Genomic DNA, 57671 nt, shown 5'->3' on the forward strand with positions numbered 1-57671 from the left:
AGAGCCGGTGGCCCTCCTCGTCGGTCATCACGATCTCGTGCGTCGCGAGTGTGCGCCCGAGGTGGACCGCCGTGCAGGTGCCCCTGACCAGTCCGCGCACTGCAGGGCGGTGGTGCGTCGCGTTCAGGTCGACGCCGACCGCATGCCGTCCGGGCCCGGCGTGGAGCGACGCCGCGAACGAGCCGAGGGTCTCGGCGAGGACCGCGTGGGCGCCCCCGTGCAGGATGCCGGCGACCTGGGTGTTGCCCGCCACGGGCATCGTGGCGACCGCGCGCTCAGCCGTGAGCTCCTCGAACACGATGCCCAGCTTGACCACGAGCGCACCGACGCCGCGGTCTGCCAGCCAGGGCCTGAGGTGCTCGGGGACGCCGGCGGCTTCGAGCTCGGCGGCGAGCGCCGCCGAGCGGTCCCGGTCGCCGGCCTCTGCGGGGGCGTCGACGGCGGGCGAGGGCGCAGCGGCGCGGCTGAAATTGTCGTGCATGGCCACTAGGCTGGCACCCGTGACTGAAACCAGCAAAACCCTCCCCGCGCGCGTCCCCACCAGCACTGCAGGGGGGCCCGGCGCCGGGCGGCCGAGGCTGCTGGTCCTCGACGGGCACTCGATGGCGTTCCGCGCATTCTTCGCATTGCCGGCCGAGAGCTTCGTCAACGCCGAAGGTCAGCACACCAACGCGATCCACGGCTTCACGTCCATGCTCATCAACCTCGTGCGGGACCAGGAGCCCACCCACGTCGCGGTAGCCTTCGATGTCAGCGACGAGACCACCCACCGCCGGACCGAGTACAGCGAGTACAAGGCTGGCCGCAACGCGACGCCCGCCGAGTTCTCCGGCCAGATCGACTACATCAAGAAGGTCATGGCGGCCCTCGGCATCCGCACCCTCGAGCTCCCGGGCCACGAGGCGGACGACATCCTCGCAACCCTTGCCGCCCAGGGCGCGGCCGCGGGCTTCGAGGTCCTCCTGGTCTCGGGGGACCGGGACACGTTCCAGCTCGTCAACGACCACGTCTCCGTCCTCTACCCGCGCAAGGGCGTGAGCGACATCCCCCGGATGGACGCCGCCGCCATCGAGGAGAAGTACTTCGTCCCGCCCGCGCGGTACCCGGACCTGGCGGCGCTCGTGGGCGAGTCCGCCGACAACCTCCCGGGCGTCCCCGGCGTGGGGCCGAAGACCGCGGCGAAGTGGATCACCCAGTACGACGGGATCGAGGGTGTCCTCGAGCACGCGGGGGAGATCAAGGGCAAGGCGGGAGAGTCCCTGCGGGCCAACCTCGAGTCCGTGGAGCGCAACCGCAGGCTCAACCGCCTCCTGACGGACCTCGAGCTGCCGCTGACGCTGGACGACCTCGCCGACCCCCGCCCCGAGCGCGCCGCGGTCGAGGCACTGTTCGACGAACTGGAGTTCAAGGCGCTGCGCACGCGCGTCTACGACGTCTTCGGCACCGAGGGACCCGAGGCGGGGGAGGACGAGTTCCACGTCCCGCCCCACACCGTTCCCGCGGACGACGACGCCCTCGCCGCCTCGCTCGCGGCACTCGCCGAAGGCGCGGCGGCAGCGGGCGGGAAGCCCGTCGCTGTCGCCGTGCGCACGGACGGCGGCAGCCCCCGCCCGGCCGCCGAGTCCGTCGCGCTCGCAACCAAGGAGGCCGCCGTCGTCGTGCCCCTCGACGGGGCGCTCCCTGCCCCGCTCGCCGCGTGGCTGGCCGACCCGGCGGTGCCCAAGGCGATGGCCGAGTACAAGGAAGGCACCAAGGCCCTGAGGGCGCTCGGCGCGGAGGTGGAAGGGGTCGTCGACGATGTCTCGATCTCCGGCTACCTCGCGGAGCCGGACCGCCGCTCGTACGCCCTGCCCGACCTCGCCCAGCACCACCTCGGGATCGAGCTCGCCGCCGGCGCGCCGACCGCGGGGCAGCTCGCGCTCGACCTCGCCGGAGACGAGGCCGCGGCGGCAGCGATGGCGCGGCAGGCCGCCGTCGTGCGCGCCCTCCATGACGAGCTCGCGCCGCAGCTCACGGAGCTGGGCGCGGCCGCCCTGCTGCAGGACATGGAGCTTCCGCTCTCCCGGGTCCTGCTCGACATGGAGTGGGCCGGCATCACGGTCGACGTGCCCCAGATCGACGCGCTCATGGACGAGCTCGGCGCCACGAGCGAGGCCGCCGCCGAGGCGGCGTACGCAGCGATCGGGCACAAGGTCAACCTCGGGTCCCCCAAGCAGCTCCAGGCTGTCCTCTTCGAGGAGCTCGAGCTGCCCAAGACGAAGAAGATCAAGACCGGGTACACGACCGACGCGGCCTCCCTCAAGGAGCTGCTGGACAAGACCGGGCACCCGTTCCTCGCCTCGCTCATGGCGCACCGGGAGTCGAGCAAGCTCCGCCAGATGGTCGAGACCCTCAAGAAGGCCGTCACGAAGGACGGGCGGATCCACACCACGTACGCCCAGACCATCGCGGCCACGGGACGCCTGTCCTCGAACAACCCCAACCTGCAGAACATCCCGATCCGGAGCGAGGAGGGCCGCCGCGTCCGTGACGTGTTCGTCGCCGGCGAGGGCTACGAGTCGCTGCTGTCGGCGGACTACTCCCAGATCGAGATGCGCATCATGGCCCACCTCTCGGGGGACGAGGGGCTCATCGAGGCCTACCGCTCGGGCGAGGACCTGCACCGCTTCGTCGGCTCGCGGATCTTCCACGTGGCACCGGCGGACGTCACGAGCGAGATGCGCTCCAAGGTCAAGGCCATGTCCTACGGCCTGGCCTACGGGCTCTCGTCGTTCGGCCTCTCCAAGCAGCTCGAGATCTCGGTCGACGAGGCGCGCACGCTCATGAAGGACTACTTCGACCGCTTCGGCGCCGTGCGGGACTACCTGCGCGGCGTCGTCGAGCAGGCCCGCCAGGACGGCTTCACGCAGACGATCTTCGGCCGCCGCCGGTACCTGCCGGACCTCACGAGCCCCAACCGGGTGCACCGCGAGCTCGCCGAGCGGATCGCGCTCAACTCGCCCATCCAGGGCTCGGCGGCGGACATCATCAAGCGGGCCATGATCGGGGTGGAGGGCCAGCTGAAGGCGCGCGGCCTCGGGTCGCGGCTGCTGCTGCAGATCCACGACGAGCTCGTGGTCGAGGTCGCCCCGGGCGAGGAGGCCGCGGTGCGGGAGGTCGTCGAGCACGAGATGGGCTCGGCGGCGGACCTGAGCGTCCCGCTCGACGTGCAGATCGGCGTGGGGCGGACGTGGAACGAGGCCGGGCATTGACCGAGGTCCCTCCGTCGGTCGGCGGCCCGGAGGCGGGCCGCTACGAGATCCGCCGCTTCCGGGCAGCCGACTCCGCCAATCGAGAGTTCCCCGCGACCGCGGAATGGATCCGGGCCGTGAACTACGGGTTCTACAAGAAGGCCCTCGCCGACGCGCACGTGGCCAAGACGGCCGCCGCGTACCGCGTCGACGACCGCGAGCTCACGGCGGTGTACGAGACGGGGCCCGCCCCTGCGGGGGCCCTTTCCCCCGACGGGCCGATCGCGACCTTCGCCTCGATGCGCAAGACCCTCAACGCCGGCTACGGCCGGCTCGTGCCCGCGCACCTCGTGACCGCTGTCACGGTGCGCACCGACCACCGGCGCCGGGGACTCCTGCGCCGGCTCATGGGGGAGGACCTCGCCCGCGCGAAGGCGGACGGCGTCCCTGTGGCCGCCCTCACTGCCTCCGAGGCCTCGATCTACCGCCGCTTCGGCTACGGCGTCGCGACCCACGAGCGGCGCGTCACCGTGTCCACCGGGCCCCGCTTCCGCCTCGCCGTCCGGCCCCGCGGACGCGTGATGGCCGCCGAGCCGGGAGCGATGCTCGAGCTCGCGCCGACGATCTTCGCCGCTGCCCACCGTACGGTCCCCGGCTCTGTGGACCGCCAGGAGCAGTACGCGCTGCACGCCGCCGGCCAGTGGGAGCGCTCGACCGGCGGCGAGGATCCCGGCCTGCGCGTCGCCGTCCACCTCGCCGAGGACGGCACCCTGGACGGCTACGCCGCCTACAGGTTCCGTGGGTGGTCCCACGAGCCGCCCACCATGGAGCTGCTGGACCTCGTCTCGGCCACACCGGACGCGTACCTGGGCCTGTGGGACTACCTCGGATCGCTCGACCTCATCGACCGAGTGATCTGGGACGAGGCGCCCGCCGACGACCCCCTCGTCTGGGCGCTCGAGGACTCCCGCGTGGTGCGGGCCGAGACGGCGCGCGACATGCTCTGGCTGCGGATCCTCGACGTCCGGGCTGCGCTCGAGGCGCGCCGCTACGCACACGACGGCGACCTCATCCTCCGCGTCGACGACGCCCTGGGCCTCGCCGCCGGCCGCTACCGGCTCGCGGTCGTGGACGGGGCGGCGACAGTCGAGGCCCTCGGAGCGCCGGACGGCGAGGCCCAGGTGTTGCTCGACATCGCGGACCTCTCGTCGGTCTACGTGGGCGGGGTGAGCCCCGTGTCCCTCCTCCAGGCCGGCAGGATCCGCACGGGCGAGTCCTCGCCCGAGGCCGCGCTCGTGCTGGCGCAGATGCTCGCTGTCGAGCGGCCTGCGCACTGCCTGACGCACTTCTGAACCGCTTTGACCCACCTTGGGCGCGGCGACTAGACTGGACGGGCGCGTAGTACGCGCGTGCGTTCTGCCTGCTGGCCGGTCCGGCTGGCGTGCGGGACGCAGCACCACACTAAGACTTCAGCCAGTCTCCGCAACGCGGCCGGCAGCCGGGACGCGGGTCTGACTGACCGACCAACTATCCACATCGGAGCCCCTACTACATGACCATCACCTCCACCTCGACGTCCACCACGCCGCAGGTCGCCATCAACGACATCGGCACCACTGAGGACTTCCTCGCCGCTGTCGACGCCACCATCAAGTACTTCAACGACGGCGACCTCGTGGAAGGAACCGTCGTCAAGGTTGACCGCGACGAGGTCCTGCTCGACATCGGGTACAAGACCGAGGGCGTCATCCCCTCTCGCGAGCTTTCCATCAAGCACGACGTGGACCCGGGCGAGGTTGTCGCCGTCGGTGACCAGGTCGAGGCGCTCGTCCTCACCAAGGAGGACAAGGAAGGCCGCCTGATCCTCTCCAAGAAGCGCGCGCAGTACGAGCGCGCCTGGGGTGACATCGAGAAGATCAAGGAGGAGGACGGCGTCGTCACCGGCACCGTCATCGAGGTGGTCAAGGGTGGCCTCATCCTCGACATCGGCCTCCGTGGCTTCCTCCCGGCCTCGCTCGTCGAGATGCGCCGTGTCCGCGATCTCGCGCCGTACATCGGCCAGAAGATCGAGGCGAAGATCATCGAGCTCGACAAGAACCGCAACAACGTGGTCCTGTCCCGCCGCGCCTGGCTCGAGCAGACCCAGTCCGAGGTCCGCTCCTCCTTCCTCAACAAGCTCGAGAAGGGCCAGGTCCGTCCCGGCGTCGTCTCCTCGATCGTCAACTTCGGTGCGTTCGTGGACCTCGGCGGCGTCGACGGCCTCGTGCACGTCTCGGAGCTGTCCTGGAAGCACATCGACCACCCGTCCGAGGTCGTCGAGGTCGGCCAGGAGGTCACGGTCGAGGTCCTCGAGGTCGATCTCGACCGCGAGCGCGTCTCCCTCTCGCTCAAGGCGACGCAGGAGGACCCGTGGCAGACCTTCGCCCGCACGCACGCGCTGGGCCAGGTCGTCCCCGGCAAGGTCACCAAGCTCGTGCCGTTCGGTGCGTTCGTGCGCGTCGAAGACGGCATCGAGGGCCTCGTGCACATCTCGGAGCTGGCGGTCCGCCACGTGGACCTCGCCGAGCAGGTCGTCTCCGTGGGCGACGAGCTCTTCGTCAAGGTCATCGACATCGACCTTGAGCGTCGCCGCATCTCCCTGTCGCTCAAGCAGGCCAACGAGGGCGTGGACCCGGACTCGACCGAGTTCGACCCGGCGCTCTACGGCATGGCCGCCGAGTACGACGAGGAGGGCAACTACAAGTACCCGGAGGGCTTCGACCCGGAGTCCAACGAGTGGCTCGAGGGCTACGAGACGCAGCGCGCCGCGTGGGAGCAGCAGTACGCCGACGCCCAGACCCGCTGGGAGGCGCACAAGAAGCAGGTCTCGCAGCACCTCGCCGACGACGCCGCCGCGGCGTCCGGCCACGAGTCGATGTCCACCAGCTACTCCTCCGAGGCCGCGTCGACCTCCGAGAGCAGCTCCTCCGGCACGCTCGCGTCCGACGAGGCTCTCGCCGCCCTGCGCGAGAAGCTCACCGGCAACTGAGCTGTAGCCGGCTGACGGTTCGACCGTCTGCATGAAGGGGCGGGTCCTGCGCGAGCAGGGCCCGCCCCTTTCGCGTCGGCACCCTTTCGTGTCCGCGCCCGCTCGCGTCGGCGCGCGTCGCACACAGGGGCCGTTCGACCCTCGCCGGTTCAAGTGCTGCAGACCTACTGTTGCGGCAGGAAGGCCGACAGGCGGGAAGGCCCACAGGCGGGAAGGCCGACAGGCAGGAAGGCCCACAGACGGGAAGGCACAGCAATGACGGCAGTGGTGGTCTACGAGTCGCAGTACGGCAATACCCAGCGCGTCGCCGAGGCGATCGCTCGGGGGCTGGGTGGCGGCGCCCGCGCGGTCCATGCCTCGGCGTTCTCGCCCGCAACGCTCGAGCCGGGGGCGCTGCTCGTGGTCGGGAGTCCCATCGTCGGCTGGAAGCCGCTGGAGGGACTGGGCGCCTGGCTCGACGCGCTCGGGCCCGGCTCCCTCGACGGCGTGCGCACCGCCGCGTTCGACACCCGCGTCAAGCTGTTCATCCACGGTGACGCCGCCAAGAAGATCGAGCACGCGCTCGAGGCAGCCGGCGGCCAGCGTGCCGCCGATCCCACCTGGTACTACGTCAAGGGCACCGAGGGGCCGCTGCTCGACGGGGAGCTCGAGAAGGCGGAGGCCTGGGGCCGACAGCTCGCGGGCTAGGGGACGTCGACCCAGGAAGTCCCGAGCGCGTCGGCTCGGGCGGATCCCGCCGAGAGGCTCGCCAGCCGCCCTTCAAGGGCCGCGGCCTCCGCATCGGAGTCCTCCACGGCGATCCGCAGGGTGACGGAGCGCGCGCCGTAGTCGGCGCCGAGGACCACGACGCCGGCCGAGCGGAGGTCATTCTCGAGGCGCGGTGCGACGGCGTGCTCCGTGGCCACGCCGAGGATGCGCAGCCGCTGGCGCCTGACGAGCCGGGCGGTGTCGAGTGCGGAGGACACCGACTCCGAATACGCCCTGACCAGCCCGCCGGCACCGAGCAGGACACCGCCGAAGTACCTCACGACCACGGCCACGACGTCGCTGAGGTCCGCCGCGCCGTCGTGCGTTTCCCTCTTCAGGAGGGCCTCGAGCATGGGGATGCCCGCGGTGCCGGCAGGCTCGCCGTCGTCGCTGCTGCGCTGGGTGGTGCGGTCGGGTCCGAGGACGAAGGCGCTGCAGTGGTGGCGCGCGTCGTGGAACTCGCGCCGCAGCCCGGCCACGAGGTCGCGCGCGTCCCCTTCCGTCTCGACGCGTCGCAGGACCGTGATGAAGCGGGACCGCTTGACCTCGAGCTCGTGTCGGTGCTCGCCGTCGACCGTCGTGTAGCGCGCAGCATGGCTCGGTGTCTCGGTCACCGCACAAGTCTAGGCGGCGGCTCGTCCGCGCTAGGCTGGGGCCGTGCTGAGGGTTGGACTGACAGGCGGAATCGCTTCGGGGAAGTCGGAGGTCGCGCGCAGGCTCGCCGAGCGGGGCGCGGTCCTCGTGGACGCGGACGTGCTCGCGCGCGAGGCCGTCGAGCCCGGTTCGGAGGGGCTCGCCGAGGTCGTCGCGGCGTTCGGGCCGGGGATCGTGGCCGACGACGGCGGGCTGGACCGGGCGGCGCTGGGCGCCATCGTCTTCGCGGACCCCGCGCGGCGCGAGGTGCTCAACGCGATCGTCCACCCACGCGTGCGGGCGCGTGCGGCCGAGATCGTCGAGCGGGCGGGCAGCCAGGACCCGCGCGCCGTCGTCGTCCAGGACATCCCGCTGCTCGTGGAGACAGGGCAGGCCGGGAATTTCGACCTCGTGGTGGTCGTCGACGCGCCCGACGACGTCCGGGTGGGCCGGCTCGCGGCCAGGAACGGCATGCCCGAGGCCGAGGCGCGCGCCCGCATGGCAGCCCAGGCGACGCGCGAGGAACGCCTCGCGGCAGCCGACCACGTCCTGGAGAACACGGGCACCGTGGAGGAGCTGCGGGGCGCGGTGGACCGGCTGTGGGACGGCGTCCTCGTCCCGGCGGCCGCCCGGTCCGCGCAGGCCGGGTCCTCCGCTTAGCCTGCAGCGAATGCGGACATGCCCTGTCCGCTGCCCGGCGTAGATTTGACGCATGAGCCTTGCCCAGGAGATCAACCGCGTCGTCGCGCCGTTCGAGGTGGTCAGCGAGTACAAGCCGGCGGGCGACCAGCCGACCGCCATCGCAGAGATCGCCGAGCGCATCCAGAACGGCGAGAAGGACGTCGTCCTCCTCGGAGCCACCGGAACCGGCAAGAGCGCCACGACCGCGTGGGTCATCGAGAAGCTCCAGCGTCCCACGCTCGTCATGGTGCAGAACAAGACGCTGGCCGCGCAGCTCGCGAACGAGTTCCGCGAGCTCCTGCCGAACAACGCGGTCGAGTACTTCGTCTCGTACTACGACTACTACCAGCCGGAAGCCTACGTCCCCCAGACGGACACCTTCATCGAGAAGGACTCCTCGATCAATGAGGAGGTCGAACGGCTGCGGCACTCGGCCACGAACTCCCTCCTCACCCGCCGCGACGTCGTCGTGGTCGCGACCGTCTCGTGCATCTACGGCCTCGGCACGCCGGAGGAGTACGTCGCGGGCATGGTCACGCTGCGACGCGGCATGGAGATGGACCGCGATGCGCTCCTGCGCCAGTTCGTCGCCATGCAGTACGTCCGCAACGACGTCGACTTCCACCGCGGGACCTTCCGCGTGCGCGGCGACACTGTCGAGATCATCCCGATGTACGAGGAGCAGGCGCTCCGCATCGAGTTCTTCGGCGACGAGATCGAGTCCATCCACACGCTCCACCCCCTCACGGGCGAGGTCATCCGGGAGGAGACGGAGATGTACGTCTTTCCCGCCTCGCACTATGTGGCCGGCCCAGAGCGCATGGCCAAGGCGATCAAGGGCATCGAGGACGAGCTCGCCGAGCGCCTGCAGGCCCTCGAGTCGCAGAACAAGCTCGTCGAGGCCCAGCGGCTGCGGATGCGCACCACCTACGACCTCGAGATGATGCAGCAGATGGGGTTCTGCAACGGGATCGAGAACTACTCGCGGCACATCGACGGCCGCGGCCCCGGGACTGCACCCCACTGCCTCCTGGACTACTTCCCGGACGACTTCCTCCTCGTCATCGACGAGTCGCACGTCACGGTCCCGCAGATCGGCTCGATGTACGAGGGCGACATGTCGCGCAAGCGCACGCTCGTCGAGCACGGATTCCGGCTCCCCTCGGCCATGGACAACCGGCCGCTGAAGTGGGACGAGTTCCTCGAGCGGATCGGCCAGACCATCTACCTGTCCGCGACGCCCGGCAAGTACGAGCTCGGCAAGGCCGACGGCTTCGTGCAGCAGATCATCCGCCCCACGGGCCTCGTGGACCCCGAGGTGATCGTGAAGCCCACCAAGGGCCAGATCGACGATCTCCTCGGCGAGATCCGCGACAGGGTCGAACGGGACGAGCGGGTCCTCGTCACCACCCTCACCAAGCGCATGGCCGAGGACCTCACCGAATACCTCCTCGGCCACGGCGTCAAGGTCCAGTACCTCCACTCGGACGTGGACACGCTCCGCCGCGTCGAGCTCCTGCGCGAGCTGCGCCTCGGGGTCTTCGACGTCCTGGTGGGCATCAACCTCCTGCGCGAGGGGCTCGACCTGCCCGAGGTGTCCCTCGTGAGCATCCTCGACGCCGACAAGGAGGGCTTCCTGCGGTCCTCGACGTCGCTGATCCAGACCATCGGCCGCGCCGCCCGCAACGTCTCGGGCCAGGTGCACATGTACGCGGACAAGATCACGGACTCGATGGCGCAGGCGATCGACGAGACGAACCGCCGCCGTGCGATCCAGATGGCGTTCAACGAGGAGCGGGGGATCGACCCGCAGCCCCTGCGCAAGCGCATCGCGGACATCACGGACCAGCTCGCCCGCGAGGACGAGGACACCCGGGCCCTGCTGGAGGGCCGCTCGAAGGCCGGCAAGCGCACGAAGGGCGCCGCGGGGGCCAACGCCCGCGAACGCGCCCAGGCCGAGCTGCGCCGCGACGGACTCGCCGCCGCCCCGGCCGAGGACCTGCTGGGCCTCATCGGGCAGCTCACCGAGCAGATGCACGGAGCCGCCGCCGAGCTGCAGTTCGAGCTCGCCGCCCGGCTCCGCGACGAGGTCGCCGAGCTCAAGAAGGAGCTGCGCCAGATGCAGTCGGCCGGGCATGCCTGAGCCCGAGCGAGGCGCCCAGGCGTCCGCCGCGACCACCGACGGCCTGGCGCACGACGACGCTGCCCGCCGCCGCGTCCAGCGGCGTACCGTCGGGGTGCTCGCCGCAGCGCAGCTCCTGAGCGGCCTCGGCAACGGGGCCACCCTCGCGATCGGGTCGCTCCTCGCCGTCGACTTCGGCGGCTCGGCGGCGTGGGCCGGGTCCGTCACCACCGTGCTCACGCTCGCAGCCGCGCTCGCCGCGCTGCCCCTGAGCGGCTTCGCGGCGTCCCGCGGGCGGCGGAAGGCGCTCGTCGCCGGCCTCGGCATCGCGGCCCTCGGCTCCGGGTCCGTCGTGCTGGCGACGATGGCGTCCTCCCTGGTCCTGCTCCTGGCCGGGGCGGCGCTCCTGGGGGTCGGCACCGCCGTCAACCTCCAGTCCCGTTTCGCCGCCGTTGACCTCGCGGACGCTGCGCACCGTGGCCGCGACCTGTCGCTCGTCGTCTGGTCGATCACGGTCGGCGCCGTGGCGGGCCCGAACCTCATCAAGCCGGGAGCAGCGCTCGGGGCGGCTCTCGGCCTGCCGGAGACCGCGGGCCCCTTCCTCATCTCGGTGACGGGGATGGCCGTCGCGGCGGCCCTGCTGTGGACGGGGCTCCGGCCCGACCCACTCCTCGAGGCCCGCCGCATCTCGGGGGCAGCCGCGGAGCCGGCCGGCTCGAAGCGGCCGAGGGGCGCCGTCCTCCGCGCGGGCATCGGTGCGATCCGCTCGTCCCCCGGGGCGGGCCTCGCAGTCTTCGCCGTGGTGGCTGCGCACGGGATCATGGTCGCCGTCATGTCCATGACGCCGCTGCACCTCCAGCAGGTGACCCTCGGCGGCGTGGCGGACGGCGGCGGCCACGGAGGCCACGTCGGCACCGACTCGTTCGCCCTCATCGGCTTCGTGATCTCGCTGCACATTGCGGGAATGTACGCGCTCTCGCCGCTGATGGGCTGGCTCGCCGACCGGGTCGGACGCCGCACCGTCCTCGCCGCGGGGCACGTCACGCTCGTCGGGGCAGTGGCCTCCGCGGCGCTCGGCGCAGCCAGCCCGGCGTCCGTGACCGTGGCGCTCGTGCTGCTGGGGCTCGGCTGGTCCGCGGCCACGATCGCCGGATCGGCGCTCCTCGCGGAGTCCGTGGCGCCGGACCATCGTGTCGAGGCGCAGGGGGTCGGCGACACGGCCATGGGCCTCGCCGGCGCCCTGGGCGGCGGGCTGTCGGGCATCGTCATGGCGCTGGTCGGGTTCCCGGGCCTCGCGGCCGTCGCGGGACTCATCAGCGTGGCGGTGCTCGCCGTCGCCGCCGTGGGCCGGAGGGCCTACCGGTCCTGACCGTCGGGATCCGCGAGCGCCAGTAGGCGCGCGAAGAGGCCCTCGCCGTCGTCTGAGATCCCGTCGTGGTGGAAGTCTGCGGTCTCCCAGACCTGGAGGCCCCGGACTGAGGCGGCGGTCTCCAGCGAGAGGTCCCGGTCGACGAAGATGTCGTCCCGGTACACCGCGGCGGCGACAGGGACATCATTCACGGCCAGCCGACCCCGGTCGTAGAGCTGCCCCCAGTCGGTCCTGCGCGCCAGCAGGTCGGCGACGTCCGCGAGCGGCACGAGCGCCGGGTCCTGCTCGAAGTACCACGGCATGACCATCTCGCCCAGCAGGAGCGGATCCTGGGCGTCGGGCCGGAAGTGGGGATACTCGTCGAGGACCCGCCACGCGGCCCACTCGGTCGCCTCGCCCTGGGCGTAGATGGACTCGTGCATGAGCGCATACAGCGGGTTCGCGGCCCGCGTCACGAGCGCGTGGACCTGGGCGAGGAACCCGTCGGAGAGCCGTGGACCGCGCAGTCCGCCGGTGAAGGCGTCCTCGAGCAGGTAGTGGAGGGAGTCGACGCGGGTGTTGCCTCCGAGGAGGCTCCCGACGAGCTGGAACCGTTCGGGGGAGAGCCGCTCGCCGCTCGGAAGGCGCTCGTCGTGGCGCCCCAGATGCTCGACGACGGCGCTCACCCTGGCGCGGTCGTCCGGGTACCAGCCGAAGTACTCGGCGTTGCGGGCAGCGACCCGCTCGTAGGTGGCCCGGTAGACCCGGTCCGCCGGGCCCTCCAAGGGTGCGAGGCCGCCCGTGATGAGCGCCCGCCGCACCCCCTCGGGCGCGAGCGAGAGGTACGTGAGAGTGCAGAACCCGCCGTAGCTCTGCCCGAACACCGTCCATGGGCCAGAGCCGAGGGCGCGCCGGATGGACTCGCAGTCGAACACGATCGAGTCGGCGCGGAAGTGCCCGAGGTACGCCGCCTGCTCTGCGGGGCCGCCCCGCAGCGGAAGCGAGACCCGGTCGGCCGCTGCCGACAGGCCGGTTCCGCGCTGGTCGAGCATGAGGATGCGGAAGTCCTTCGCCGCCGCCTTCATCCACCCGCCGAGGCTCGTCACGCGGTTCCCGCGGCCGCCCGGGCCGCCCTGCAGGAACACAAGCCAGGGGAGCTGCTCGACGGCAGCCGCCGGGTGGGCCGCCGAGGCGTACTCGCGCGCGAAGACCTCGATCCGCTCTCCGTCGGGCCGCCCGTGGGCAAGCGGAACCTGGAACACGTGCTCGACCGTCCGCAGCCCGCGGAACTCGTGCTGGCCTACCACGTGGTGGCCCGCGGCGGCGCCCGGACGCGGACGGCCGGGGGCCGGCGTCGTGCTCACGACGCCGTGCCGAAGGCCGCGAGCGCTTCGCCCGTGAGACGGAAGGTGTCCCACTCCTCCATCGGGCGGGCGCCGAGGCTCCGGTAGAAGCCGATGGACGGCTTGTTCCACTTCAGCACCGCCCATTCGACGCGCGCGTACCCGCGCTCGACAGCGATGCGCGCAAGCTCGGCGAGGAGCGCCTTGCCGTACCCCCGGCCCCGGGCGGCAGGACGGACATAGAGGTCCTCGAGGTAGATCCCGTGGGTGCCCTCCCACGTCGAGTAGTTCAGGAACCAGAGCGCGAAGCCCATCACGGCGGGGGAGCCTGCATCGGAGTCTTCGACGACGTGCGCGAAGACCGCCGGGCGGTCGCCGAACAGCGCCTCCGTGAGGTCCTCCGCGGTGTTCTTCACCGCGTCCGGCTCCCTCTCGTAGACGGCGAGCTCGTGGATGAGCTCGAGGATCGCGGGAACGTCGGCCGGCTCAGCTCGCCGCAGCACTGCGGTGGTGGAAACGCTCATGCTCCTAACCTAGCCGTCGAGCCGACCGATCTGCGTCAGCCGGATGACGGCGGTGCCGGTCGCATCGCTCTGGCCGAGGTCCACCTCGGCGGAGAAGCCCCAGTCGTGGTTCCCCGCCGGGTCGTCGAAGATCTGCCGTACGTGCCACATGCCGTGCTTCTCCTCGATGACGAGCAGCTGCGGACCGCGGGCGTCCGGGCCCGTGCCGATGTCCTCGTGCTCGTCGAAGTACGCGTCGAGGGTCGCTTCCCACTGCTCGACGCCGAAGCCGGCCTCCCCGTCGAGCGCCGCGAGGGCCTCGGAATCCTCGTCGGCGAACAGCTCGACGCGGCGGAACAGCTCGTTGCGCACCATGACCCGGAACGCGCGGACATTGGAGGTGAGGGCCGGTGGGGGAGGGGGCGGTGCATCGTGGGTGTGCAGGTCCCTGCCGCTCGTGAGCTCCTCCCACTCGTCCAGGAGCGACGAGTCGACCTGGCGGACCAGCTCGCCGAGCCAGGCGATGAGGTCCTCGAGGTCCTCCCGCAGCGCGTCCTGCGGCACGGTCTGGCGCAGGGCCTTGAACGCGTCGGTCAGGTAGCGCAGGACGATGCCCTCGCTGCGCGCCAGCCCGTAGAACTGGACGAACTCGCCGAAGTCCATCGCCCGTTCGTACATGTCCCGGACCACCGACTTCGGCGCGAGCTCGAAGTCCCCGACCCAGGGGGCGTGGCGCCGGTACGTCTCGAACGCCGCCTCAAGGAGCTCCTTGAGCGGTTCGGGGTAGGTGACCGCGTCGAGCGCGTTCATGCGCTCGGTGTACTCCATGCCCTCGGCCTTCATGGCCGCGACCGCCTCCGTCTTGGCCCGTTTGAGCTGCGCGGAGAGTATCTGCCGCGGCTTCTCGAGCGTGGCCTCGATGACGGACACGACGTCGAGCGCGTACGACGGAGACTCGGGGTCGAGCAGGTCGAGGGCCGCGAGCGCGAACGGCGAGAGCGGCTGGTTGAGCGCGAAGTTCTCCTGGAGGTCCACGGTGAGGCGCAGCGTGTGGCCGCTGGCCCGCTGCTCGGGAGTCAGCTCGTCCTCGGGGATCCGTTCGACGACGTCCGCGGCCAGGAGCTCGCGCAGGATCCCGAGCGCCCGCCGCATCAGGCGCAGCTGGACGGGACGCGGCTCGTGGTTCTCGGTCAGGAGCCGGTGGGCCGCGGCGAAGGGGTTCCCCGGGCGGGCCATGAGGTTCAGCAGCATGGCGTGCGTGACCGTGAAGCTCGAGGTCAGCGGCTCGGGGGCAGCCTCGACCAGCTTCTCGAAAGTGGGCCGGCCCCACGAGACGAAGCCCTCGGGCGGCTTCTTCTTCACGACCTGCCGCAGCTTGCGCTGGTCCTCGCCGAACTTCGCGCGGGCCTTCTCCATCGCGCGGTTGTTCTCGACGACGTGCTCGGGCGCCTGCACGACGACGGTCCCGGCCGTGTCGTATCCTGCCCGGCCCGCGCGGCCGGCGATCTGGTGGAACTCGCGCGCGTTGAGGTGCCGCGTCCGGGTGCCGTCGAACTTGCTCAGGGCGGTCAGCAGGACCGTCCGGATCGGCACGTTGATCCCCACACCGAGGGTGTCCGTGCCGCAGATGACCTTGAGCAGCCCCGCCTGGGCGAGCTGCTCGACGAGCCTCCGGTACTTCGGCAGCATGCCCGCGTGGTGCACGCCGATGCCGTGGCGCACGAGCCGGTTGAGGGTCTTGCCGAAGCCCGCCGCGAACCGGAAGTGCCCGATCAGCTCGGCGATCCGGTCCTTCTCCTCGCGCGTGCACATGTTCACGCTCATCAGCTGCTGCGCGCGCTCGATCGCCTCGAGCTGGCTGAAGTGCACCACGTACACCGGGACCTGCTTCGTCGCGAGCAGCTCCTCGAGCGTCTCGTGGACCGGCTTCTCCTCGTAGCAGTAGTGCAGCGGGATGGGCCGCTCCGCGTGGGCGACCGTCGCCGTCGTGCGCCCCGTGCGCTCGGTGAGCTCGCGCTCGAACCGGCTCACGTCGCCGAGCGTCGCGCTCATCAGGAGGAACTGCGCCTGCGGCAGTTCCAGGAGCGGCACCTGCCAGGCCCAGCCCCGCTGGGGGTCGGAGTAGAAGTGGAACTCGTCCATGACGACCGGCCCGAGTTCTGCCTCGGAGCCCTCGCGGAGGGCGTGGTTCGCGAGGATCTCCGCGGTGCAGCAGATGATGGGGGCGTCCGGGTTGACGGACGAGTCTCCGGTGACCATGCCGACGTTCTCCGCGCCGAAGATGTCGCACAGGGCGAAGAACTTCTCCGAGACGAGCGCCTTGATGGGCGCGGTGTAGTAGCTGCGCTGCCCGGTGGCGAGCCCGTGGAAGTGCGCCGCGATCGCCACGAGCGACTTGCCGGACCCCGTGGGGGTCGCGAGGATCACGTTCGAGCCGGACACGATCTCGAGCACCGCCTCGTCCTGGGCGGGGTAGAGGGTCAGGCCCCGTCCCTCGGCCCACCGGACGAAGGCCTCGTAGACCGCGTCGGGCAGGGAGTCGTCGCGGCCGGCGCGGTCGGCGGACGGGGAGGGCGCGGGGAGGAGGGCATCGAGTCGCATGGCGCCTCCAGACTATCCGCAGTGGGCTATCCCCACCGGCGGGTCCGGATTAGCGTTGTCCCATGAGCTCTCCCACCTGGGATCCGGCACTGTACACCGCGTTCGGCGACTACCGGTCGCGGCCGTTCTACGACCTGACTGCGCGCGTCGCCGCCGAGGCTCCCCGCCGCGTCGTCGACCTCGGCTGCGGTCCCGGCGAGCTCACCGCGTCCCTCACGCAGCGGTGGCCGGACGCCCTCATCGAGGGCCTCGACAGCTCCGAGGAGATGCTCGACGCCGCGCGCTCGCGGTTCGCGGGACGCGACCGCCTCACGTTCACCCATGGGGACATCCTGCACTGGGAGCCCGAGGGCGACGTCGACGTGGTCCTCTCGAACGCGGCGCTCCAGTGGGTGCCCGGTCACCTCGGGCTCATGGGGCGGTGGCTCGACCAGCTCGTCCCCGGCGCCTGGCTGGGGGTGCAGGTCCCCGGGAACTTCCAGGCCCCGTCGCACACGCTCATGCGCGAACTGGCCGAGTCCTCGCAGTGGGAGCATCGGCTGCGGGGGGTCCTCCGCCACACCGACGCGGTGGCGGAGCCCCAGGCCTACCTCGAGCTGATGCTCGAGGCCGGCTGGGAGGCGGACGTCTGGGAGACCGTCTACTACCACCAGCTTGTCGGTGAGGACGCCGTCCTGAACTGGATCCGCGGAACCGGCCTCCGGCCGGTGCTGGACGTGCTCTCGCCCGAGGAAGGCGCCCAGTTCGAGGAGCAGTACGACCAGCTGCTCCTCGACGCCTACCCCTCGGTGGAACGGGACGGCCTCCTCACGACCCTCTACCCGTTCCGCCGCATCTTCTGCGTGGGTCGCAAGCCGTCGTAGGCGAGCGGGCGGCCGCGTCAGCGCGCGAGGCCCAGGAGCCTCGCGCCGTTCTCCCAGAGGACCTGCCGCATCCAGCCGTCCCCGAGCCCGAGGCGCGCGAGGGCCTCGATCTGGTGGGCGTACGGGTACGGGATGTTGGGGATCGGCCACGGCCACCCGTAGCGCGCTTCCGCGTCGTCGAAGTACTCCCAGACCTTCTCGAGCATCCTCGGGGGGAGGAAGTGCACGTGGATGTCCGCGAGCCCGGGAAGGCCCAGCCGCTCGAGGTAGGCCGGGATCTCGTGGTCGGCGCGGGGCCCGGGCGTGGTGGTGCCCGCGCCGGTGGGACTACCAGCCACGGTCGCGCCACTCGGCCAGGTGCGGCCGCTCGGCGCCGAGGGTCGTGGGCCTGCCATGGCCCGGGTGCACCTCCGCGTCGTCGGGGTACGCGTCGAACAGCCGTTGGACGACGTCCGCGTACAGCAGCGAGAAGCGGTCGGCGTCGTTCTGGGTGTTGCCGACCCCGCCGGGGAAGAGGGAATCGCCGGAGAAGATCACCGGCGGCGCGTCCTTGGGCTCGAGGACGTAGGCGATGGACCCGGGGGTGTGGCCCCGAAGATGCACGGCCGTCAGCGTGAACCCCCAGTCCGCTCCGGCCTCCGGGAGGACGTCCCCGTGGTCGAGCACCACGTCGACGCCGACCGGGATTCCCGAGACGTCCTGGCGGCCGGCGGCCACCGGGGCGTGCGTGGCGGCGACGAGGCCCTCCAGGGCGCGGACATGGTCCCAGTGCTGGTGGGTCGTCGCGATGAGCGCGAGCCTCGCCGGGCCTCTCGCGTCGGCAGCACCCTCGGCGAGGAGGGCCTGGATGGCGGGAAGGTCGTCCGCCGCGTCGATGAGGACCTGCTCGCCGGACTGTCTGGCCGTGATCAGGTAGACATTGTTGTCCATCGAGCTCACGGCGATCCGCCGCACCGTGACGTCGTCGAGGTCATGCAGGAGGCTGCTCATGGCGCCAGTCTAGGTTGGCCTCGGGCGCAGGTACTCTGGGCGTGTGGCGGAGAACGACTTCCCGGGACGCTGGCGCCCGAATCCCGAGCTGGCCGTGCCGCTCTTCGAGCAGCTGCGGCGCCGCATCCTCGATCTCGTCGACGAGGGCGCGCTCGCCGTCGGCGCGAAGCTGCCCTCCGTCCGCGCGCTCGCCGGGGAGCTCGACGTCGCCCCGCACACCGTCGCGCGCGCCTACCGCGAGCTCGAGGAGGCAGGGGTCCTCGCGACGGCGGGCCGTGCGGGCACCACGGTCGCCCCGAGGGCGCGACGGGACGAGGACCTGGCGGCCGCAGCAGCGGTCTTCGCCGGGGTGGCGGCCTCGCAGGGCGCGTCCTTCGAGGAGGCCGTCGCGCTGCTGCGGGCCGCCTTCCGGCGCGCGATGTGATGCGACGTGGCTCACCGCGGGCCGCGACCATTCTCACTTCGAAGACATTTTCGAATGCGAGCTGCGTCGACTAGCATGGACAGGTGCAGAGTCTCTCCACCCTGAACGATTCCTCGCCCCTGCCGTCGTCGGCCGCGGAGATCCCCGACGCCTTCCGGCAGCCCACGCACGGCCCCGACCAGTCGCGCCTCGTGGTCAAGGGCGCGCGCGAGCACAACCTTCGCAACGTGAGCCTCGACCTCCCGCGCGACGCCATGATCGTCTTCACGGGGCTCTCCGGTTCGGGCAAGTCGTCGCTCGCCTTCGACACGATCTTCGCCGAGGGCCAGCGCCGCTACGTCGAGTCCCTGTCCGCGTACGCGCGCCAGTTCCTCGGCCAGGTGGACAAGCCGGACGTGGACTTCATCGAGGGGCTCTCGCCCGCCGTCTCGATCGACCAGAAGTCGACGAGCAAGAACCCGCGCTCGACCGTCGGGACGATCACCGAGATCTACGACTACATGCGCCTCCTGTGGGCGCGCATCGGCCGGCCGCACTGTCCCGTCTGCCACGAGCCGGTCACGCGCCAGACCCCGCAGCAGATCGTCGACCAGCTGCTCGAGATGCCGGACGGCACCCGCTTCCAGCTGCTCGCGCCGGTCGTGCGCGGGCGCAAGGGCGAATTCGTGGACCTGTTCAAGGAGCTCGCGGCGAAGGGCTACTCCCGTGCGCGCGTGGACGGCGACCTCATCCAGCTCGCGGAGCCGCCCAAGCTCGGCAAGCAGTTCAAGCACACCATCGAGGTCGTCGTCGACCGCCTGGTGGTGAAGGAGGGCATCCGCCAGCGGCTCGCCGACTCGGTCGAGACCGCGCTGGGCCTCGCCGAGGGACGCGTGCTCGCCGACTTCGTCGACCTCGCAGCGGACGACGACGCGCGCGTCCGTGCGTTCTCGGAGAACCTGGCGTGCCCCAACGAGCACCCCCTCGCGATCGACGAGATCGAGCCGAGGTCGTTCTCGTTCAACAACCCCTTCGGCGCGTGCCCGGCCTGCACCGGCATCGGCACGAAGCTGGAAGTCGACGAGGAACTCGTCGTCCCGGACGCTGCCCTCAGCCTCTCCGAGGGCGCGATTGCCCCGTGGTCCCTCGGCACGGCCACCCAGGAATACTGGACCCGGCTCCTCCAGGGGCTCTCCGACGAGCTGGGCTTCTCCATGACCACACCGTGGCACAGCCTGCCGCAGTATGCGCGGGATGCTGTCCTGTACGGCAAGGACCACAAGGTCGTGGTCCAGTACCGCAACCGGTTCGGCCGCGAGCGCAAGTACAGCACCGGCTTCGAGGGCGCTGTGCAGTACATCCAGCGCAAGCACCTCGAGACAGAGTCGGACTCCGCGCGTGACCGCTACGAGGAGTACATGCGCGAGATCCCCTGCCCGGAGTGCGGTGGGGCCAGGCTCAACCCGGCGTCCCTCTCGGTGCTCGTGGGGGGACGCTCCATCGCGGATGCATGCCGCCTGCCGCTGCGCGACACGCGCGAGTTCCTCAGCACGCTGGACCTGACGCGCCGGGAGGAGCAGATCGCCGCGCAGGTCCTGAAGGAGATCGACGCCCGCCTCAGGTTCCTCCTCGACGTGGGCCTCGAGTACCTGAACCTCGAACGCGCGGCGGGAACGCTCTCGGGCGGCGAGGCGCAGCGCATCCGCCTCGCCACGCAGATCGGCTCCGGGCTCGTGGGAGTGCTGTACGTCCTCGACGAGCCGAGCATCGGGCTCCACCAGCGCGACAACCGGCGCCTCATCGAGACGCTCACGCGGCTGCGCGATCTGGGGAACACCCTGATCGTCGTCGAGCACGACGAGGACACGATCCACGAGGCCGACTGGATCGTGGACATCGGCCCGGGCGCGGGCGAGCACGGAGGCGAGGTGGTCCATTCGGGGACCCTTGCGGAGCTCAAGGAGAACCGAGCCTCCCTCACCGGCGACTACCTCGCCGGCCGGCGCTCCATCCCCATCCCGGCGAAGCGCCGGCCGATCGACCGCAAGCGGCAGCTGAAGGTCGTGGGAGCGCGCGAGCACAACCTCCAGGGCGTCGACATCGCGTTCCCGCTCGGTGTCCTCACCGCGGTCACCGGTGTCTCCGGCTCGGGGAAGTCGACCCTGGTCAACGACATCCTGTACAAGGTGCTGGCGAACCGCCTGAACGGCGCGAAGCAGGTCGCCGGGCGCCACACCCGCATCGAGGGGCTCGAGCACCTCGACAAGGTCATCCACGTCGACCAGAGCCCGATCGGGCGCACCCCGCGGTCGAACCCGGCCACCTACACCGGCGTGTTCGACCACATCCGGAAGCTGTTCGCCGAGACCAACGAGGCCAAGGTCCGCGGCTACCAGCCGGGGCGGTTCTCGTTCAACGTCAAGGGCGGCCGATGCGAGGCGTGCAGCGGCGACGGGACGCTCAAGATCGAGATGAACTTCCTTCCCGACGTCTACGTGCCCTGCGAGGTATGCCATGGGGCGAGGTACAACCGTGAGACCCTCGAGGTGCACTACAAGGGCAAGACGATCGCCGATGTGCTGAACATGCCGATCGACGAGGCCGCGGAGTTCTTCGCCGCGTTCACCCCGATCGCCCGGCACCTCCGCACACTCGTCGACGTCGGGCTCGGCTACGTCCGCCTCGGGCAGCCTGCCACGACGCTCTCGGGCGGCGAGGCGCAGCGGGTGAAGCTGGCCGCCGAACTGCAGAAGCGCTCGAACGGCCGCAGCGCCTACGTGCTCGACGAACCGACCACGGGGCTCCACTTCGAGGACATCCGCAAGCTGCTCCTCGTGCTGCAGTCGCTCGTCGACAAGGGCAACACAGTCATCACCATCGAGCACAACCTCGACGTGATCAAGAGCGCGGACTGGATCATCGACCTGGGTCCGAGCGGCGGCTCGGGCGGAGGCCGGGTCGTGGCAACCGGGACACCCGAGCAGGTTGCCCGGGCGGAGGGAAGCTTCACCGGCCAGTTCCTGGCGGAGATCCTCGGGGCGAGCTGACGGCGCAGATTTCAGGCACCGTTTCCCGGTATGGGAGACTGTCCCGGTGACTGAAAGCCCCGCACTCGTGATCTTCGATCTGGACGGAACCCTCGTAGACCCAGCGGGCAGCATCACATCAGGCATCGCCTTCGCGCTCGAGTCGCACGGGCTGCCCGTGCCGGACGCCACGACCCTCGAGAGCATGGTCGGGCCGCCCCTCATGGAATCGCTCCGCCGGCTGGCGGACGTGCCCGAGGAGGCGCTCCCCGCCATCGTGCACGCCTACCGCCGGCGGTACATCTCGCACGGCATGGCGGCGAGCCGGCCCTACCCGGGGATCCCCGAGCTCCTCGCACAGCTCCGCGAGGAAGGCCTGCACCTCGCGGTCGCAACCCAGAAGCCCCAGTCGCTCGCCGAGAAGCTCCTGACGCTTCACGGCCTGGACCGGCACTTCCACAGCATCCATGGCGCGCCCGACGACGAGACGCTCCCGCCGGCGCCGGATGGCAAGGCAGGGATCGTGCGCGCTGCCCTCACCACCAACCATGCCGGCGCCTCCCGGGCCGTCATGGTGGGCGACCGTCGCCATGACGCCCACGGAGCCGCCGCCAACGGGATCCCCTGCATCGGGGTCCGCTGGGGCTTCGCCCCGGCCGGCGAGCTTGAGGCGCTCGCGCTCGTCGGCATCGTCGACGACGCCGCGGCCCTCCGCGCTGCGATCGCGGCTGTGCTGTCGCGCCAGACGGCCGGCACGGCCGCGGAGACTGCCGCATGCTGATCTACACCCTCACCCGCCAGAGCATCCGCGGGCTCATCGCCGGCCTTTGCCGCCCCACGGTCACGGGGCTCGAGAACGTCCCCACGACCGGGCCGTTCATCGTGGCCTCGAACCACCTCTCCTTCCTCGACTCGGTGATCATCCAGGCCCTCATGCCGCGCGGCGTGGCCTTCTTCGCGAAGGCTGAGTACTTCACGGGCAAGGGCGTCAAGGGCAGGCTCATGAAGTCGTTCTTCGAGGGCGTCGGGTCGATCCCGGTGGAGCGCGGCGAGCAGGCGGCAAGCGTGGCGGCCCTCAAGACGCTGCTCGACATCCTCGGCGAGGGCCGCGGCATTGGGATCTACCCCGAAGGGACGCGCTCTCGGGACGGCCTCCTCTACCGCGGGCGGACGGGAGTCGGGTGGCTGGCCCTCACGACGGGCGCGCCCGTCGTCCCCGTGGGCCTGCGGGGGACCGAGAAGCTCCAGCCGGCGGACACGAACGGGATCAAGCCGCAGCACTTCGAGATGATCGTCGGGAAGCCGCTCTCCTTCGACAAGACCGGGCCGGACCACTCCCTTCCCGCGCGGCGCGAGGCGACAGACCGGATCATGGATGCCATCGCGGCGCTGACCGGGCAGGAGCGCGCGGCCGGCTACAACAAGCCGCCCGCGCAGTAGCAGCCCCTCCGGCTCACTAGACTGGACCAGTGGCAGATCCAGCGAGCTACCGGCCCAGGACAGGAGAGATCCCGACCGATCCCGGCGTCTACAGGTTCCGCGACCCGCACGGGCGCGTCATCTACGTCGGCAAGGCCAAGAGTCTTCGGCAGCGGCTCACGTCGTACTTCGCGAACCCCGCAACGCTCCTGCCCAAGACCTACGCGATGGTCCACGCGGCGGCGAGCGTCGAGTGGACCGTGGTCGGCAGCGAGCTCGAGGCGCTCCAGCTCGAGTACACGTGGATCAAGGAGTTCCGGCCCCGGTACAACCTGGCCTTCCGGGACGACAAGACGTACCCGTACCTCGCGGTCACCATGGGCGAGAAGTTCCCGCGGGTCCAGGTGATGCGCGGGGAGCGGCGCAAAGGAACCCGCTACTTCGGGCCGTACACGGCCGGCGCCATCCGCGAGACCATGGACACCCTCCTGCGGGTCTTCCCGGTCCGGTCCTGCAGCCCCGGCGTCTTCCGCCGGGCAGAGCAGAGCGGCCGGCCGTGCCTGCTCGGCTACATCGACAAGTGCTCGGCCCCGTGCGTCGGCCGCATCTCCGAGGAGGACCACCGCGCCCTCGCCGAGGACTTCTGCGCCTTCATGGGCGGGGAGGCGAGGCGCTTCATCGTGCAGCTCGAGCGGAGGATGGCCGACGCCGTCGCCGATCTCGACTACGAGACCGCTGCCCGCCTGCGCGACGACATCATCGCGATGAAGAAGGTCTTCGAGCGCAACGCGGTGGTCCTGTCCGAGGAGACCGACGCGGACGTCTTCGCCCTTGAGGAGGACGAGCTCGAGGCCGCCGTCCAGGTCTTCCACGTCCGCGGCGGCCGCATCCGCGGCCAGCGCGGCTGGGTCGTCGAGAAGGTCGAGGAGGCCACGCCGCAGGAGTTCATCGGCCACCTGCTGACCCAGGTCTACGGCGAGCAGTCGGAGACGGACGGGCGGCTTCCGCGCGAGGTCCTCGTCCCCGCGATGCCTGACGACGCCGACGAGCTCACCGCGTGGCTCAGCGGCCTGCGGGGGGCGAAGGTGGAACTCCGCGTCCCGCAGCGCGGCGACAAGGCGGCGCTGATGAAGACGGTGCACGAGAACGCCGTGCAGGCGCTGCGCCTGCACAAGAGCCGCAGGGCCGGGGACATCACCACCCGGTCCCTCGCCCTCCAGGAACTCCAGGAGGCCCTCGAGCTGCCGGAGCCGCCCCTGCGGATCGAGTCCTTCGACATCTCGCACGTCCAGGGGACGAACGTCGTCGCCTCCATGGTCGTCGTCGAGGACGGCCTCACCAAGAAGAGCGAGTACCGGAAGTTCTCCATCACGGGCGACGCCGCGCGGGACGACACCGCCGCGATGCACGACGTCCTGACCCGCCGGTTCCGCAACTACCTGGCCGAACGGGAGAAGCCGGTCGAGGAGCGCGACCGCGGCGGCAAGTTCGCGTATCCGCCGAACCTCGTCGTGGTCGACGGCGGCCAGCCCCAGGTCACGGCGGCCGTGAGGGCCCTGGCCGAGCTCGGCATCGGGGACGAGATCCGCGTCGTCGGGCTCGCCAAGCGCCTCGAGGAAGTGTGGCTCCCCGAAGGCGACTTCCCCGTCATCCTGCCGCGGGCCTCCCAGGGCCTCTACCTGCTCCAGCGGATCCGCGACGAGGCCCACCGCTTCGCCATCACGTTCCACCGCCAGAAGCGCGGCAAGAGCATGACCGCGTCGCTCCTGGACGAGGTGCCGGGTCTCGGGCCCGCACGGAAGAAGGCCCTCCTGACCCACTTCGGATCGCTCAAGCGGCTCAAGGCCGCCGGACTGGGCGAGCTCACCGAGGTCCAGGGGGTCGGTCCGGCCCTCGCGGCGGCAGTCCACGCCCGCCTGAACGGCCTCGGCGACGCGGCGCCTGCCGTGAACTATGCGACCGGCGAGATCATCGAGTCCTAGTTGGCCGCCGGTCTTGGATAGGCTGGGGACCATGAGGGAGACGAGCGCCGCCGAGGCGGACCACGACACAGGACTCACCCCGGTCAAGCCCGCCGCCTCCGAACTGCTCATCGTCACGGGCATGTCGGGCGCGGGCCGCAGCACGGCCGCGAATGCGCTCGAGGACCACGGCTGGTACGTCGTGGAGAACCTCCCGCCGCAGCTGCTCGGCACGCTCTCGGAGCTGGTCGGCCACGCGTCGGCGAAGATCCCGAAGCTCGCGGTCGTGATGGACGTGCGCAGCAAGGCGCTCTTCGCGGACATCCGCGAGGCGCTCGCGCAGCTGGGCGCGCGCGGCACCGAGTACCGCGTCCTCTTCCTCGATGCACGGGACGATGTGCTGATCCGCCGCTTCGAGCAGGGTCGGCGCCCCCACCCGCTCCAGGGCGGTGGGCGGATCTCGGACGGGATTGCCGCGGAGCGCGCCATCCTCGCGGAGCTCAGGGAGCATGCGACCCTCGTCCTCGACACCTCGGACTTCAACGTCCACGGGCTCGCCACCGCGATCACCGAGCTCTTCTCGGAGAAGGGCCCCGTGACGCTCCGGCTCAACGTGATGAGCTTCGGCTTCAAGTACGGGCTCCCCGCCGACGCGAACTACGTCGCCGACGTCCGGTTCCTCCCGAATCCCCACTGGGTGCCCCAGCTGCGCCCCCACACGGGACTCGACCCCGATGTCCGGGACTACGTCCTCGTCGCGAACGGGGCCCAGGAGTTCGTGGACCGCTACGTGCTGGCCCTCGAGCCCGTGCTCGCCGGCTACCGCAAGGAGAACAAGCACTATGCGACGATCGCCGTGGGCTGCACCGGCGGCAAGCACCGCTCCGTCGCGATCGCGGAGGAGCTCAGCAAGCGCCTCGCGCAGCAGCCCCGCGTGACCGTCACGACGTCGCACCGCGACCTCGGGAGGGAGTGAACGCGGTGTTCACCGGTCAGCTGCCCCTCATCCCCCCGGGCACGGGGACAACGGGCGGGACGCCCAAGGGCCCGTCCGTCGTCGCCCTCGGCGGAGGGCACGGCCTCTCGGGGTCACTGTCAGCGCTCCGCCTCCTCACCACCGATCTCACCGCCGTGGTCACGGTCGCGGACGACGGCGGGTCCTCCGGCCGCCTGCGCAAGGACTTCGGCGTCGTCCCCCCGGGCGACCTCCGGATGGCCCTCGCCGCGCTGTGCGACGACACGGACTGGGGGAGGACCTGGCGTGACGTCATGCAGCACCGCTTCCGGTCCCCGACCGGCATGAGCGGCCTGGAGAACCACGCGCTGGGGAACCTCCTCATCGTCACGCTCTGGGAGCTGCTGGGCGACGTCGTCGACGGCCTGCGCTGGGCCGGGGCGCTGCTCGGCGCGCGCGGGGAGGTGCTTCCGATGTCCCGGACGCCCCTCACGATCGAGGGCGACGTCGAGGTCGCCGCGGCCGGCGCCCACGGGGGCACCTCCCGCCGGGAGACGATCCGCGGACAGGCGGCGTGCGCCGTCGCCGGCCGCCTCGAGGAGGTCCGCCTGGTGCCGGACGACGCGCCGGCCTGCCCCGAGGCGCTGTCGGCGATCGAGCTGGCGGACTGGGTCGTGCTCGGTCCGGGCTCGTGGTACACGTCCGTCCTCCCGCACCTCCTGCTGCCCCAGATGCGCGAGGCGCTCTGCGCGACCCCCGCCCGCAGGTGCATCACGATGAACCTCACGATGGATACCAAGGAGACCACGGGGATGAGCGCGGCGGACCATCTGCGCGCCCTCCAGCGGGTCGCCCCCGGCTTCACGGCAGACGCCGTGATCGCCGACGAGGCATCGGTGGCGGACCGGGCAGAGTTCGAGCGCGTGGCAGCCGAACTCGGCGCCGAGGTCCACTTCGATAGAGTGAGGTCTTCCGGCCACAGGCCGATCCACGACCCGCTCCGGCTCGCCGGGGCGTACCACGAGGTCTTCACGGGGGGCGGCGCTCCCCAGGGCGGCCGATGAGCGTCGCTCCGCAGGGCCAGCCGCGGGAGCAGGAGGGGACACCATGGCATTGACCCAGAGCGTCAAGGACGAGCTCTCGAGGCTGACCGTCAAGAAGTCCTCCGAGCGGAAGGCCGAGGTCTCCGCGATCCTGCGCTTCGCCGGCGGGCTCCACATCATCTCGGGGCGCATCGTGATCGAGGCGGAAGTGGACCTCGCCTCGACCGCCCGCAGGCTGCGCGCCGCCATCGCCGAGGTGTACGGCCATCCGAGCGAGATCATCGTGGTCTCCGGCGGTGGGCTGCGCCGCGGCAACCGGTACGTGGTCCGGGTGGTGCGCGAGGGCGAGGCGCTCGCGCGCCAGACGGGCCTCCTCGACAACCGCGGAAGACCCGTGCGCGGGCTGCCGTCCGTCGTGGTCAACGGGTCCGCGGCCGATGCCGAGGCGGTCTGGCGGGGCGCATTCCTCGCCCACGGGTCCCTCACCGAGCCGGGACGCTCCAGCGCGCTCGAGGTCACGTGCCCGGGGCCGGAGGCGGCCCTCGCGCTCGTCGGGGCGGCCCGGCGGCTGGGCATCGCCGCGAAGGCGCGCGAAGTGCGCGGGGTGGATCGCGTCGTCGTGCGCGACGGCGACGCGATCGCCGCGCTCCTGACACGCATGGGCGCCCACGACGCGCTGATGGCGTGGGAGGAGCGGCGCATGCGCAAGGAGGTGCGGGCCACCGCGAACCGCCTCGCGAACTTCGACGACGCCAACCTGCGCCGCTCCGCCCAGGCCGCCGTGGCCGCGGGCGCCAGGGTCGAGCGCGCCCTCGAGATCCTCGGCGACGACGTCCCCGAGCACCTGCGCTACGCCGGGGAGCTTCGGGTCGCGCACAAGCAGGCGAGCCTCGACGAGCTCGGCCGGCTCGCGGACCCGCCGCTGACGAAGGACGCGATCGCCGGCCGGATCCGCCGTCTGCTAGCCATGGCGGACAAGAAGGCGGCGGAGTCGGGGATTCCGGGAACCGAGGCCAGCGTGACCCCGGACATGCTGGACGGCTGATCCCGGCGCCTGTGACATGACGTTTCGGTATCCCGTCCGGGCACCTGCTTAGGATGGAGCCGTCACCAGCCCGCACATCACGGCCAGTGGTGCGGGAAGCCAACCGATGGAGGATGTTGTGACCTACACACTGCCCGAGCTCCCGTACGACTACGCGGCACTCGAGCCGCACATCTCGGCGCGGATCATGGAGCTCCACCACGACAAGCACCACGCGGCGTACGTGACCGGTGCCAACACGGCCCTCGAGAAGATGGCCGAGGCCCGCTCCAACGGCGACGGCGCTGCTGCGGCCAAGCTGTCCAAGGACCTCCAGTTCAACCTGGGCGGCCACATCAACCACTCGATCTTCTGGAACAACCTCTCCCCGGAGGGCGGCGACAAGCCCGAGGGCGAGCTCGCTGCCGCGATCGACGAGTACTTCGGCTCGTTCGACGCGTTCCGCGGCCAGTTCACCGCCGCCGCCACGACCATCCAGGGCTCCGGCTGGGCGATCCTCGCGTACGAGCCCATCGGCGGCAACCTCGTCATCGAGCAGATGTACGACCAGCAGAACGGTGTGCCGGTCGCGACCACTCCGATCCTCCAGCTCGACATGTGGGAGCACGCCTTCTACCTCGACTACCAGAACGTCAAGGCGGACTACGTCAAGGCGTTCTGGAACATCGTGAACTGGGCGGACGTCGCCAAGCGCTTCGACGCGGCCCGCAAGGGCGCCGCCGGGCTCGTCATCGTCTGAGAGGCCCGTCACATTTTGTGACTTTCGGTGCGAAAGGGTCCGTCTGTTCCGAGACGGGCCCTTTCCCCGTAGGATGGTGGGCGGAAAGGCCCCGGCGGCCTTTTGGCCATGGACAATGGAGACTCAGGCTGTCGGCCTTTCCTTGTGCAAATCTCTGCCCAACGATGTGCGGGACCGTCTAACAGTTCGAGCAGTCATCCGGGTGCTCGACTGAGCATCAAGGAGATCGACCAGAGTGACCACTCGTATTGGCATCAACGGCTTCGGCCGCATCGGCCGCAACTTCTTCCGCGCAGCCCTCGCCCAGGGCGCCGACCTCGAGATCGTGGCGGTCAACGACCTCACGAGCCCCGAGACGCTGGCCCACCTCCTGAAGTACGACTCCGTGACCGGTCGCCTCGCCCAGTCCGTCGAGGTCCGCGACGGCATCATCGTGGTGGGCGGCAAGGAGGTCAAGGTCCTCGCCGAGCGTGATCCCGCGAATCTCCCGTGGGCCGACCTCGGGGTGGACATCGTCATCGAGTCCACCGGCTTCTTCACCAAGGCCGCGGATGCCAAGAAGCACCTCGCCGCAGGCGCCAAGAAGGTCATCATCTCGGCCCCGGCGACGGATGAGGACGTCACGATCGTCATGGGAGTCAACGACGGCCTGTACGACCCGTCGAGCCACGACATCATCTCGAACGCCTCCTGCACCACGAACTGCCTCGGCCCGCTCGCCAAGGCGATCAACGACGCGTTCGGCATCGAGCGCGGCCTCATGACCACGGTCCACGCCTACACGGCCGACCAGAACCTCCAGGACGGCCCGCACCGCGACCTCCGCCGTGCCCGTGCCGCCGCGATCAACATGGTCCCGACCTCGACCGGCGCTGCGAAGGCCATCGGCCTCGTGCTCCCCGAGCTCAAGGGCAAGCTGGACGGCTACGCCATCCGCGTTCCCGTTCCGACCGGCTCGGCGACGGACCTCACGGTCACCGTCTCGCGCGAGGTCACCAAGGAAGAGGTCAACGCCGCCGTCAAGGCCGCGTCGGAGTCGGAGGGCCTCAAGGGCATCCTGACGTACACCGAGGACCCGATCGTCTCCTCGGACATCGTGACTGACCCCGCTTCGTCGATCTTCGATTCCGGGCTGACCAAGGTCATCGGGAACCAGGTCAAGGTCGTGTCCTGGTACGACAACGAGTGGGGCTACTCCAACCGCCTCGTGGACCTCACGGAACTGGTCGCGTCCAAGCTCTGACCCGGTCCGTAACGTACGGGGAACTCGGATAGCCTGAGTCCATGACTGCACACACTCTCGACGAGCTGCTCGCCGATGGTGTCCGCGGGCGGCGCGTTCTGGTCCGGTCGGACCTGAACGTGCCGCTCGACGGGTCCACCGTCACTGACGACGGCCGCGTCCGCGCCTCCCTGCCGGTGATCCAGAAGCTCGCCCAGGCGGGCGCGCGGGTCCTCGTGATGGCCCACCTCGGCCGCCCCAAGGGCGCGCCGGATCCCAAGTACTCGATCAAGCCGGCCGCTGACCGCCTGGCCGGGCTTGCGGAACCCCTCGGGATCACGGTGCAGCGCGCCGAGGACACCGTGGGGGAGAGCGCGCAGGCCCTCGCTGCCGCGCTCGAGGACGGACAGGTCCTTGTCCTCGAGAACGTCCGCTTCGACGCCCGCGAGACGAGCAAGGACGACGCCGAGCGCGCCGCGTTCGCCCGCGAACTCGCGGCGCTGACCGGCGAGGGCGGGGCGTACGTCGACGACGCCTTCGGAGCCGTGCACCGCAAGCACGCGTCCGTGTTCGACATCGCCCAGATCCTCCCCGCATACCTCGGCGAGCTCGTCCGCACCGAGGTCGAGGTGCTGCGGCGCCTCACCGACGGGGCCCAGCGCCCGTACGTCGTGGTCCTGGGCGGCTCGAAGGTATCGGACAAGCTGGCCGTGATCGACAACCTCATCGGCAAGGCGGACAAGCTCCTCGTGGGCGGGGGCATGCTCTTCACCTTCCTCGCGGCCAAGGGGCACAAGGTCGGCTCGAGCCTGCTCGAGCAGGACCAGATCCCGACGGTCCAGGAGTACCTCTCCCGGGCCGCGTCGGCGGGCACCGAGTTCGTGCTGCCGACCGACGTCGTCGTGGCCTCGAAGTTCGCCGCGGACGCGGAGCACGAGGTCGCCGCGGCCGACACCATCGAGTCCACGGGCTTCGGCGAGGCCGGAATCGGGCTGGACATCGGGCCGGACACTGCCTCTGCATTTGCCAAGGAGATCACCGCAGCCAAGACGGTGTTCTGGAACGGGCCTATGGGCGTCTTCGAGTTCCCGGCCTTCGCGGCCGGCACCAAGGCTGTCGCCCAGGCCCTCGCCGACGCGACAGCGGCGGGTGCCCTGACCGTCGTCGGCGGCGGCGACTCCGCTGCCGCGGTCCGTACGCTCGGTTTCGAGGACGGCCAGTTCGGCCACATCTCGACCGGCGGAGGCGCGAGCCTCGAATACCTCGAGGGCAAGGAGCTGCCGGGCCTCACGGCCCTCGGCGCCTGACCCCACGCGCGCCACGCCCCCCGCGGGGCGTGGCGCGCTCTCTTCCCCGCGTCGGCCTGTCCGGCGCCCAGCAGGACCCTCCAAGGAGACACTGTGACCACCTCTGCCAACGGCTCGTTCGAACGCACCCCGCTGATCGCCGGGAACTGGAAGATGAACATGGACCATCTCCAGGCCATCACGCTGACCCAGAAGCTCGCGTGGACGCTCGACGACGCCAAGCACGACTTCGCGCGCGTCGAGGTGGCCGTCTTCCCCCCGTTCACGGACCTGCGCGGCGTGCAGACCCTCGTGGCGGGCGACGACCTTCCCCTCGCCTACGGCGGACAGGACCTCTCACAGTTCGACTCCGGGGCGTACACGGGCGACATCAGCGGCGCCTTCCTCGCCAAGCTCGGCTGCCGGTACGTCCTCGTGGGGCACTCGGAGCGGCGGACCGTGCACGGCGAGCCCGACGAGGTGCTGGCGGCGAAGGTCAAGGCCGCGTTCCGTCACGGCCTCGTCCCCGTGCTCTGTGTCGGCGAGGGCCTTGAGGTCCGGCAGGCAGGCACGCACGTGGAGCACACTCTCGCACAGCTCAGGGCCGACGTCGAGGGACTCACCGCCGAACAGGCCGCCGCCCTCGTCGTCGCGTACGAGCCGGTCTGGGCGATTGGGACGGGCGAGGTCGCGGGCCCCGGCGACGCCCAGGAGATGTGCGCCGCCATCCGCTCCGAGCTCGCCGAGCTGTTCGGCGCGGACGCGGCCAATGCCACCCGGCTCCTGTACGGCGGCTCGGTCAAGGCGAACAACGCCGCGGCCATTCTCGCCGAGAAGGACGTCGACGGTGTGCTCGTGGGCGGTGCGAGCCTCGACGCCGCCGAATTTGCTAGCATTGTCAGGTTCGAGAGCCACACGGCGGCCTAGCCGCCTGCCTTGACCAAGCAGCCTGCGCAGAGCAGGCATGAGACCGCCGCGAGAAAGGCCGGAGCTCCCACGTGGAAGTCCTGACGATCATCCTGCAGATCCTGCTCGGCATCACGAGCCTCCTGCTCACGCTGCTCATCCTCATGCACAAGGGCCGCGGAGGCGGCCTCTCCGACATGTTCGGCGGCGGCATGTCGTCCGGGCTCTCGTCGTCAGGCGTGGCGGAGCGCAACCTGAACCGCTTCACGATCATCCTGGGCGTCACGTGGGCGGTCGTCATCATCGCCCTCGGCCTCATCATGCGCATCTCGAGCGTGGGCGACTCCTGACGGAGCCTCCGCGTCGCTGACACCGGCGCGATGTGGAAGGGGCGGGAGCAGCACGTGCTGCTCCTGCCCCTTCCTTGTTGCCGGTTTCGTCCCGGCTCCTCACGGCATCAGGCCGAGGCCGGCTCCTTGCGGACGAGTTCCTCCGGGACCTTCGCGGCCGCTGCAGCGTCGATGAGCCACAGCGTACGCGAGCGCCCTCGGGCACCGGCGGCCGGCACCTGGACAGGTCCGGCGCCCGCGAGGGCGAGCCCGACGGCGCCGGCCTTGTCCTCGCCCGCCACAACCATCCACACTTCCTCCGCCGAGCGGATCGCCGGCAGAGTGAGGGAGATGCGCGACGGCGGCGGCTTGGGGGAGTTCTCGACACCCACCACGAGCTTCTGGGTCTCGCGCACAGCGGCCATCTCCGGGAAGAGGGACGCGACGTGGGCGTCAGGGCCGACGCCCAGGAGCAGCACGTCGAAGCGGGGGAGGGGGCCGGGTTCGTCGGGGCGGTGATCCGAGTAGTCCGCCGCGTGTTCCCGGGCGGCGGCTTCGGCGAGACGGCGCGCGTAGTCCGCGGCGGCGTCGTCCGCGGTCGCGAACTCGCCCGCGGCGCCGGGCACGTGGACCCGCTCGGGATCGAGCGGGAGCTCGTCCAGCAGGGCCCTGGCGGCCTGACGGCTGTTCCGCTCGTCGGAGTCAGCCTCGACGAAGCGCTCGTCGCCCCACCAGACATTCACCTTCGCCCAGTTGACCGCCCTGCGGGCGGAGGACGCGGCGAGGGCCTCAAGGGTCCCGATCCCGGTCGATCCGCCCGTGAGGACGACAGTCGCCTCCCCGTACCGGTCCTGGGTGTCCACGAGCTTCGTGATGAGGCGCGCCGCGATGGCTGCGAGCAGCACCGACGAGTCGGGATGGACGCTCACACGGGGATCAGCGCTCACTGGGCTGCACGCTCCTGAGGTTGGTGCGCGGCAGCCCCGAGGAGAGGACCTCACCGAAGACCTCGTCCGGGTCCAGCCTGCGCAGTTCTTCGGACAGGCAGTCTTGCAGATTGCGGCGCGCGAGGGCAATGCGCTGCGGGGGCTGGCCGGGCTGGGTGAGCTCGGCGACGGTGAGGCCCGGTCGGTAGAGCTGGACATCCCCGGTGCCTCGGTGCAGGCGCACCCGTCGGATCCCCGTGCCGGCGGGATCGGCGACGATGGTCACCGGCGCGTCGAGCGCGAGGGTGAGCCAGGCCGCGAGCAGGGCCGTGCTCGGCGAGTCCGAGGCGCCCTCGACGGTCACACCGGTGACCGGGCTGTCGTCGGCCTGGTCCAGGGCTGCGGCGAGCTGGATGCGCCAGTTGGTGAGCCGGGTCCAGGCCAGGTCCGTGTCGCCCGCGGTGTACGTATCGCGGAGCCGGTACAGCGCCGCCGTCGGGTCCGGCTCGTTGCCGGAGTCCGTGATGCGGCGGTGGGCGATGCGCCCGATCGAGGTCTTCCCCGCGTTCGCGGGCGCGCCGTGGGGCCACCAGGCGACGATCGGGGCGTCGGGCAGGAGCAGGGCCGCCACGAGGGACTCGCTCTCCTCGGCCAGCATGCCGTAGCCGCGCAGGACGATCACCTCCGAGGCCCCCGCGTCCCCGCCCACCCGGATCTGCCCGTCGATGCGGTTCGCCGAGTCGCGGCCCGAGTCGACGAGGACGATGATCCGGCAGGGGTGCTCGCGGCTGGCCTGGTTGGCCGCCTCGATGGCCTCTTCCTCGAACCCGTGCCTGGTGATCACCACGAGGGTGAGGACCCGGCCCAGGGCCACGACGCCGCCGCGGTGCCTGAGGTTGGTGATCTCCTTGGAGATCTTGGAGGTGGTGGTGTTGGGCAGGTCGATGATCATGGCCGCCTCCAGGAACGTCCGTCACGGGCCAGGAGCTCGTCCGCGGACGAGGGCCCCCAGCTGCCGGGTGCGTAGGGCTCGGGCTGCTCGCCCGTGCTGGCCCAGTACTCCTCGAACGGGTCCAGGATCTTCCAGGACAGTTCGACCTCCTCGTGCCGCGGGAACAGCGGCGGCTCCCCGAGCAGCACGTCCAGGATGAGGCGCTCGTAGGCCTCGGGCGAGGACTCCGTGAAGGAGTGGCCGTAGCCGAAGTCCATGCTCACATCGCGGACCTCCATCTGGGTGCCCGGGACCTTGGAGCCGAAGCGGATCGTCGCGCCCTCGTCCGGCTGGACGCGGATCACCACCGCGTTCTGGCCGAACTCGGCCTCGGCCTGGTCCTGGAAGAGCAGGTTCGGTGCCTTCTTGAACACGACGGCGATCTCGGTCACCCGCCGCCCGAGCCGCTTGCCGGCGCGCAGGTAGAAGGGAACCCCGGCCCAGCGGCGGGTGTTGATGTCGAGGCGCACCGCCGCGTACGTCTCCGTGGTCGAGTCCGCGGGGATTCCCTCCTCCTCGAGGTAGCCCTTGACGAGCTCCCCGCCCTGCCACCCGCCGGAGAACTGGCCCCGGGCGGAGTGGGTCGAGAGGTCCTCGGGCAGCTTCACGGCCGCGAGCACCTTCTCCTTCTCCGCCCGCAGGTGCTCGGCGTTGAACGAGATCGGCTCCTCCATGGCAGTGAGCGCCAGGAGCTGCAGCAGGTGGTTCTGGATCACGTCGCGGGCCGCGCCGACGCCGTCGTAGTAGCCCGCACGGCCCCCGGTGCCGATGTCCTCGGCCATGGTGATCTGGACGTGGTCCACGTAGTTGGCGTTCCAGATCGGCTCGAACAGCTGGTTCGCGAAGCGCAGCGCCAGGATGTTCTGGACGGTCTCCTTGCCGAGGTAGTGATCGATGCGGAACACCGCGTCGGCCGGGAAGACGTCCTCGACGATCTCGTTCAGCGCCCGCGCCGAGGCCAGATCGTGCCCGAACGGCTTCTCGATCACCACCCGGCGCCACTTGCCCTCCTCAGGCTGGGCGAGACCGTGCTTGGACAGCTGCCGGCACACCTGCTCGAAGGCCTTCGGCGGGATCGACAGGTAGAACGCGTGGTTACCCCGCGTCCCGCGCTGTTCGTCGAGTTCCTTGATCGTGTCCCGGAGGCGGACGAACGCGTCGTCGTCGTCGAACGTTCCCTGGACGAAGCGGATGCCCTGGCTCAGCTGCGCCCACACCGTCTCGTCGAATGGAGTCCTCGCGTGGGCCTTGACCGACGCCTTGACCTCCTCCGCGAAGTCCTCGCGCTCCCACTCCCGCCGGGCGAAGCCCACGAGGGCAAAGCTCGGCGGGAGCAGGCCGCGATTGGCCAGATCGTACACGGCGGGCATGAGCTTCTTGCGGGCGAGGTCGCCCGTCACCCCGAAGAGGACGAGCGATGAGGGGCCGGCAATCCGGTTCAGCCGACGGTCCCGCGGGTCGCGCAGGGGATTGGCGGGCCGCCGGGCTCCGCCCTTGTCGTTCTCTGGCATAGCTGCTTTCTTCTCGTGCCTACCGGGCGAGCGCCGAGACGAGCTCGACCAGCGCTGCGACACCGGCACGGCGGTCGGTCAGATGGAGGCGGAGCACGGGACGGGCGTGCTCCGCGAGCACCTGGGCGTCGCCGGCTGCCTGCGCCGCAATCAGCTGGCCGAACGTGAAGGGCCGGTCCGGGATGGAGACGTCCTGCGCGGCATCGGCCGTGATCTGCAGGAACACGCCGACGGCGGGACCGCCCTTGTGGTACTGCCCGGTGGAGTGCAGGAAGCGCGGGCCCCACCCGAACGTCGTGGGCCGTCCGGTCGCCGCGGCGAACCGGTCGCGGACCGATTCGAGCTCAGGGAACGCGAGTCGGTCGAGGTACGCCTGGACGCTCAGGTAGCCGTCCGGGCCGAGCTGGGCCAGGAGTGCCTTCACCGCCTCCTCGGCCGTGGACGCACCCCCGAGCCAGTCGCCGCCGCGCACCTCGATCGGGCCGTCGGTGAAGGCGGCCGGGGTCGGCTCGGGGCGGGCATCCAGGAGTCCGCGCGCAGCGACCTTGGCGGCCTCGACGTCGGGCTGGTCGAACGGGTTGATGCCGAGGAGCCGACCGGCGACCGCGGTGGCGAACTCCCACACGAGCATCTGCGTCGCGAGGGTTCCGCCCACGGCGGCCTCGTCCGCGCCCAAGGAGGGCTCGGCGTCGGCCGAGACGAGCCGCACGACCAGAACATCGTCCGCGCCGGCGGAGACCTCGGGCGAGTTCATGGTCGCGACGACAGGGAGGACGCCGCGGCCGTTCTTTCCGGTCGATTCCGCGATGAGCTGTTCCGCCCAGTCGGCGAAGCCCGCGATCCCGGATCCGTCTTCGACGATCACGATCTTGTCCCGCAGGGGGGAGGTGCCGCCGAGCACGGCGCCGACCTGGAGGCCGATGTTGTCCTCGGAGTCGTCGCGCAGGAGCTCGGCGGCCTCCTCGGCCTCGTCGAGGAGCGTTTCGATGTCCACGCCCGCGAGCCCCGAGGGCACGAGGCCGAACGCGGTGAGCGCCGAGTACCGGCCTCCCACCGTGGGGTCGGCGTTGAAGACGGCGCGGTAGCCGGCCTCGCGGCTCGCCGAGTCCAGCGGCGAGCCGGGGTCCGTGACGACGACGATCCGGCGCGCCGCGTCGATGCCGGATCCCGTGAAGGCCGCCTCGAACGCCCGCCGCTGCGAATCCGTCTCCGCCGTGGAACCCGACTTGGACGAGACGACGATGGCGGTGTTCTCGAGGCGTTCGGAGAGGGCTGCGGCGACCTGCTCGGGGTCGGTCGAGTCGAGGACGACGAGCGGCACTCCCGCCGTGGCGGCGATGACCTCGGGGGCGAGCGACGAGCCGCCCATGCCGCAGAGCACGATCCGGTCCACGCCCTCCGCGCGGAACTCGTCGCGCAGGGCGAGGATGTCCGCGACGAGCGGGCGGGAGACGGACGCTGCCTCGACCCATCCGAGTCGCTTCGCGGACTCCTCCTCGGCGTCCGGGCCCCACAGGGTGTGGTCCTTCGCGAAGATCCGGGTCGCGACGTTGTCTGCCGCGAGGGCCGGGGCGTGCGCTGCGACGGCCGCGCGGGCGGAGCCCGTCGCGTCGAAGGTGAGGGCGCTCATACTCAGGCCCCCTTCGCGTCGGCGGTCTTCGCGGAGGCGAGAGCGCCCTCGATGTCGGCCAGGAGTTCGTTCCAGGACGCGACGAACTTGTCCAGGCCCTCGGACTCCAGGACGGTGACGACGTCGTTGTAGTCGACGCCGAGGCGCGCCAGGGCATCGAGGTGCGCGTTCGCGTCAGCGTAGGTTCCGGTGACGGTGTCGCCCGTGACCTCGCCGTGGTCGAAGGTCGCCTCGAGCGTCTTCTCCGGCATGGTGTTCACGACGCCGGGGGCGACGAGGCCCGTGACGTAGAGGGTGTCCGGAAGGCTCGGGTCCTTGACCCCGGTGGAGGCCCACAGCGGGCGCTGCGGCCGCGCGCCGGCATCGGCGAGGAGCTTGAAGCGCTCGGAGGAGAACTCCTCCTCGTAGACCTGGTAGGCGAGGCGGGCATTGGCCAGACCGGCCTTGCCCTTGAGGGCCTCGGCCTCGTCCGTGCCGATCTTCTCAAGTCGCTTGTCGATCTCGGTGTCCACGCGGGAGACGAAGAACGAGGCGACCGAGTGGATCCGGGACAGGTCGTGTCCGTTGGCCTTGGCCTTCTCGAGCCCGGTCATGAAGGCATTGATGACCTGGCGGTACCGCTCGAGGGAGAAGACCAGGGTGACGTTGACGCTGATCCCGGACGCAAGGGTCTCGGAGATCGCCTCCAGGCCCTCGACCGTGGCCGGGATCTTGATGTGCACGTTGGACTTGGCGACCTTAGCGTGGAGCTTCTTGGCCTCGGCGATGGTCGCAGCGGTGTCCCAGGCCAGGCGCGGGTCGACCTCGATCGAGACCCGGCCGTCGACTCCGCCCGTGGCCTCGGCAACGGGGGCGAAGAGGTCGCATGCGTCCGCGACGTCCGCGGTCGTGAGCTCGAAGACGGCGCGCTCGACGTCGGCGCCCTCTGCCGCGAGGGAGGCGAGTGTCGCGTCGTAGCCGTGGCCCTTCGTGATCGCCAGGTGGAAGATGGTCGGGTTCGTGGTCACACCGACCACGTTCTTCTCCTCGATGAGGGCCTTGAGGGAGCCGTCGGTGAGGCGGGCACGGGAGAGGTCGTCGAGCCAGATCGAGACGCCGGCGTCGGAGAGGGCCTGAGTCGGGGTGGTCATGGTGTCCTCCTGGTGGGGTCAGGCCGCGGTCGCGGCGAGGGAGTCCTTGGCGGCGGCGGTCACGGCCTCCGCGGTGATGCCGAACTCGCGGAACAGGGTCTTGTAGTCGGCGGAGGCGCCGTAGTGCTCGAGGGAGACGGTGCGGCCGGCGTCGCCGACGAACTCGCGCCAGCCGAGCGCGAGGCCGGCCTCGACGGAGACGCGGGCCTTCACGGCGGCGGGGAGCACGGAGTCCTGGTAGGCGGGGTCCTGGGCCTTGAACCACTCGACGCACGGCATGGACACCACGCGGGCGGCGATGCCGTCGGCGGCGAGGGCCTCGCGGGCCTGGACGGCGAGCTGGACCTCGGAGCCCGTGGCGATGAGGATCACCTCGGGGTCCACGTCCTTCCCGTCGCGCTGGGCCTCGGCGAGCACGTAGCCTCCGCGGGCGGTGCCCGCGGCGTCGGCGAAGCCGCCCTCAGCGCGGTCCCAGACGGGCAGGTTCTGGCGGGTCAGGACGATCCCGGCGGGGTGGGCCGTGTTCTCCAGGATGGCCTTCCACGCGTGGGCGACCTCGTTCGCGTCGGCGGGGCGCACGACGTCGAGCCCCGGGATGGCGCGCAGCGACGCGAGCTGCTCCACGGGCTGGTGGGTCGGGCCGTCCTCGCCGAGGCCGATCGAGTCGTGCGTCCACACGTACGTGGACGGTATGCCCATCAGGGCCGAGAGGCGGATCGCGGGGCGCTGGTAGTCGGAGAAGATCAGGAACGTGCCGGAGAAGGCGCGGGTCTTCCCGCCGAGGGTGATGCCGTTGACGATGGCGGCGGCGGCGTGCTCGCGGATGCCGAAGTGCAGCACCCGGCCGTACTCGTTGCCCTTCCACGCCCCAGTGGAGCGGGAGGAGGGGATGAACGACGGGGATCCCTCGATCGTGGTGTTGTTCGACTCGGCCAGGTCGGCGGACCCGCCCCAGAGCTCGGGCAGGACCGGGCCGATCGCATTCAGGACCTTGCCCGAGGCCGCGCGGGTGGAGACCTCCTTGCCGGCGGGGAACACCGGCAGGGACTTCTCCCAGCCGGCGGGAAGCTGGCGGGCCTCGATGCGCTCCTGCAGCTTCGCAGCTTCGGGGTTCGCTGCCTTCCAGGCGTCGAAGGACTCCTGCCAGGCGGCCTTGGCGGCCTCGCCGCGCTCGATGGCCTCGCGGGTGTGCGCCAGGACCTCGGGGTCGACCTCGAAGGACTCCTCCGGGTCGAAGCCCAGGACCTTCTTGAGCGCGGCGACCTCGTCCGCCCCGAGGGCCGAGCCGTGGATCTTGCCCGTGTTCTGCTTGGTCGGGGACGGCCAGCCGATGATGGTCCGCAGCGAGATGATCGAGGGGCGCCCGGTCTCGGCCTTGGCCGCCACGAGCGCGTCCCACAGGCCCTGCACGTCTTCCTTGTATTCGCCCGAGGCGGTCCAGTCCACGCGCTGGGTGTGCCAGCCGTAGGCCTCGTAGCGCTTCAGGACGTCCTCGGTGAAGGCCACGTCGGTGTCGTCTTCGATGGAGATGTGGTTCTCGTCGTAGATCACCACGAGGTTGCCCAGCTCCTGGTGCCCGGCCAGGGAGGAGGCCTCCGAGGTCACACCCTCCTGCAGGTCGCCGTCCGAGGCGATGACCCACACCGTGTGGTCGAACGGCGACTCGCCGGCCGGCGTCTGGGGGTCGTAGAGGCCCCGCTCGCGGCGCTGCGAGTACGCGAACCCGACCGAGGAGGCCAGGCCCTGCCCGAGGGGGCCGGTCGTGACCTCCACGCCCTTGGTGTGCCCGTACTCCGGGTGGCCCGGGGTGAGCGAGCCCCACGTGCGCAGCGACTCGAGATCGTCCAGCTCCAGCCCGTACCCGGCCAGGAACAGCTGGATGTACAGCGTCAGGGAGGAGTGCCCGGGGGAGAGGATGAACCGGTCCCGGCCGATCCACGTGGGATCGGCGGGGTCGTGCCGCATGAGCTTCTGGAACAGCAGGTACGCGGCCGGGGCCAGGCTCATCGCCGTGCCCGGGTGCCCGTTGCCCACCTTCTGCACCGCGTCCGCAGCCAGCACACGCACCGTGTCCACAGCCTTGCGGTCCAGATCCGTCCAGACCAGTTCTTGTACATCCACAGCAGGCACTAAGACCGAGCCCCTCTCCATTGCTGACGGCAAGCAGCCTCCGGCGAGCCCGCGAAAAATGGTGGGCCTGCGACGCACTGCCAGCCGTTCACCATCGAAACGTTGTCTGCGGACGTCCACGTCCTGGCGGGGGCCGGCAGGACACATGGCATGTAAGGGACGTCCAGCTCACATACTAGCCACGCGGCGGGGTCCGACGAGAGGGTGTTCCCAAAATTTGCCGCGATATTCCGCAGTGTGAATCAACTGATCCGCATGCCCGCGTGATCCCGCGGAAACCCGCCGGACATGCGGGGCCGGCGTGGAATCGGGGCCAGCACGGGCGCCGGGTATCATGGAGGCGGCCACGTGCGCCTTCGAGGCCGCGTCACGGCCCGCATCTCAACTGAGTGATACCGAGTAGAACAGAGTCGCGCACCCGTGAGTACAGCAGACGCACCCGTTGCCCAGTCCGGATCAGCCAAGCTCGGTCTGCGCCGCAAGGTCAAGGCGTACGTCGCCCTCACGAAACCTCGCGTCATCGAGCTCCTCCTCGTCAGTACCCTGCCCACGATGATCTACGCCGAGCGGGGGTTCCCGTCGATCGGCCTCATCCTCGCCACCATGGTGGGCGGCGCGTTCGCCGCGGGCAGCGCCGGCGCCTTCAACTGCTACATCGACCGCGACATCGACCGGCTCATGCGCCGCACCGTGAACCGGCCGCTCGTCACGGGCGAGGTGACGCCCCGGGAAGCACTGGCGTTCGCGTGGATCCTCGGCATCGCCTCCCTCGCCATCCTGTGGTTCGGGGCTAATCCGCTCTCCTCGGTGCTCGGGGCCGCTGCGATCTTCTTCTATGTGGTCATCTACTCGCTCGTGCTCAAGCGCCGCACCGCGCAGAACATCGTCTGGGGCGGCGCCGCGGGCTGCTTCCCCGTGCTCATCGCCTGGGCCGCCGTCACGAACACGGTCGAGTGGCCGGCGATCATCCTCTTCATGGTCATCTTCCTCTGGACGCCGCCGCACTACTGGCCGCTGTCCATGCGCTACGGCGATGACTACCGCAACGCGAATGTCCCCATGCTCGGGGCCATCGCCGGAGCGAAGATCGTGGCCGTCCAGGTGGTCCTCTACGCCTGGGCCATGGTGATCTGCTCGCTGCTGCTGATCCCGCTCGGCCGCGCCGGCTGGGTGTACACGGTGGCCGCAGTCGCGAGCGGGATCTGGTTCCTGTACGTCTCGCACGCCCTCTACACGCGGGCGCAGCGGGAGGAGATCGAGGACAAGAAGGCCATGAAGGTCTTCCACGGCTCGATCAGCTACCTCACCGTCCTGTTCCTCGCCCTCGCGGTGGACCCGTTCGTGGGGGCGCCGCTCGTCGGCTGACCGCAGCGGCGCCATACGCAGGAAGGGCCACACCGGAGTCCGGTGTGGCCCTTCGCGTCTGTGCGCATCTTCGGGCGCGGGCTGCGGATCCTAGGCTCGCGGGCTGTGCCGTGCGATGTCCGCCGTGTTCACCGCAGCTGCGACGAGCAGCGCGGCCACGACCATGTGGGTTCCCACCAGCAGCGGCGGGATGCCGGTGTAGTACTGCGTGATGCCGAGGACCGTCTGCGCCACGGTGAGCGCCAGCAGCGCGGCGCCACCGTTGCGGTACGCGCCTCGCGCGCGGTAGCGGACGGCCACCCAGATCCCGAACAGCGCGCCGAAGGCCACGAGATAGGCGGGGACCGCGTGGATGTGGGAGAAGAGGTCCCAGTCGAGCCCGTTGCGGGGGGCATCGGCGTCGCCCGCGTGCGGGCCGGCGCCCGTCACCACCACGCCGAGCACGACGGCGGCGCCCGCTGCCACCGCCGTGGCCGCGGCCGCGGGGAATGCCGAGCTCGGAAGCGCGGGGTAGGAGCGGTCCATGAAGCGGCCCGTGCGCCCGAACGCGCGGTTCACGAGCAGCATCGCCAGCACGACGAGCGCCATGGAGACGAGGAAGTGCAGCCCCACGACCCACGGGTTGAGCTGGGTGAGCACGGTGATGCCGCCGATGATCGCCTGCGCGGGAACGCTCGCGAGCAGGCCCACGGCCAGCCAGAACAGGTCGCGGCGCTCCTTGCGCAGGTTCCAGAGCATCACGAGCATCGCGAGGGCGACCGCTGTGAGGGCGAACGTCAGCAGGCGGTTGCCGAACTCGATGACCCCGTGCAGTCCCATCTCGGCGGTCGTGGTGAGGGATTCCGCCGTGCAGCGAGGCCACGTGGGGCAGCCCAGGCCGGATGAGGTCAGGCGCACGGCGCCGCCGGTGCCGATGAGGACGATCTGCCCGACGAGGGACGCAATCGACAGGGCGCGGATGCGGCGGTCCACCTCGCGCGGAAGCCGCGCCGCGAAGCGCTTGAGGACGGTCGGGCCAGTGGTGGTCATGAGATCAGCTCCATCGGAACCAGCGGGTGGCGGCCGTGCCGACGAGCACGGCCCACAGGGCGAGGACCCCGGCGGCGCCGAGGTCGAGGGTGCCGTCGAGGAACGCGCTCCGCAGCGCGTTTCCGAGGGCGCCCGAGGGCAGGAATCCGACAACGGGGGCGAGCGCGGCCGGGAGACGGGTGGCGGGGAGCACGATCCCGCCGAAGAGGCCGAGGAGGATCCAGACGAGGTTCGTCACGGCGAGGGTCGCCTCGGGACGCGCGGTGCCGGCGATGAGCAGGCCGAGGGCCGTGAAGGCCGCCGCTCCGAGAGCGAGGAGCGGGACGCCCAGGACGATCCCGGCGGCCGCCGGCCTCCAGCCGAGGGCGAGGGCAGTGCCGCCGATGACAACGGTCTGGACCGCGAGGACCACGAGCACCGCGAGGACCTTGCCCGCGATGAGGCCCCCGCGCCCGAGGGGAGTCGTGGACAGGAACCTGAGGACCCCGTACCGGCGGTCGAACCCGGTCGCGATGCCCTGCCCGGTGAAGCCGACGCTCATGGTGCACAGCGCGAGCACGCCTGGCGCCGCGATGTCGACCCGGCTCGGCCCCAGCCCGTCGAGGAAGGGCGTGACGCTGAGGCCGATGAGGGCGATGAGCGGGAGGACGATCATGAGGATGAGCTGCTCACCGTTGCGCAGCATCGCGACGGTCTCGTAGCGTCCCTGCTGCCAGATCCGGCGGGGGAGGGTCGCGGCCTTCATGCGGCCTCACCCGCGCGCCCGGCGGCGGCCGCCTCCGACTCGGACTCCGCGGCGATCGCGAGGAACACGTCCTCGAGGTTCTGCGCCCCCAGCTCGAGGCTGCGCGGCATGATTCCGCGCGCCTCCAGCCACCCTGCGAGCGCGAGGAGATCAGCCGGCGTGAGCTCGCCGTCGACCGTGTACTGCCCGGGCGAGCGCTCGGTGACCTCCAGGCCGGGGCGGCTGCCGAAGGCGTCGGCGAGCGGGAGCGCGGGATCCGAGGCGAGGCTCAGGCGGCGCTGGGCCGGGCCGCTGTGGGCGGCGAGCTCCGCGACGGTGCCGCTCGCCACGACACGCCCCCGGTCCAGGATGTGGACGACGTCGGCCAGCCGCTCGGCGTCGTCGAGGAGGTGCGTCGTGAGGATCACGCCGAGCCCGTCCCGGCGCAGCCCGTCGATGAGGTCGACCACCAGCTGCCGGGACTGCGGGTCGAGGCCGGCACTGGGCTCGTCGAGGAAGACCACCTCCGGACGGCCGACCAGCGCGCAGGCGAGGGCCACGCGCTGCTTCTGGCCGCCGGAGAGACGGCGGATGGTGGTCGAGGCGAAGTCGTCGATCCCGAGGCGTCCGGCGAGCTGGTCAACGTCGAGCGGGTCGGTGTACATCCCGGCGACATGGCGCAGGAGCGCCACGGGGCGGGCCGAGGGTGGGAGGCCGCCCTCCTGGAGCATGATGCCGACACGCGCGCGCAGCTCGGCGCTGGCCGTTTCCGGGTCCTCCCCGAGGAGTCTGACCGTGCCGTCGGTGCGGCGCTGGAGGCCTTGGGCGCATTCGAGGGTGGTGGTCTTCCCCGCGCCGTTGACACCGAGGATCACGGTGATCTCGCCCGCATTCGCTGTGAGGTCGACGCCGGCAAGGACCCTCTTCATCCGCCCGTCGAGGGCTGGGAGTGGGCCGACGTCCTTGACCAGGCCTTCGATCTCGAGGCAGGGGGTACCGGTTCTGAGCACCCGTACATTCTACGCGGGGTAGTAGGATCGGCCGGGCGGGCGGTTCCGGGACCAAAGTCCCCTTCCGCGGTTCGCCAGGGGCGTGATAAGCCTCTCCTTACTGGAGACCTGCGGAATATTAGGCAATGATTGTGTTGTGTATTCCGTGACGACGCCGAAGCCCGCGCAGCACGCTGCCGGGCGCCCAGCACCGCGTCCGGCCGATTCCGAGGACCGCACGCGTGACCGCGTCCTGAGTGCCGTGCTCGAGCACGGCCCTGTCAGCGCCGCCGAGCTCGGCGACATGCTTAACGTGACGCCCGCGGCCGTGCGCCGCCACCTCGACGCGCTCACGGAGGCCGGCGTCGTCGAGGTCAAGCGCGTCGCGACCTCCGGGACGGGCGCAGGCCGGCCGGCACGCCGCTACGTCCTCACCTCCCGAGGCCAGTCCACCATCGGGGACGACTACCTCGACATCGCCCGCAAGGCCCTCGAACGCCTGGCAGAGGTCGGCGGCCGCAGCGCCGTGGAGGACTTCGCCCACGAGCGGTTCGCGGCGATGGAGCGGCGCTACCAGCCGCTCGTCGACGCCGCGGGCGACGACGTCGAGGCCCGGTCCCGGGCCCTCGCCGAGGCGCTCACCGCCGACGGCTTCGTGGCGTCGGCCGCGTCGGTCCAGGGGAAGGCGCCCCTGCCCGCGCACCTCGCAAGCGTCCAGCTCTGCCAGGGACACTGTCCCGTCCAGCAGCTGGCGGCCGAGTTCCCCGTGTTCTGCGACAGCGAGACCGCGGCGTTCTCCCGCCTCCTCGGCGTGGACGTCCGCAGGCTGTCAACGCTCGCCCAAGGCGGGCACGTGTGCACCACCCACATACCCACCGGGAGGGCCAAGCTCACGCCGGCCGACCCGGAGACCGCAACCAAGCAGCACGAGAGGCCGTGATGACGGATCAATTAGCTGACAACGCCACCGCACGGGCCGTGGGCGCCGACGGCGCCGAGACCACGGTGATCACCGAGATCCTGGAGAAGAACCCGGAGCTCCACGGGATCGGCACCTACGAGTACGGCTGGGCCGACAAGACCGACGCCGGCGCCAACGCCCGGCGCGGCCTCGACGAGGACGTGGTCCGCGACATCTCGGCCAAGAAGGACGAGCCCGAGTGGATGCTCGACCTCCGCCTCAAGGGCCTGAAGTACTTCGACCGCAAGCCGATGCCGCTGTGGGGGGCCGACCTCTCCGGCATCGACTTCGACAACATCAAGTACTTCGTGCGCTCCACCGAGAAGCAGGCGCAGTCGTGGGAGGACCTCCCCGAGGACATCCGCACCACGTACGAGAAGCTCGGCATCCCGGAGGCCGAGCGCGCGCGGCTCGTGGCCGGCGTCGCCGCCCAGTACGAGTCCGAGGTGGTGTACCACCAGATCCGCGAGGACCTCGAGGCCCAGGGCGTGATCTTCCTCGACACCGACACCGCGCTCAAGGAGCACCCCGAGTTCTTCCAGGAGTACTTCGGCACGGTCATCCCGGTGGGCGACAACAAGTTCGCCTCGCTCAACACCGCCGTGTGGTCCGGCGGCTCCTTCGTGTACGTGCCCAAGGGCGTGCACGTCGAGATCCCGCTCCAGGCCTACTTCCGCATCAACACGGAGAACATGGGCCAGTTCGAGCGGACGCTGATCATCGCGGACGAGGACTCCTACGTCCACTACATCGAGGGCTGCACGGCCCCGATCTACACGTCCGACTCGCTGCACTCCGCCGTCGTCGAGATCATCGTCAAGAAGGGCGCCCGCGTCCGCTATACGACGATCCAGAACTGGTCGAACAACGTGTACAACCTCGTGACCAAGCGCGCGGTCTGCCACGAGGGCGCCACCATGGAGTGGATCGACGGCAACATCGGCTCCAAGGTCACGATGAAGTACCCGGCCGTCTACCTCGTGGGCGAGCACGCCAAGGGCGAGACCCTCTCGATCGCGTTCGCCGGCGAGGGCCAGCACCAGGACACGGGCTCGAAGATGGTGCACATCGCGCCGAACACGAAGTCCTCGATCGTGTCCAAGTCCGTGGCCCGCGGCGGCGGCCGCGCGGCGTACCGCGGCCTCGTCCAGGTCCGCGAGGGTGCCAAGCACTCGGCCAACACGGTGCGCTGCGACGCGCTGCTCGTGGACACCGTCTCGCGCTCCGACACGTACCCGTACATCGACATCCGCGAGGACGACGTCGTGCTCGGCCACGAGGCGACCGTCTCCCGCGTGTCCGAGGAGCAGCTCTTCTACCTCATGTCCCGCGGCCTGCCCGAGGACGAGGCCATGGCGATGATCGTGCGCGGCTTCATCGAGCCGATCGCGCGCGAGCTCCCCATGGAGTACGCCCTCGAGCTGAACCGTTTGATCGAACTGCAGATGGAAGGGTCCGTCGGCTGATATGGCTGAACTTACCGAAGTGACGACCGAAGAGAAGCTCGACGAGAAGGCCCGTATCGGCGCGCCGTCCATCCCCGGGCTGACCGAGGAGGGCGAGACGCTCGCCCCGGCGCAGACCACCACCTCGCCTCTGGGAGGCGCCGCCGCCAAGAGCCACTCCCACGGCGGCGGCTACGGCATCCCGGACAGCTCGCGAGCCGGCCGCCTGACGTCGTATCGGCTCGAGGACTTCCCGGCCATCAAGGGCACCGAGGAGGAGTGGCGCTTCACGCCGCTCAAGCGCCTCGGCGGCCTCCACACGGCGGCGCTCGACGGCGCGGCCCCGGCAGTCGAGGTCACCGGGCCCGAGGCGGTCCGCGTCGAGACGGTCGGCCGCGACGACGCCCGCATCGGCACCGCCGGCATCCCGGAGGACCGCGTCTCCGCGAACGCGTGGGCCCACTTCTCCGACGCCACCGTCGTGACCGTCCCCGCAGGGTCCGAGCTCGACGAGCACGTCCTCGTGACCGTGACCGGCGCCGGCGCCGCGGCAGCAGCCCTGCATCTGGTGATCGTCGCCGAGAAGGGCGCCCGCGCCGTCGTCGTGCTCAACCACGTCGGTGAGGCGGTCGTGTCCGAGAACGTCGAGATCGTCCTCGAGGACGGCGCAGACCTCACCGTGGTGACCCTGCAGGAGTGGACCGACGTCTCGGTCCACGCCTCGAGCCAGCAGGTCAAGATCGGCCGCGATGCCCACCTGAAGCACATCAGCGTCAGCCTCGGCGGGTCCGTGGTCCGCGTCACCCCCACGGCGCGCTTCGCGGCTCCGGGCGGCGAGGCCGAGCTCTTCGGCCTCTACTTCGCCGACGCCGGGCAGCACCTCGAGCACCGCACCTTCGTGGACCACGCCCAGCCCAACTGCGTCTCCAACGTCCTCTACAAGGGAGCCCTCCAGGGCAGGGACGCGCGCACGGTGTGGGTCGGCGACGTGCTGATCCAGAAGCAGGCCGAGGGCACGGACAGCTACGAGAAGAACCAGAACCTCGTCCTGACCGACGGCTGCCGCGCAGACTCGGTGCCGAACCTCGAGATCGAGACCGGACTCATCGAAGGGGCAGGCCACGCGAGTGCGACCGGCCGCTTCGACGACGAGCACCTCTTCTACCTGATGGCACGTGGCATCCCCGAGGATGTGGCCCGCCGGCTGGTCGTGCGCGGCTTCCTGAACGAGGTCATCCAGAAGATCGGCGTCCCGTCCATCGAAGAGCACCTTACCGAGGCGGTCGAGCGCGAGCTCGAAGCCAGCGAGTACTGACCCTCACCTTTTCGGCTAGCCCGGGCCGACCGGGCACAAGGAGAACACACATATGTCCACTCTTGAGATCAAGGACCTGCACGTCTCGATCGAGACCGAGCAGGGCGTCAAGGAGATCCTCAAGGGCGTCACCCTCACCGTGAAGACGGGCGAGACGCACGCCATCATGGGTCCCAACGGCTCCGGCAAGTCCACGCTCGCCTCGACGATCGCGGGGCACCCGCGCTACACCGTCACCTCGGGCTCCATCACGCTCGACGGCGAGGACGTCCTCGCGATGAGCGTCGACGAGCGCGCCCGCGCCGGCCTGTTCCTCGCCATGCAGTACCCGGTGGAGATCCCCGGCGTCACCATGACGAACTTCCTCCGCACTGCGAAGACCGCGATCGACGGCCAGGCCCCGGCGCTGCGCACGTGGACCAAGGACGTCAAGGCGGCCATGGACCAGCTCCGCATCGACGCCGACTTCGCCCAGCGCAACGTCAACGAAGGCTTCTCCGGCGGCGAGAAGAAGCGCGTTGAGATCCTCCAGCTCGAGCTGTTCAAGCCGAAGTTCGCGGTCCTCGACGAGACCGACTCGGGCCTCGACGTCGACGCGCTCAAGGTCGTCTCGGAGGGCGTCAACCGCGCGCAGGCCGAGGGCAGCATGGGCACCCTCCTCATCACCCACTACACTCGAATCCTCCGCTACATCAAGCCGGAGTTCGTGCACGTCTTCGTCGACGGCCGCATCGCCGAGCAGGGCGGTCCGGAGCTCGCCGACCGCCTCGAGGACGAGGGCTACGACCGCTACGTGGCCGACGCCGGCTCGGCAGTGACGGCCTGATCAACCGGAAGGCAGCAATGACTGAGATCCAGCCCGCACAGACCTCGCTCGAGGACGTCGAAGAACGCCTCAAGGATGTCATCGACCCCGAGCTCGGCGTCAACGTCGTGGACCTGGGGCTCGTCTACGGCCTCGAGTACGGCGAGGACGGCGCCCTGCTCATCAGCATGACGCTCACCACTGCAGCGTGCCCGCTGACCGACATCCTGGAGGAGCAGGTCGGCCAGGCGCTCGACGGCGTCGTGGACGAGTGGCGCCTCAACTGGGTGTGGATGCCCCCGTGGGGTCCCGAGCGGATCACCGAGGACGGCCGCGACCAGATGAGGGCCCTCGGCTTCAACATCTGACAGCCGGCCTCCTCACCTGCGCCGAGTACGACGACGGGCGGTCACCTTCCCCGCGGAAGGTGACCGCCCGTCGTCGTCCGTCAGATGGCTCCCGAGAATGTGTTGCACTGGTCGAGGTCACCGCTCTGTAGACCCCGCATGAACCAGGTCTGGCGCTGCTGGCTCGACCCGTGGGTCCAGCCCTCAGGGTTGACGCGGCCTGTCGCGGACTTCTGGATGCGGTCGTCGCCCACGGCGGAGGCAGCCGAGAGGGCATCCTGGACGTCCTTCTGCGTCAGCGGCTCGAGGAACGGCTGGCCCGAGCCCTTGTCGGACGCGTAGTGCGCCCAGATCCCGGCGAAGCAGTCGGCCTGGAGCTCGACGCGCACCGAGCCTGACTGGGGTCCCTGCGGGTCCTTCTGCGCGTAGTCGAGGGTGCCGATGAGGCTCTGGACGTGGTGGCCGAACTCGTGCGCCACCACGTACTCCTGCGCGAGCGGCCCCCCGGAGGACCCGAACCGGGTCTCGAGCACCTGGAAGAACCCGGGGTCGAAGTAGGCGGTCGTGTCCCCGGGGCAGTAGAAGGGCCCCACCTCGCTCGTGGCGGATCCGCAGGCCGTGCTCGTCGCCTGGCTGAAGATGACCGCCTGCGGCCGCGGGTACTTCACGCCCCGCTGGGGGAGGTAGCTGCCCCAGAACGCGTTGAGGCTGTTCACCGTGCCGACGATCCGGCAGTCGAGCCGCTCGTCGGCGTTCGCGCCGGTGCGGCACTCGGCGAGGCTGCTCGGATTGGCCTGCTGCGTCTGGGGCGCCTGGTTCGTGAGGTCCCCGAGGATCTGCGGGTTGACCCCGAGGAGCACGAGGATGAGTGCGACGATGCCCCCGCCGATTCCGCCGCCGATCACCCCGCCGCGCCCGAGGCCGCCGCCGCGCCGGTCCTGGACCTGCGACGGGTCCAGCTGTGCACCGTCATTGAAGCTCATGTACCCCAGAGTAGCGGGGCGGCCGCCGTAGAATGCTGTGATGCCTTTCCTTGACCAGCTGCGCCGCTGGGCGGCGCAGAAGCCGCACGAGCCCGCGGTGGTGTGCGGGCGCGAGCGGCTCACGTGGTCCGAGCTGCACGACGCCGCGGCAGCCCTCGCGCGGTCGGGCGAGCCCACAGGCATCCTCCGGCAGGGCAACGGCGTCGACTTCGCCGTCCGGTGGGCCGCGGGGGTGGCGGGGGAGCGCGAGTGCGCCGTCCTGGACCCGCTGTGGCCGGAGCAGCTCGCCGCCGACGTCGAGGCCCGCCTCGCCGAGCGCTGGCGCACGGTGGCGTCGGTCCCGGCGGAACTGGCCGACGGCGATCCCGACTCCTCCTTCCTCGTCGGCCTCACCTCGGGCACGACCTCGCTGCCGAAGGGCTTCTCGCGTGCGCGGGACTCGTGGCGGCGGTCCTTCGACGCCTCGATCGAGTGCTTCGCGCTCAAGCCCGAGGACCGGGTCCTGGCGCCGGGGCCGCTCTCGGCGAGCCTGAACCTGTACGCGCTCTCGGAGTGCCTGTACGCGGGGGCCACGTTCCACACCCTCCCGCACTTCGATGTCGGCGACGCCCACGCCGAGGTCACCTCGCGGGGCATCACCAGGCTCGTCCTGGTCCCGACGATGCTGCGGGTCCTCGCCGAGCGCGGCCTCACCGGGGACATCGACGCGAGCGGCGTCACCGCCGTCGTGTGCTCGGGGCAGAAGCTCGACCTCCGCACGCTCGAGGCCGTCCGTCGCTGGGCGCCGCAGGCCGCGGTGTGGGAGTACTACGGCGCCTCCGAGCTCTCGTTCGTCGCGGCGCGCCTCCACGAGCCGGGAGCTGTCGGCGCAGAGGTGGGCACCGGCGTCGGGCGCGCGTTCCCCGGCGTCCGCCTGGCCATCCTCGACGACGCGGGCGAGCCGGTGCCCGCAAATGGGGTGGGCAACATCTGCGTGAAGAGCGACCTCGTGTCGGCGGGCTACGTGTGGGGCGACGACGGCGAGGCGCTCACCAGGCTCAGCGGCTGGGCCACGGTGCGGGACCAGGGGTTCCTCGACGGCGACGTCCTCCACGTCCTCGGCCGCAGGGCCGACATGATCAACACGGGTGGCGCCAACGTGTACCCGCACGAGGTCGAGGCGGCGCTGGCGATGCTTCCCGGCGTGGCGGAGGTCGTCGTCGCCGGCGTTCCCGACGACGTGCGCGGGCAGCGGATCGTGGCGGGGATCGTGCCGTCGCACGCGGGGCTCGGCCAGCTTGCCCTGCGCGCGGGCCTCGAGGGCTCGCTCCCGCCAGTCAAGCGTCCGCTGGCGTACCTCGAGCTGGCCGAGCTCCCCACCACGGAGCGGGGCAAGCTCAGCCGGGCCGAGTTCCAGCGCTGGGTCCTCGAGGGCGACGCCCGTGCGCGGCCCCTTCCCTGAGCCCGGTCCCGGCCGGCGGCTCGCGCCGGACGGTGCGCCCCTCGTCGTCGCCGGCCGACGCACCCCGCTCGCGCGCGCCGGCACCCTGCTCGCCGACGTCCCCGTCCACCGGCTGCTCGCCCCCGTCCTGGAGGCTCTGACCGCGGCGCCCGGCCTCGACCCCGGGCGGCTCGCCGACGTCGTCGTCGGGAACGCCGCAGGGGGAGGCGGCAACCTCGCCCGCCTCGCCGCCCTCGACGCGGGACTGCCCGAGCGTCTCCCAGGCATCACGGTGGACCGGCAGTGCGGGTCGGGGCTGGACGCCGTCGTCCTCGCATGCCGGCTCGCCCAGGCGGGCGCCGGCGAGGCCTTCCTCGCCGGCGGCGCGGAGTCGATCAGCACCGCACCGGTGCGCGGGAGACGGCTGCCAGGCGGCGGCGTCGACTTCTACCACCGCGCCCAGCACGCTCCGACTCGCGACGGCGAGGCGGAGCCCGGCGACCCCGACATGGGCTTCGCTGCCGAGACGGTGGTGCGCGAGGCCGGCGTGGCCCGTGATCGTCAGGACGCGTTCGCGCTGCGCAGCCATCGTCTGGCCCTCGCCGCGGCGTCCTCGGGGGCGTTCGACGGCGAGCTCGTGCCTGTGCGCGGAGGTGGCGGCTGGGTGCGCGCGGACAATGGGCCCCGCGCACGGCTCGACGCCCGGCTCCTGGGCCGCTTCCCGGCGGCGTTCGCTGCCGGCGGGACCGTCACGGCGGGGAACTCGTGCTTCGACGCCGACGGCGCGGCAGCCGTGCTCGTGGTGGCCCGCGATGCCGCGACGGGCTGCGAGGGGGCCGGCGGGTGCGCCTCGCTGGCCTTCGTGGGCGCGACGACCGTGGGGGTCGACCCTCGCCGGCTCGGCCTCGGGGCGGCAGCGGCGGCTGGGTCGTTGCTGTCAGGTCTTGGGCTGGACATCCAGGACGTCGCCGCCATCGAGTTCAATGAAGCCTTCGCGGGCCAGGTCCTCGCGTGCACCGACCGGCTCGGCCTCGGGCCCACGCAGTTGGAGGCCGTGCTCAACACGGACGGGGGGGCGCTCGCCCTCGGGCACGCGTACGGTGCCTCCGGGGCGGTCTCGGTGGTCCGGCTGCTCGCCCGGGCACAATCGCTCCCGGACGGCGCGCTGTGCCTAGCGCTCATCAGCTCCGCGGGGGGCCTTGGCACAGCGGCCCTCTTCGAGACCAGGACGCCGCGCGGCTGAGGGGACGCCGCCCATGGGCCCGCGGGGTTCTTCGCTTGCGGTGTGATGTGGGATATGCTCCCGGACATGGCACGGCGAAGCTTCCTCGAGTGGCCGGTGGTTCGGCAGGTGACCACGGGCGACCTGTTCGGCCGCGGACCGTCGGTCACCTCGCCCAAGACTCAGGCGATCGCCCCGCGGACGTCCACCGCCGACCGGGTCGTGCAGAGCGTGTGCCCGTACTGCGCCGTGGGATGCGGCCAGCGGGTCTACGTCAAGGACGAGAAGGTCGTCCAGATCGAAGGCGATCCGGACTCGCCCATCTCCCGCGGCCGGCTCTGCCCCAAGGGTTCCGCGAGCGAGCAGCTCGTCAACTCGCCGGGCCGGCAGACCCGAGTGCTGTACCGCGCCCCCCGCTCCACCGAATGGCAGCATCTGGATCTGGAGAAGGCCATCGACATGGTGGCGGACCGGTTCATCGAGACGCGCCGCAGGACCTGGCAGCAGGAAGACCAGCACGGAAGGCTGCTCCGCCGCACGATGGGGATCGCGTCGCTGGGCGGCGCCACCCTCGACAACGAAGAGAACTACCTCATCAAGAAGCTCTTCACGGCTGCCGGGGCGGTGCAGACCGAGAACCAGGCGCGCATTTGACACTCCGCCACGGTTCCCAGTTTGGGAGCCTCGTTTGGGCGCGGTGGTGCGACGCAATCACTGCAGGACATGGCCAATGCCGACTGCATCGTCATCCAGGGCTCGAACATGGCCGAGTGCCACCCAGTGGGATACCAGTGGGTGGCGGAAGCGAAGGCCCGCGGGGCGAAGGTCATCCACGTCGACCCCAGGTTCACGCGCACCTCTGCGGTGTCTGACAGGCACATCCCGATCCGCGCAGGCTCGGATGTTGTCCTGCTGGGCGCGCTCATCAGCTACGTCATCACGAATGACCTGTGGTTCACCGAGTATGTGAAGGCGTACACCAACGCGGCAACGCTGGTGCACGACGACTACCGCGACGCCGAGGATCTCGGCGGCCTGTTCTCCGGCTTCGATCCGGAGAAGCGGGCGTACCACACGGCGTCATGGTCGTACGCGGAAGAGGGGGGCGGCAGCGTCGAGGAGCCCGGGTCCGGCTCGGAGCACGGTGTCCATGCTTCGGCCCGCGCCGCCGGCGACGCCTTCGGCAGCGGCGGGCCCGCTCTGGAGCATGCCCAGGTGCAGCGCGATGACACGCTGCAGGACCCGCGGACCGTCTTCCAGATCGTCAAGCGCCACTATTCCCGCTACACCCCCGAGATGGTCCGGGACATGTGCGGCATCGACATCGCCGACTTCGAGTATCTGGCCCGCACCATCACGGAGAACTCGGGGCGCGAGCGGACGACATGCTTCGCCTACGCCGTCGGCTGGACCCAGCACACGCTGGGGGCGCAGTTCATCCGCGCCGCCGCGATCCTGCAGCTCCTGCTCGGGAACGTCGGCCGCCCCGGCGGCGGAATCATGGCCCTCCGCGGCCACGCCAGCATCCAGGGCTCCACGGACATCCCGACGCTCTTCAACCTGCTCCCCGGGTACCTTCCCATGCCCAGCGCCGGGCGCCATGACACCCTCAGGGCCTATCTGGACGCCATCGCCTCGAAGCAGCAGAAGGGCTTCTGGGCTGACGCCGATGCCTACACCGTCAGCCTGCTGAAGGCCTGGTGGGGCGACAGCGCGACGGCGGAGAACGACTGGGCCTACGACTACCTTCCCCGGCTGACCGGCGCGCACGGCACCTACGAGACCGTGATGGGCATGCTCGACGACGAGGTGGAGGGCTACTTCCTCCTCGGACAGAATCCGGCCGTCGGGTCAGCCCACGGCCGCATGCAGCGTCTGGGGATGTCGCACCTGAAATGGCTGGTGGTGCGGGACCTGAATCTCATCGAGTCGGCCACGTGGTGGAAGGACGGCCCGGAAATCGAGTCCGGGGAGCTGCGCACCGAGGACATCGAGACCGAGGTGTTCTTCCTGCCTGCCGCCACTCATGTGGAGAAGGCGGGGTCGTTCACCCAGACCCAGCGGCTGCTGCAGTGGCGGCACCAAGCGGTCACACCCCCTGGAGACTGCCAGAGCGAACTGCAGTTCTTCTTCGAGCTGGGCCAGCGGATCCGCCAGAAGCTGGCCAAGTCCGACGACGAACGCGACCGCCCGCTGCTCGACCTCACCTGGGACTATCCCACGGACGAGCACGGCGATCCCGACCCCGAGTCGGTGCTCGCCGAGATCAACGGCCGTCATCTCGAGGGGCCGGACGCAGGCAGGCCCCTCTCGGCGTACACCGAGCTGCGTGCCGACGGTTCGACCTCGGGAGGCTGCTGGATCTACACGGGCGTGTACGCAGACGGCATCAATCACGCCGCCAACCGGAAGCCCGGCCCCGAGCAGGGGCCCGCGGCTCCGGAATGGGGATGGGCTTGGCCTGCCAACCGCAGGATCCTGTACAACCGGGCATCTGCCGATCCGGCCGGCAAGCCGTGGAGCGAGCGGAAGAAGTACATCTGGTGGGACGAGGAACAGCAACGATGGATCGGCGACGACGTCCCCGACTTCCCGCCTGACAGGGCCCCGGGAAGCAAGCCCGACCCCGCGCTCGGCGGTCCCGCCGCGCTCAGCGGAGATGATCCGTTCATCATGCAGTCCGACGGCAAGGGCTGGCTGTTCGCGCCCAAGGGCCTCGTGGACGGGCCCCTTCCCACCCACTACGAGGCCCAGGAATCACCGGTGGCCAATGCGCTGTACCCGCAGCAGCAGAGCCCAGCACGGCTCGTGTTCCCCCGAGCCGACAACCTCAGTGCGCCAAGCGCCGGCATCAGCGGCGCTGACGTCTATCCCTACGTCTTCACCACTTACCGCCTCACGGAGCACCACACTGCGGGAGGCATGAGCCGCTGGCTGCCGTACCTCTCGGAACTGCAGCCGGAGATGTTCTGCGAGGTTTCCCCCGAGCTGGCCGCCGAGCGAGGGCTCGAGCCCTACGGGTGGGCAACGATCATCTCGCCGCGCTCCGCCATCGAGGCGAAGGTGATCGTCACCGAACGGGTGAAGCCGCTGACCGTGGGCAACCATACGGTCCACCAGATCGGCCTGCCGTACCACTGGGGCGTCGGGGAGAACGCGGTCGTCAGCGGCGATGCGGCCAACGACCTCCTGGGCGTGACTCTGGACCCGAATGTCCAGATCCAGGAGTCGAAGGTCGCCTCCTGCGATATCCGGCCTGGCCGCCGGCCCCGAGGGGCGGACCTGCTGGCCCTCGTGGCGGAGTACCAGCAGCGGGCGGGCACGACGCCCGCGACCGGGAACAGCGCGGTCACCGATCCCGCTGCGGAAGGCTTCGCTCCCGGCGCCGGCCAGAGCGGCGACCCGGGCACCGACTCGAGGGTGGAGGACTAGATGGGCCAGCTGTCCGGACCGACCGACCCCACTGCCGACGCTCACTGGGAGAACGCCCAGCCTCGCAAGGGGTTCTTCACCGACACTTCTATCTGCATCGGCTGCAAGGCCTGTGAAGTTGCGTGCAAGGAGTGGAACCACAATCCCCAGGACGGGAATCTCGAGCTGCTCGAATCCTCGTACGACAACACCGGGGCACTGGGGGCGAGCACGTGGCGCCACGTCGCCTTCGTCGAGCAGGGCAAGGAACGGATTGTCGAAGCCCGCGAGTCCGGGCGTGCGCTCGTCAACCTGGGGATGCCCCGTGTCGGCCCTCCAGCGGCTGCCGTGGAGATGACGGCGAACCTCGCGGAGGCAGATACGACGCCGCCGGACACCGCCGACTTCCGGTGGCTGATGTCCTCTGACGTCTGCAAGCACTGCACCCACGCCGGATGCCTCGACGTCTGTCCCACCGGAGCGCTCTTCCGCACCGAGTTCGGCACCGTCGTCGTGCAGGACGACGTGTGCAACGGCTGCGGGACCTGCGTGGCAGGGTGCCCCTTCGGCGTGATCGAACGCCGCCGCGACGGGACTGTCGCGGTGGCCGCCGAGCGGGAGGACCGGCACGCCGAGCACCCCGCGGTCCCCAACGTCGGCATCGCCCAGAAGTGCACCCTGTGCTACGACCGCCTGGTGGCCGACGAGACGCCGGCCTGCGCCAAGGCCTGCCCGACGACGTCCATCAAGTTCGGCGACCATGACGACATGGTGGAAACGGCGAGGGAGCGGGTTGCCGCCCTGCACGCGCAGGGCCTGACGGAGGCGAGGCTCTACGGCGCGAACGAGCTCGACGGCGTCGGCGGGACCGGCTCGGTCTTCCTGCTGCTCGATGAGCCCGAGGTCTACGGGCT

General features: G+C 70.7%; 48 protein-coding genes (2 of these 48 cut by a window edge). 31 read left to right on the top strand and 17 right to left on the bottom strand.

Annotated elements, in window-relative coordinates:
- Window positions 1–481 carry the 5' portion of a hotdog fold thioesterase gene (locus ACQ5BE_RS01075; protein ID WP_430295115.1) on the bottom strand. Its footprint begins 119 nt before the window's first position, so the window shows 481 of its 600 coding nt (coding positions 1–481); the start codon lies at window positions 479–481; the stop codon falls past the left edge of the window.
- On the opposite strand from ACQ5BE_RS01075, the gene polA reads away from it, so the two are divergent.
- The 4 genes from polA to ACQ5BE_RS01095 all read left to right on the top strand — a co-directional run bounded on the left by polA (window position 480) and on the right by ACQ5BE_RS01095 (window position 6945).
- A complete protein-coding gene (gene polA / locus ACQ5BE_RS01080) occupies window positions 480–3251 on the top strand; it encodes a DNA polymerase I (RefSeq protein ID WP_430295116.1) in 2772 nt (923 codons plus the stop codon). The two genes, ACQ5BE_RS01075 and polA, sit on opposite strands and share 2 nt — an antisense overlap.
- Window positions 3248–4582 carry a GNAT family N-acetyltransferase gene (locus ACQ5BE_RS01085; RefSeq protein WP_430295117.1) on the top strand — a complete coding sequence of 445 codons (1335 nt, stop codon included), beginning with the start codon at window positions 3248–3250 and terminating at the stop codon, window positions 4580–4582. Before polA ends, ACQ5BE_RS01085 begins: the two co-directional genes overlap by 4 nt.
- Window positions 4583–4782: 200 nt before the next feature.
- Window positions 4783–6258: a 30S ribosomal protein S1 gene (gene rpsA / locus ACQ5BE_RS01090; RefSeq protein ID WP_430295118.1), complete on the top strand. Its 1476-nt coding sequence runs from the start codon at window positions 4783–4785 to the stop codon at window positions 6256–6258.
- Between the two features lie 255 nt (window positions 6259–6513).
- Window positions 6514–6945 carry a flavodoxin family protein gene (locus ACQ5BE_RS01095; protein ID WP_430295119.1) on the top strand — a complete coding sequence of 144 codons (432 nt, stop codon included), beginning with the start codon at window positions 6514–6516 and terminating at the stop codon, window positions 6943–6945.
- Here the strand turns inward: ACQ5BE_RS01095 and ACQ5BE_RS01100 are convergent.
- Complete coding sequence (locus tag ACQ5BE_RS01100) at window positions 6942–7619, bottom strand: IMPACT family protein (protein ID WP_430295120.1); 678 nt, start codon at window positions 7617–7619, stop codon at window positions 6942–6944. The genes ACQ5BE_RS01095 and ACQ5BE_RS01100 overlap by 4 nt on opposite strands.
- A gap of 43 nt (window positions 7620–7662) precedes the next feature.
- Here ACQ5BE_RS01100 and coaE point away from each other — a divergent pair, with 43 nt between their 5' ends.
- Genes coaE through ACQ5BE_RS01115 form a run of 3 tightly spaced genes read left to right on the top strand, consistent with a single transcriptional unit; the run spans window position 7663 to window position 11810 of the window.
- Window positions 7663–8298 (top strand): dephospho-CoA kinase, encoded by a 636-nt coding sequence (gene coaE, locus ACQ5BE_RS01105; protein WP_430295121.1) that lies wholly within the window; start codon window positions 7663–7665, stop codon window positions 8296–8298.
- A gap of 52 nt (window positions 8299–8350) precedes the next feature.
- Window positions 8351–10462, top strand: a complete 2112-nt coding sequence (gene uvrB / locus ACQ5BE_RS01110; RefSeq protein WP_430295122.1) for an excinuclease ABC subunit UvrB — start codon at window positions 8351–8353, stop codon at window positions 10460–10462.
- Complete coding sequence (locus tag ACQ5BE_RS01115; RefSeq protein WP_430295123.1) at window positions 10455–11810, top strand: MFS transporter; 1356 nt, start codon at window positions 10455–10457, stop codon at window positions 11808–11810. The genes uvrB and ACQ5BE_RS01115 overlap by 8 nt, the downstream gene beginning before the upstream one ends.
- Here ACQ5BE_RS01115 and ACQ5BE_RS01120 read toward each other — a convergent pair.
- From ACQ5BE_RS01120 to ACQ5BE_RS01130, 3 genes are read right to left on the bottom strand one after another with little or no spacing between them, the layout of a single operon-like run.
- The gene (locus ACQ5BE_RS01120; RefSeq protein ID WP_430295124.1) at window positions 11798–13153 is read right to left on the bottom strand and encodes an alpha/beta fold hydrolase; all 1356 of its coding nucleotides are present in this window, start codon (window positions 13151–13153) and stop codon (window positions 11798–11800) included. The genes ACQ5BE_RS01115 and ACQ5BE_RS01120 overlap by 13 nt on opposite strands.
- Window positions 13150–13656: an N-acetyltransferase family protein gene (locus ACQ5BE_RS01125; RefSeq protein WP_430295125.1), complete on the bottom strand. Its 507-nt coding sequence runs from the start codon at window positions 13654–13656 to the stop codon at window positions 13150–13152. The genes ACQ5BE_RS01120 and ACQ5BE_RS01125 overlap by 4 nt, the downstream gene beginning before the upstream one ends.
- Window positions 13657–13665: 9 nt before the next feature.
- Complete coding sequence (locus tag ACQ5BE_RS01130; RefSeq protein WP_430295126.1) at window positions 13666–16236, bottom strand: DEAD/DEAH box helicase; 2571 nt, start codon at window positions 16234–16236, stop codon at window positions 13666–13668.
- Between the two features lie 62 nt (window positions 16237–16298).
- Between ACQ5BE_RS01130 and ACQ5BE_RS01135 the strand changes: the two genes are divergently transcribed.
- Window positions 16299–17099, top strand: a complete 801-nt coding sequence (locus ACQ5BE_RS01135; RefSeq protein WP_208712460.1) for a trans-aconitate 2-methyltransferase — start codon at window positions 16299–16301, stop codon at window positions 17097–17099.
- 17 nt (window positions 17100–17116) lie between these two features.
- On the opposite strand, the gene ACQ5BE_RS01140 is transcribed toward ACQ5BE_RS01135, so the two are convergent.
- Both ACQ5BE_RS01140 and ACQ5BE_RS01145 read right to left on the bottom strand, forming a co-directional pair.
- Window positions 17117–17437, bottom strand: coding sequence for a hypothetical protein (locus ACQ5BE_RS01140; RefSeq protein ID WP_430295127.1), 321 nt, complete (start codon window positions 17435–17437; stop codon window positions 17117–17119).
- Window positions 17427–18089, bottom strand: coding sequence for an MBL fold metallo-hydrolase (locus ACQ5BE_RS01145; protein WP_430295128.1), 663 nt, complete (start codon window positions 18087–18089; stop codon window positions 17427–17429). The genes ACQ5BE_RS01140 and ACQ5BE_RS01145 overlap by 11 nt, the downstream gene beginning before the upstream one ends.
- Before the next feature lie 43 nt (window positions 18090–18132).
- Here ACQ5BE_RS01145 and ACQ5BE_RS01150 point away from each other — a divergent pair, with 43 nt between their 5' ends.
- The 13 genes from ACQ5BE_RS01150 (at window position 18133) to secG (ending at window position 32444) form a co-directional block, all read left to right on the top strand.
- Complete coding sequence (locus tag ACQ5BE_RS01150) at window positions 18133–18513, top strand: GntR family transcriptional regulator (protein ID WP_430295129.1); 381 nt, start codon at window positions 18133–18135, stop codon at window positions 18511–18513.
- 119 nt (window positions 18514–18632) lie between these two features.
- Window positions 18633–21539, top strand: coding sequence for an excinuclease ABC subunit UvrA (uvrA, locus tag ACQ5BE_RS01155; RefSeq protein WP_430295749.1), 2907 nt, complete (start codon window positions 18633–18635; stop codon window positions 21537–21539).
- 46 nt (window positions 21540–21585) lie between these two features.
- A complete protein-coding gene (locus ACQ5BE_RS01160) occupies window positions 21586–22299 on the top strand; it encodes an HAD hydrolase-like protein (RefSeq protein ID WP_430295130.1) in 714 nt (237 codons plus the stop codon).
- Window positions 22293–22958, top strand: a complete 666-nt coding sequence (locus ACQ5BE_RS01165) for a lysophospholipid acyltransferase family protein (protein ID WP_430295131.1) — start codon at window positions 22293–22295, stop codon at window positions 22956–22958. The genes ACQ5BE_RS01160 and ACQ5BE_RS01165 overlap by 7 nt, the downstream gene beginning before the upstream one ends.
- Before the next feature lie 29 nt (window positions 22959–22987).
- A complete protein-coding gene (uvrC, locus tag ACQ5BE_RS01170; protein ID WP_430295132.1) occupies window positions 22988–24919 on the top strand; it encodes an excinuclease ABC subunit UvrC in 1932 nt (643 codons plus the stop codon).
- A gap of 31 nt (window positions 24920–24950) precedes the next feature.
- Window positions 24951–25874: an RNase adapter RapZ gene (gene rapZ / locus ACQ5BE_RS01175; protein WP_208712467.1), complete on the top strand. Its 924-nt coding sequence runs from the start codon at window positions 24951–24953 to the stop codon at window positions 25872–25874.
- On the top strand, window positions 25871–26917 hold the full coding sequence (locus ACQ5BE_RS01180) for a gluconeogenesis factor YvcK family protein (RefSeq protein ID WP_413250787.1): 1047 nt from the start codon (window positions 25871–25873) through the stop codon (window positions 26915–26917). The genes rapZ and ACQ5BE_RS01180 overlap by 4 nt, the downstream gene beginning before the upstream one ends.
- A 43-nt stretch (window positions 26918–26960) precedes the next feature.
- The gene (whiA, locus tag ACQ5BE_RS01185; RefSeq protein WP_208712469.1) at window positions 26961–27941 is read left to right on the top strand and encodes a DNA-binding protein WhiA; all 981 of its coding nucleotides are present in this window, start codon (window positions 26961–26963) and stop codon (window positions 27939–27941) included.
- A gap of 106 nt (window positions 27942–28047) precedes the next feature.
- The gene (locus ACQ5BE_RS01190) at window positions 28048–28680 is read left to right on the top strand and encodes a superoxide dismutase (RefSeq protein ID WP_208712470.1); all 633 of its coding nucleotides are present in this window, start codon (window positions 28048–28050) and stop codon (window positions 28678–28680) included.
- A gap of 235 nt (window positions 28681–28915) precedes the next feature.
- Window positions 28916–29923 (top strand): type I glyceraldehyde-3-phosphate dehydrogenase, encoded by a 1008-nt coding sequence (gene gap, locus ACQ5BE_RS01195; protein WP_208712471.1) that lies wholly within the window; start codon window positions 28916–28918, stop codon window positions 29921–29923.
- Window positions 29924–29964: 41 nt separating this feature from the next.
- Window positions 29965–31209, top strand: a complete 1245-nt coding sequence (locus ACQ5BE_RS01200) for a phosphoglycerate kinase (RefSeq protein ID WP_430295134.1) — start codon at window positions 29965–29967, stop codon at window positions 31207–31209.
- Between the two features lie 93 nt (window positions 31210–31302).
- Complete coding sequence (tpiA, locus tag ACQ5BE_RS01205; RefSeq protein ID WP_430295135.1) at window positions 31303–32115, top strand: triose-phosphate isomerase; 813 nt, start codon at window positions 31303–31305, stop codon at window positions 32113–32115.
- Window positions 32116–32186: 71 nt separating this feature from the next.
- The gene (secG, locus tag ACQ5BE_RS01210; protein ID WP_430295136.1) at window positions 32187–32444 is read left to right on the top strand and encodes a preprotein translocase subunit SecG; all 258 of its coding nucleotides are present in this window, start codon (window positions 32187–32189) and stop codon (window positions 32442–32444) included.
- Window positions 32445–32551: 107 nt separating this feature from the next.
- Here secG and pgl read toward each other — a convergent pair whose 3' ends face one another.
- Genes pgl through tkt form a run of 6 tightly spaced genes read right to left on the bottom strand, consistent with a single transcriptional unit; the run spans window position 32552 to window position 40762 of the window.
- The gene (gene pgl, locus ACQ5BE_RS01215) at window positions 32552–33370 is read right to left on the bottom strand and encodes a 6-phosphogluconolactonase (RefSeq protein ID WP_430295137.1); all 819 of its coding nucleotides are present in this window, start codon (window positions 33368–33370) and stop codon (window positions 32552–32554) included.
- Entirely contained in the window at window positions 33360–34301 is a 942-nt protein-coding gene (locus ACQ5BE_RS01220; RefSeq protein ID WP_430295138.1) for a glucose-6-phosphate dehydrogenase assembly protein OpcA, read from the bottom strand. Before ACQ5BE_RS01220 ends, pgl begins: the two co-directional genes overlap by 11 nt.
- Window positions 34298–35851 (bottom strand): glucose-6-phosphate dehydrogenase, encoded by a 1554-nt coding sequence (gene zwf / locus ACQ5BE_RS01225; protein WP_208712477.1) that lies wholly within the window; start codon window positions 35849–35851, stop codon window positions 34298–34300. Before zwf ends, ACQ5BE_RS01220 begins: the two co-directional genes overlap by 4 nt.
- A gap of 19 nt (window positions 35852–35870) precedes the next feature.
- Window positions 35871–37481: a glucose-6-phosphate isomerase gene (locus ACQ5BE_RS01230; RefSeq protein ID WP_430295139.1), complete on the bottom strand. Its 1611-nt coding sequence runs from the start codon at window positions 37479–37481 to the stop codon at window positions 35871–35873.
- Window positions 37482–37483: 2 nt separating this feature from the next.
- The gene (tal, locus tag ACQ5BE_RS01235; protein ID WP_430295140.1) at window positions 37484–38611 is read right to left on the bottom strand and encodes a transaldolase; all 1128 of its coding nucleotides are present in this window, start codon (window positions 38609–38611) and stop codon (window positions 37484–37486) included.
- Between the two features lie 18 nt (window positions 38612–38629).
- Complete coding sequence (tkt, locus tag ACQ5BE_RS01240) at window positions 38630–40762, bottom strand: transketolase (RefSeq protein WP_430295751.1); 2133 nt, start codon at window positions 40760–40762, stop codon at window positions 38630–38632.
- 399 nt (window positions 40763–41161) lie between these two features.
- Between tkt and ACQ5BE_RS01245 the strand changes: the two genes are divergently transcribed.
- Entirely contained in the window at window positions 41162–42106 is a 945-nt protein-coding gene (locus ACQ5BE_RS01245) for a heme o synthase (protein ID WP_413250796.1), read from the top strand.
- 90 nt (window positions 42107–42196) lie between these two features.
- Here ACQ5BE_RS01245 and ACQ5BE_RS01250 read toward each other — a convergent pair whose 3' ends face one another.
- Genes ACQ5BE_RS01250 through ACQ5BE_RS01260 form a run of 3 tightly spaced genes read right to left on the bottom strand, consistent with a single transcriptional unit; the run spans window position 42197 to window position 44869 of the window.
- Window positions 42197–43135 carry a COX15/CtaA family protein gene (locus ACQ5BE_RS01250; protein ID WP_430295142.1) on the bottom strand — a complete coding sequence of 313 codons (939 nt, stop codon included), beginning with the start codon at window positions 43133–43135 and terminating at the stop codon, window positions 42197–42199.
- Between the two features lie 4 nt (window positions 43136–43139).
- On the bottom strand, window positions 43140–43880 hold the full coding sequence (locus ACQ5BE_RS01255) for an ABC transporter permease (RefSeq protein WP_430295143.1): 741 nt from the start codon (window positions 43878–43880) through the stop codon (window positions 43140–43142).
- A complete protein-coding gene (locus ACQ5BE_RS01260) occupies window positions 43877–44869 on the bottom strand; it encodes an ABC transporter ATP-binding protein (RefSeq protein ID WP_430295145.1) in 993 nt (330 codons plus the stop codon). Before ACQ5BE_RS01260 ends, ACQ5BE_RS01255 begins: the two co-directional genes overlap by 4 nt.
- Before the next feature lie 136 nt (window positions 44870–45005).
- Between ACQ5BE_RS01260 and ACQ5BE_RS01265 the strand changes: the two genes are divergently transcribed.
- From ACQ5BE_RS01265 to ACQ5BE_RS01285, 5 genes are read left to right on the top strand one after another with little or no spacing between them, the layout of a single operon-like run.
- The gene (locus ACQ5BE_RS01265) at window positions 45006–45788 is read left to right on the top strand and encodes a helix-turn-helix transcriptional regulator (protein ID WP_369802305.1); all 783 of its coding nucleotides are present in this window, start codon (window positions 45006–45008) and stop codon (window positions 45786–45788) included.
- Entirely contained in the window at window positions 45788–47275 is a 1488-nt protein-coding gene (sufB, locus tag ACQ5BE_RS01270; RefSeq protein WP_430295146.1) for a Fe-S cluster assembly protein SufB, read from the top strand. Before ACQ5BE_RS01265 ends, sufB begins: the two co-directional genes overlap by 1 nt.
- A gap of 1 nt (window position 47276) precedes the next feature.
- Entirely contained in the window at window positions 47277–48569 is a 1293-nt protein-coding gene (sufD, locus tag ACQ5BE_RS01275) for a Fe-S cluster assembly protein SufD (protein WP_430295147.1), read from the top strand.
- Between the two features lie 52 nt (window positions 48570–48621).
- Complete coding sequence (gene sufC / locus ACQ5BE_RS01280; protein ID WP_430295148.1) at window positions 48622–49395, top strand: Fe-S cluster assembly ATPase SufC; 774 nt, start codon at window positions 48622–48624, stop codon at window positions 49393–49395.
- A gap of 17 nt (window positions 49396–49412) precedes the next feature.
- The gene (locus ACQ5BE_RS01285) at window positions 49413–49742 is read left to right on the top strand and encodes a metal-sulfur cluster assembly factor (RefSeq protein WP_208712485.1); all 330 of its coding nucleotides are present in this window, start codon (window positions 49413–49415) and stop codon (window positions 49740–49742) included.
- 80 nt (window positions 49743–49822) lie between these two features.
- On the opposite strand, the gene ypfJ is transcribed toward ACQ5BE_RS01285, so the two are convergent.
- Entirely contained in the window at window positions 49823–50704 is an 882-nt protein-coding gene (gene ypfJ, locus ACQ5BE_RS01290; RefSeq protein WP_208712486.1) for a KPN_02809 family neutral zinc metallopeptidase, read from the bottom strand.
- Window positions 50705–50744: 40 nt separating this feature from the next.
- On the opposite strand from ypfJ, the gene ACQ5BE_RS01295 reads away from it, so the two are divergent.
- The 4 genes from ACQ5BE_RS01295 to ACQ5BE_RS01310 form a co-directional block, all read left to right on the top strand.
- Complete coding sequence (locus ACQ5BE_RS01295) at window positions 50745–52145, top strand: class I adenylate-forming enzyme family protein (protein ID WP_430295149.1); 1401 nt, start codon at window positions 50745–50747, stop codon at window positions 52143–52145.
- The gene (locus tag ACQ5BE_RS01300; RefSeq protein ID WP_430295150.1) at window positions 52126–53367 is read left to right on the top strand and encodes a thiolase family protein; all 1242 of its coding nucleotides are present in this window, start codon (window positions 52126–52128) and stop codon (window positions 53365–53367) included. The genes ACQ5BE_RS01295 and ACQ5BE_RS01300 overlap by 20 nt, the downstream gene beginning before the upstream one ends.
- 66 nt (window positions 53368–53433) lie before the next feature.
- Complete coding sequence (gene fdh, locus ACQ5BE_RS01305; protein WP_430295151.1) at window positions 53434–56778, top strand: formate dehydrogenase; 3345 nt, start codon at window positions 53434–53436, stop codon at window positions 56776–56778.
- Window positions 56779–57671 carry the 5' portion of a 4Fe-4S dicluster domain-containing protein gene (locus tag ACQ5BE_RS01310; RefSeq protein WP_430295152.1) on the top strand. 118 nt of this gene lie beyond the right edge of the window, so 893 of the gene's 1011 nt are visible here — the first part of the coding sequence; it begins with the start codon at window positions 56779–56781; the stop codon falls past the right edge of the window.

It is taken from the genome of Sinomonas sp. B1-1, from assembly GCF_050474465.1.
Classification (GTDB): Bacteria; Actinomycetota; Actinomycetes; order Actinomycetales; family Micrococcaceae; genus Sinomonas; species Sinomonas flava.

Bases quoted from the DNA above. Each gene is read 5' to 3' on its own strand.
- polA (WP_430295116.1), top strand. From the start codon at position 480: ATGGCCACTAGGCTGGCACCCGTGACTGAAACCAGCAAAACCCTCCCC.
- rpsA (WP_430295118.1), top strand. From the start codon at position 4,783: ATGACCATCACCTCCACCTCGACGTCCACCACGCCGCAGGTCGCCATC.
- ACQ5BE_RS01095 (WP_430295119.1), top strand. From the start codon at position 6,514: ATGACGGCAGTGGTGGTCTACGAGTCGCAGTACGGCAATACCCAGCGC.
- uvrB (WP_430295122.1), top strand. From the start codon at position 8,351: ATGAGCCTTGCCCAGGAGATCAACCGCGTCGTCGCGCCGTTCGAGGTG.
- ACQ5BE_RS01115 (WP_430295123.1), top strand. From the start codon at position 10,455: ATGCCTGAGCCCGAGCGAGGCGCCCAGGCGTCCGCCGCGACCACCGAC.
- ACQ5BE_RS01125 (WP_430295125.1), bottom strand. From the start codon at position 13,656: ATGAGCGTTTCCACCACCGCAGTGCTGCGGCGAGCTGAGCCGGCCGAC.
- ACQ5BE_RS01130 (WP_430295126.1), bottom strand. From the start codon at position 16,236: ATGCGACTCGATGCCCTCCTCCCCGCGCCCTCCCCGTCCGCCGACCGC.
- ACQ5BE_RS01135 (WP_208712460.1), top strand. From the start codon at position 16,299: ATGAGCTCTCCCACCTGGGATCCGGCACTGTACACCGCGTTCGGCGAC.
- ACQ5BE_RS01145 (WP_430295128.1), bottom strand. From the start codon at position 18,089: ATGAGCAGCCTCCTGCATGACCTCGACGACGTCACGGTGCGGCGGATC.
- ACQ5BE_RS01165 (WP_430295131.1), top strand. From the start codon at position 22,293: ATGCTGATCTACACCCTCACCCGCCAGAGCATCCGCGGGCTCATCGCC.
- rapZ (WP_208712467.1), top strand. From the start codon at position 24,951: ATGAGGGAGACGAGCGCCGCCGAGGCGGACCACGACACAGGACTCACC.
- whiA (WP_208712469.1), top strand. From the start codon at position 26,961: ATGGCATTGACCCAGAGCGTCAAGGACGAGCTCTCGAGGCTGACCGTC.
- ACQ5BE_RS01190 (WP_208712470.1), top strand. From the start codon at position 28,048: ATGGAGGATGTTGTGACCTACACACTGCCCGAGCTCCCGTACGACTAC.
- ACQ5BE_RS01200 (WP_430295134.1), top strand. From the start codon at position 29,965: ATGACTGCACACACTCTCGACGAGCTGCTCGCCGATGGTGTCCGCGGG.
- ACQ5BE_RS01220 (WP_430295138.1), bottom strand. From the start codon at position 34,301: ATGATCATCGACCTGCCCAACACCACCACCTCCAAGATCTCCAAGGAG.
- zwf (WP_208712477.1), bottom strand. From the start codon at position 35,851: ATGCCAGAGAACGACAAGGGCGGAGCCCGGCGGCCCGCCAATCCCCTG.
- ACQ5BE_RS01230 (WP_430295139.1), bottom strand. From the start codon at position 37,481: ATGAGCGCCCTCACCTTCGACGCGACGGGCTCCGCCCGCGCGGCCGTC.
- tal (WP_430295140.1), bottom strand. From the start codon at position 38,611: ATGACCACCCCGACTCAGGCCCTCTCCGACGCCGGCGTCTCGATCTGG.
- tkt (WP_430295751.1), bottom strand. From the start codon at position 40,762: ATGGAGAGGGGCTCGGTCTTAGTGCCTGCTGTGGATGTACAAGAACTG.
- ACQ5BE_RS01250 (WP_430295142.1), bottom strand. From the start codon at position 43,135: ATGACCACCACTGGCCCGACCGTCCTCAAGCGCTTCGCGGCGCGGCTT.
- ACQ5BE_RS01255 (WP_430295143.1), bottom strand. From the start codon at position 43,880: ATGAAGGCCGCGACCCTCCCCCGCCGGATCTGGCAGCAGGGACGCTAC.
- sufB (WP_430295146.1), top strand. From the start codon at position 45,788: ATGACGGATCAATTAGCTGACAACGCCACCGCACGGGCCGTGGGCGCC.
- sufD (WP_430295147.1), top strand. From the start codon at position 47,277: ATGGCTGAACTTACCGAAGTGACGACCGAAGAGAAGCTCGACGAGAAG.
- sufC (WP_430295148.1), top strand. From the start codon at position 48,622: ATGTCCACTCTTGAGATCAAGGACCTGCACGTCTCGATCGAGACCGAG.
- ACQ5BE_RS01285 (WP_208712485.1), top strand. From the start codon at position 49,413: ATGACTGAGATCCAGCCCGCACAGACCTCGCTCGAGGACGTCGAAGAA.
- ypfJ (WP_208712486.1), bottom strand. From the start codon at position 50,704: ATGAGCTTCAATGACGGTGCACAGCTGGACCCGTCGCAGGTCCAGGAC.
- ACQ5BE_RS01295 (WP_430295149.1), top strand. From the start codon at position 50,745: ATGCCTTTCCTTGACCAGCTGCGCCGCTGGGCGGCGCAGAAGCCGCAC.